The following is a 57,671-nucleotide window of genomic DNA, read 5'->3' on the forward strand; positions in this document are numbered from 1 at the left end:
CTGTAAATAGTTTTTTTGTCATTTTCAACATTCTCCGATCCCAATTTTCCTTTTATTATACAAGAAATACCCTATAGAATAGACTTTTTTCAAGTGTCTATTCTATAGGGTACATTTTACATCGTATATAGATTTGGTCCGCTAGAGAAAGCATTAGAAACCATGTACGAAATGCGTGGTGATTTTGAAAATCATTTCCCTCTAGAATTAAAAGAGAGGGGATATGACTGGGAAGATATCAATGATTGGATACTTTCTATTGAAACAGGGTACTCGAAACACGGAAATAAACTAGTCATATATTAGCAAATGTTTTGTATTTAAAAAAATAGGTGAGGTGAAAATAAGATGTTGATCATTCAAAAGTATCACATTGTAATTGCTTGGACGATAGCTACTAGTGCAATGTTAATTAGTTTGTTTTTTAGTGAATGGATGAAGCTGCCGCCATGTGATTTGTGCTGGTACCAAAGAATGGCCATGTATCCATTAGTATTAATATTGGGAATAGGGATATATAGAAAAGATTCGCACGTAAGCACGTATGCATTTCCATTTGCGTGTATTGGTTTAATGTTATCTGTATATCAAATTACAATTCAAGCGTTTCCTAATAGTGAGATGCAGATTTGTTCAGTAGGAGTTTCTTGCACAAAAGATCACTTAAATTTATTCGGTTTCATCTCGATACCTATGCTATCTTTTGTTGGATTTTTAGCTATCATAATACTTCTATATATTAAACCTGAGAGAGACAAAAGATTAAACAATACAGTGATTATGAACAATATGTTCGAATAAACACAAAATACCTATAAATAGATAAAAATAAAAAGAGTTAAAAAAGGAGAAATAAAAAATGACAACAATGCAAGTAAGTAATGAAATGTACAAAATTCCAGAGGCGGATATAGAACTATTAAAAATCATGGCCCATCCAGTTAGATTACAAATTGTGAAAGAGCTAGAACGCCACAAAATTTGTAATGTAACACAGTTAACAGAGCTATTAGATGTGCCTCAATCTACCGTATCTCAGCATTTATCTAAAATGCGTGGGAAAATTCTTCGCTCAGAAAGAAGGGGATTAGAGATGTATTATCATATTGTGAATTCTAAGGCATGTCAGATTGTCGGAGTATTAGGTCTTTAATTTTAACTCGAAATAGGATGATAGTAAGAGTGTTGTTAAATATAGCTGCAAAAGCTGATGTACTGCAGAATAATAAATTCACAAGCGTAAAGTCTAGTCTTCTAATAATGGAGGAGCTGACTGTGGTGAAAAATTGATATAGGGGTTACTAAAAAAGAGTGCAGTACATGTCTGCATTCTTTTTCTTTGTGCCATAGCTACAATAGATAAAGTATTTTGTTTTGCTAAGCGAAAACGATATTTTTGACTTTTTAAGCAAAGAAAATGTTTAGTTTACTGATTTGTATAGTTTTAATTAAAGTTTAGAATATTCTGTGTCAACATTATCAATTTACTATAGTTTCCAATTGTGTAAAGATAGAATTGATTATAATTTTCCGTAAATATTAGATTGAAAACTATTATAAGGGGAATTTGAGTATTTATAGCTTGTTTATAAACGATGATTGGGGATACAGACAATAGGGTGATCAAGTACTGGTAGAATTTATCAAACGAAATGAGGTGACTTTAACTTGAGAGAAATTGCGAAAAAAGTACAAATGATACGTTTACAGGAGGAGCATTCCGGGCGTAAGGCAGACGCAGAACAGTATTCTGCCAAGCGATGTAAAATAGAAAGAGAGAGTATTAAATTAGAAAAACATAGAGTTAAAAAAAGAACTCAAAAATTTCAAACGACAGAAGAAAAGTGGGACACAAAATGTAAAAAAGCAGTACAATTATTTAATCAAGGAGAGGAATATCCAACTATTGCAAAAAAACTGAGGTGCAATGTGAGTAGTTTGTATAGAGAACTTAAGAAACGAGGCACATTACAAATACCAAAGCAGGTAGTAGTATCTAAATCATTAAAATCACCCACAACATCAGCACAAACAAAAAAAACGAATTTTGAAAGATACAAAGAATATTATATGTACAAATAGAAGAATTCATGGCTATAAATCTATACTTGATTCTTTAGTGTTAAAAAGATCAGATTATAAAAGGTACAATGAAAAAATGCATGTTTAGCAGCAAATCTTCTTACAGTATTGATAGAGCATCTTTTTATTTTTTAGGATATTTTTTCTCTGATGATAACATCTAACAAATATTGAAGACTATTACCTGTTGCTTAGATCATAAAAATGTTCATAAAACTAAGTCCTTACTTATATTTGTTGAGTAGTTGGTTAAGAAGATGTTTTTGCAAATGTTAAAATAAGAATAAATTGTCTAAAGCAAAAGAATCCCCATGTCATAAAGGATTCTTTTAGAAGAGTTAGAGAGATGATGTCACTTGACTCATATTGATTTTATGTTAAAAAGAAAGAATATTCAATCTTATTTTATGTTTCTCAATATATTTCGTTCATTGATGTATCTCTTTCTACATATTTTCCTGGAGTGAATCCTTAGTATAAGGATTCCTTTTTTATTATTAATAAAAATAAAAGCCCTCACAATGAAGTGAAGACCTTTGATTATTTAGGCCAGTATGGCCGCGAGCATATTGTATGATTTTATCTTCGCTAAATTAAGATCTTAACCACCATGATTTCCGTGAGCATATTGAATAACATCAATAGCTTTATGTGTTTCTGTAGGGGATTGGGCACCAAACATTAAAGTAAAAATAGTAATTACACCAACTAAACCGAGAATTGTCTTTTTCATTTTAATGCCTCCTTCTCAATAACTTTTTTTCCTGCTTGAGAACATGAATAGAAATAATGACTTGCTTTAATATGGTTATTCTCTTTATAAAATGCAGTAGCAAGATATTCTTCGTATTCCTTAATGAATTCGAAAAGTTCTTGCTCTTTAAAATATGATACGCCTTTTAACACTGTCATTTCAAGTGCTTCGGCAGGAAAACCTCCATTCATTGCATCTAATATTTTAAAATGGTGTAGATACTCTATATTTTCAATCTCTTGACAAACGGAATATCCTTTTGCTATGAGATCTTTGGCCACGGAGTGATTTCCTTCCTTCATATGTTCCCTTGCCTCAATAAAAAGAGCCTTATAATTGTTAGGCATTTTTTGATTTACTTCTGAAAGATATCTAATGGCTAATGGTGAAAGATTTTGAGTAGCATACATTAACCCTAAATTTTGACGCACCATTAAAATAAATTGTTCTTCGTCTATTTTTTGGAACATATCCATTGCTTTCGTGAAATATTCTTCAGCGAGCTCCCATTCTCTCAAATGAGTACAAGCTAAGCCTATAAGATTATCACAGAATGCTACATTGATCTCATACCCAGCATGTTGAGCAAAGATTTCTCTTGCCTCTGATACTTTTTTATAAGATAATAGCCCTTGATATATGTCATAATGGAAAGCTCCAACTTTATAATGAAATTCCGCTTTTTCCAATTCATCAGGAATGCAGTCTAAAAGTTTTTCTGCTTTTTCATAACTCTCCTTTGCGATTTGATATTCGCCAATAGTAGAGGCATGAATCCCTTTGAAAAAGTGATAATAATAAGCTAAGAAATTATCTGTAGGCATATCAAAAGCCTCAACTTTGTCAAAACTGCTTTTTGAAACGCTTAAATTATCAATTACAAATTGGTATCTAAAATCTAGTAGTGAGTAGTAAATCTTGATCCTCTTCAATATTATGCATCTTAGAATCAATTATTTCTTTTAATTGATGTGCATTACCTATACGCCTTGAGCGGATTTCAACATACCAATCGCTTAATAGCTTTGTAATTTCATTATTCCCCTTAGCTGAAACCATCATTATATATTCCCCCATCCTATAAAAGTCTACTAATGTTATATATTACCATTATAGCAAAGTATCCAGTTCGTTTAATTGTATTATATTTATTTTTCAATAAAATTCAGAAAAATAAATTAATTGTGATGACCCAATTATATTTTATTCATGGTTTTCTCATTAACAATTCACGCAAACGTGATGTGATTGAAGTGAGTCGGAAAATATCATGTTTGCATGAAAGGGGAATGAATAAATATGAAAGCCTCTCTCTACTATAGTGGCAGCTTATTGAAGTTTTAGGTTTATAATTAATAGACAGTTTTAGTTAAGGAAATTTAAAATCCCTGTCTTTAAAGACAGGGATTAAAAAAAGGGATGACAGTTAACAACTGAAGGTACCATTATATTACCATTATTGGAATTTTTATTCCATGTTTTTGTGTTGAGAAATAAATAATATATGATGTAAAAGGTGAGATGAGTAGAGGGTTCTTATAGGTTTAGCAATATGAGAAAGTAAATATTTCAATTAAATTTTTCTTGAAACGAGGAGTGGAAGTATTGTTTTTGCTTAGAAAGCATTATTCAAAGTTATGTAGAAATTATAATATGAATAAAAAGAGTCTGGTTAAAAAATTATAAGATACCAATTCATTGGAACGGTAAAAAACTGTTTTCGGAATAGGTGTCTTTTTGTATTGAGTAGAATGTATTTTCTCAACAGGAAAAATTGTAATTATCTATAAGTATTACTTATAAGGATAATAGGAAAGTAGAAATTAATAATAAAGGAGAATGCGAAATGTTAACAGTAATATCTAATAATGATCTAGCTAAAATCCGTGAAGAAGATGTAGATGTATTGAAGGTAATGGCGCATCCGGTTCGATTAAAAATCATAAGTGAATTAATACATCATAAAATGTGCAATGTTACACAGTTAACAGAAATATTAAAACTTCCACAATCCACTGTTTCACAACAATTAGCAAAGTTAAGAGGAATTGTACTCCGTGCAGAAAGAAAAGGACTAGAGATGCATTATTATATTGATAATACTAAAGCTCGTCAGATTGTAGAAATTTTAGGGCTATAGGTAAATTATAAGTAAAAGTTTCCTATTATAGGGGAAACTTTTTTCTATGTTGATCAAAGTATAATCATTTGAAGAATGAAATTTGGAAAGGGTGAATTTCAGAATATTATATTGAAGTGTAAGTTTTTAATTCAAGCTATGGAACGTATAATTTTTAAGTAAGAAAGGATGGTAGTTGAAGAAAGTCCAATAACTGTCACAATTTCTTTGTAAGCTTAATAAATTATTATGTAATAATTTAATTATAGAGTTATTTGAATGTTATAAAGATAAATGAATAGTTGAGTATGAAGTTATGTATATTTAGCTTTCATTTACATTCATGCTCTTAATAAAGTGAAGAAATTAGTAAGGGGGACTATTAAAATGAACAAAAAATTCTTTAAGCAGTTAAAAAAAATGGCTACAAATAAAAAAGGATTAAGTGCCGCTGCAGTAGCAGTAGGAATTATGGGTACAACTGTAATTCCTCAAAATGCCTATGCACATGGGTTCGTTGAAAAGCCAGGTAGCCGTGCTGCTTTATGCAGTCAAAATTATGGGGCGCTGAATTCAAATTGTGGAAATATAATGTATGAACCGCAAAGCTTAGAAGCACCTAAAGGATTCCCGCAAGGCGGGCCAGCTGATGGAAAAATTGCTTCAGCGGGAGGCCTATTTGGTGGAATTCTTGATCAACAAACAGCTGATCGATGGTTTAAGAATACTATTAAGGGCGGGGAGAATACATTCACTTGGAAATATACTGCTCCTCATTCAACAAGTCAGTGGCACTATTATATTACAAAAAAAGGATGGAATCCAAATAAACCTTTAACAAGAGTGGATTTTGAACCAATAGGAACTGTAAAACACGATGGTTCTGCAGCATCTAATAATCTATCACATAAAATCAATGTACCAACTGATCGCAGTGGATATCATGTCATATTAGCAGTTTGGGATGTAGCTGATACTGTAAATGCTTTCTATAATGTGATCGATGTGAATCTAATAAATAATGAAAAACCAGATACAGAAGCGCCAACTCAGCCATCTGGAGTACAAGTCGTAAAAGCTACTTCAAATAGTGTAGAACTTAGTTGGAAGCCTGCAATCGATAATGTAGGGGTCAAAGAATATCAAGTATTACGTAATGGTCAATTAATTAATACTGTAGTGGGTACAAGTGTAGTTGATAAAAAATTAAGCCCGAACACTGAGTATACGTATACAGTAAAAGCAGTAGACGCTGCAGGGAATATATCAAGGGAAAGTGAAGCATTAGTTGTTAAAACAACAGTGGAAAAATCAGATACAGAAGCACCAACTCAGCCTAAAGGATTACACAGTATGGGAACCACTACGAATAGTATCGACTTCATGTGGAGTCCGTCTGAAGATAACATAGATGTGAATCATTATATTGTCTACAGAGAAGATGGAGGTGTTATGAAAGAAATAGGCACTGCTAATACAACTTCATTTACAGATAAAGATTTGCGAGCGAATACAATATATAAGTATGTAGTTGCTGCTGTTGATACAGCTGGCAATGAATCAATGAAAAGTGATGCCTTAACAATTGCTACAAAAGGACAAGAAAACACTTATGAACAATGGGATGCGTATAAAGCGTATAAAAAAGGGGATAAAGTAGTTCATGAGGGTAAGGTTTACGAGGCAATTCAAAGTTATCAAGGGAATGGAGATCCAAACTGGATTTTTGCTTTGTCATTATGGAATGAAGTAAATAAATAATTTAAACAGTTGCTCATTTTAACGAATTTACCGAAAGAATTCGCCTTCCTTAACCATGTGAAGAGCGATAATAAAGCGGTAGGTACATTTCAGTTTGGTATAGCCAAAAGCTTATAATTATTGTTGGAAGAACACAAATCTTTCGAAAGTGAGTCTAGTATAATTAATTTCTAAACTCACATCTTTTTATGAAAATAAAGAAGTGAATTCTGTTTATTCTTATTTGCTTTGTATGAATTATAAGGTATACTAAAAGTAGGTGCAAAAATGCACTATTTGAAAAAGAGTGCAAGGCAAAAAGGAATCCGTAAAGGATTCCTTTTTTGTTTTTCAGCAAATAAAGCAACTTTCTAAGTAACTCTTTCTTTTTATAAATATGTTTTTGAATTGATAAATGTTTAAGTGCAATAGATTTGAGAAAAAAGAAACAGAATAGTAGGGTATTTGTTGATAAATCCTCTCAAATATTACAAAGTTTTACATATTTGGTATGATGTATATGAGTGCTATGTATATTAAGGGAGGAATGGGAATGAAAAGGTTTATAACACGTGCAAGAGGTAATACAATCTCAAAAAATTTAGTTTTAATGGTGTTGTCGATGGTTTTAATGATATTTATGATTACACCATCCAATGATGTATCTGCAGCCAACCTATCAAAAGCAGATACATTAAAAGGCGTAAATTTATTTAATGGAAGTTGGACAGTTGCTATACAGGCAGCAAATTTACAATATGTTTCTGCTGAGCCTTTGGGAAATGTAACAGCTAATCGTAATGCAGTTAATGAATGGGAGAAATTCGAATTAATTCCGACTGGAGAATTATATACGTACGCTTTAAAAGCCAAAAGTAATGGGAAGTATGTTTCGTTTGAGCCAAATGGTAGAGTAGTAGCAGATCGTACATCAGTTGGGGCATGGGAAAAATTTATCTTATATAATGGTGGAGACAATAGAATATATGTATTACAAGCACTAAGTAATGGTAGATATATATCAGCAAATGGTGGTAGAGAATTAACAGCTACTAGTTATGTAGCTGGAAGCTGGGAAAGATTTGTTATTGTATACTTCTAAACTTTAAAGTGTTAAGTATTTAATACAAGTGTATATTAATGTTTAAAGGGCTGCAGGTAATTAGCGGTCCTTTTTGCATGTTAAATACGGACTTACTGAGGTTATAATGAGAAGAAAAAGAAACCTATAGGGTTCTTTTTCAAGGCATATTAACAGTAAGGAGAATCATAAAATGCTACTTCAAATCTTTATTAGGGGAAAGATTTTGAAAAAGTTTAACATATATCTATTTTTACATAAATGTAATATATAGTAAATTGATAATGTTTATACTTATTATTAATAATATTCAATTAACATATTTAACGCTATGTGTATAGTGTTAAATGGCGCTTATTACAGTATACATTTAGAAATCTAATAGTAGACTTCATTTGTTAAAAAAGGTAATAGATATATTATTTCAAATTCTAACTAACATTTAAACGATTTAAATTGAAATTGATTGTGTATTAACTCTGATAAGCCAGTAAAAGTAAATAAAATAAACAAAGACCCTGTAAAAATACAGGGCCGGATACAGGGTTAAGGGAACACATAGTTTCTTAGAATCATAATCATATATTCTTTGTATAGCTGCATGAGGATTTTGACAGAATTAAGAACAAGACAGAAAATCTGTAAGAAAGCAAATATAGTGCTGGAAATTTGATTTCAAATTAAACTATAGGCATATCGAAATAGGTGAAAAAGCTTAAGTACCGTGATTAAATTGCCTTTAAAGATGAGGTTTAGATTAGAGGGATAAGTGGGTCTTACTGAAAAGGAAAAATGTTTTTTAGATTAAAAGAAGAAAAGACACCTTTTGGGTGTCTTTTCTTTAGGTAAACAGTTCTCATATTGCTGAATTAGATACGAAACCATAATTCGACTATGAAGTAAGTTTTAACATAATCTGAACAGAAAAAAATATGTAATAATACATTTTTAGTTTTTAATTATTTTATGGAATATAGAGCAGCAACGGAAATAAAAAGGGCATGCAGTCGTATCTGCAGCCCTTTTTAGGAGGAATTCAAGGCACCATAAGGACACGTATTGGTAAACAGGTTCAAAAATAGTATATGTGAAAGGAAAAAGTCCTATACCAAAAGTAGACAGGAGCTTATCTTTTTTACATTTTCAAAAAGGATACATGAAAATGGCAGACAACTATTTTGTTGCCTGCCGGTGCCAGTGGGTTGAATGAGTTAGTCAACTCAATAAATTGTGCTATCCCATTACCAGAAGAGTGAAGCCGCTAGTTCAAACGGATTAGACATAGTTTGTTTGCCTAATAAAGAAAAAATTATGAGTAGAGATTTTGTTTGCTCTATATGAAAAGATAAATAGATATTCATTAGACAAGGATAATTTAGCATACCTTGAATAGGGTGAAGGAACGAATTAAAGAAAAGGATTTTTGTTTAGGAAGGGACTGACTCAGGAATGGGACTTTTGGACAGGGTTTGGGGAGCGATGATTGCCTTTGGCATTTCGACTAATATCGTTGCTTGTATGATGGCAGTATACATTCAAAAATATGAGCTAATGATAAATCATCTTACAAATATTTTATTTTTAATCATTATCTCTTTAACGTATATTAAGATGAAAATTAACAAATGGGTGGCTTTAGGATTTACATTTGTTGTAATAGAGAAAGGTATTAAGGCGGGATATGACTTCTACACACATGATTATTATGGTGTCAGTTGGAGTTTAGCTATCATTGTCTATTGCATATACGAGATGAAAAAGTATCATATTGAAATAAATGAATAGCCTCAACAATAAGATGTTAGTAGACGTAATTTTTTGAAAATACTCTATAATTAACTTTGGGGAAGGTAATGTTAGAGTATTCGTTTAGCATTATCTGTATATTTGATAAACCATGAAATCGAAAGATTTTGTGGTTTATTTTATGAACAATAGATATTACAGTATTGGCAGTGAGCTATTGATCATTATAAGCATTAGGAGAGAAGGGATTAAAAGTCTAACATCGAATAACGGTTCCGGAATATAGTGTTGCGAAATGATCTCCCATATCCCAAACGGTACTTGCCTGTATATAGCCCTTAAAGCCTTCTGAAGAATAATAAATCCCTTTTGGTATACTTTCTTTAGTTTGGAAATGTGCTTTAGATTACTTTACATAATGGTTTATAATAACTTTTGATTCGGGAACAATAGTGTTTTTTTGTTCCAATGCTGGCCTAGCACTAGAAGGTGGTATGAATTTTACAGTGTCTTGGTAATTAGGATCTAAGGTGTCAGCTTGTACACTGTGCGACGAAACAAAGGTACTTAAACTACTTCCCGCGATTAAAGTTGCAAATACTAACTTTGAGAATTTTGTTAATCTACTCATTCTATAATCTCCTTTTTAATATTTTGTAAGGTATCTCCTTACACCTCACAGTCTATATCCACTACAAAAGGGTGTACATACATATTGATAGACAAAATTCTACAAAATACCTCATGTTTTTGGGGTTGTGTATAATAATCCAATGTTTGATAATTTATCAGAAGTAAAAAAGTAGGTGTTATATAAAAGAAAATGAATAATTTATGCAGGGAATGTATATAAAATTATTGTTTAAATATTCTAAAATTAGTTGATAAAGATGTGGGATTGTTTTTAGAAAATAAATGATTTCAAATTTAAAATTTGGAAGTTTCATTCTCTTTTTAAGTTTATTTTTATAATATTATTTGTATGTGTATATTATCTAATATAAAAATATCTAAAGGGTTTTTGTACAAGCAAACCTTTAAAAATTGAACTCCCCCCACTTTCACTTCGTTTAGAAGCGAAAGTGGGGGGGAGTTCAATTATAAAATTCTTGTCATTCTTTACTGTATTTTTCAGCTAAGTGAGAGGGATATGATGTGATAGGGGGACCGATCTTAAAGTGGAATAAATTGCTCTTTGGAATTGGTATACAGTTTTTTAATAAATAAAGTTTTTGTAAAATGTCTTTTCTGAAGCAATTTCTATATATTCTTCCGTTATTCTTAAAAATATATGATCACTGTATTACTGTAAGCTAAATAAATTTCGATAGGAGAAAAATCGATTTCTTAAACGTTCCGTTGGTTTAAAAAATGTTTAATCATATTCGGTACGCGCTATTGAATATTAGTACCTGATAGTTGATGTTTCGAGTAGTCAGGGATTTTCTAGTTCTGGTGCGAAAATTTAAAGGTAATAAAAATTATTTCTAAAATAGAAGAAATATAAAAAATGTGCTAACAAGTTTGCAAACGAACTGGCTAACACACGTAGGAAATAGATATAAAATATCTCTGATATGTCGCTTAAAAAAACAGACTTAATCAAATAGATAAGACACGTAAATTATTAAAGGCTTAATGGATAATGGAACCATGTAGAGTAGATTAGGGGTATACTAGTTATTCAAGTTTCTCTTATTCAATAATGAGATAATAAAATTTCACGTACCTAATGTGAAGATAAAAACCAAATTTAAGCAATAGGGGATTCTAATAAAGCATAACTTTTGAATTATTTAATGATCATATATATAATCATATTGATGTTAATATATTAACTAGTTAATAATGAGAAAATAAAAATGAAGATTAAATTTGATGTGGTTAAAGGTGAAAATTTCGATATTATTTTACTAGAAAAAAATTACTGAAAACTTTTAAAGAAGTGGATAATGTAGAAATAGTTGAAAAAGTTGAAGATAAACTTTTTGAAAGAGATGATGTGCAAAACCATTTAGCGGAGATTACTATTAATGTTACAGGAAAGAATATTGGATATAGATCAGTTTCATATAGTATATTTTTGTTCTAGAAAGTCTATCAATAAAGCTATTCAATATTAATATTAGTGTACATTAAATATCCAAAATGGATGTTTTTTCTTTGTTAAAAGTTAAAAAGAAATTCCACATTGAGCCAGTGAACATTCTAATAAGACAAGCATATGATGAATTCGTGGGACGAGTTATCATATGAGATGAAACTTGGAGCGCCATATTTATTTGTTGAAGGGTACCCTTTTTATATTGCACTTTTTAATAAGGAAAAGCATATATTTGAGCACCTGTAATCGTCAGGTGCTTTTTATTTTGAGAAAAAATGGACATTTATATTAAATGGTTATATAAATAGAAAAAAATATAGTTATTTGATTTAAATTTAAACCAATAGGCACAAATTCGCTGTGGCGTGAAAAGGATTTGTTTAAACAATGGAAGGCAGATTTACAAGCCGTTCAAGAAGAGAAGAGGCTGAAGAAGAAAGCTAAGAAAAAGAATATGATGTTATAGCATTCCTGGTAATATAGGTGACTTCATGAATGGAAAGAATTAGACGTATGACATATGTGTGTCAATTTTAGTATTCGTTTTTACATTGTTTTTACCAAAAAGTTTAGCATTTGCAGAAGAGATAGATAAGGTTTGGGATCCATTGATCATTATAAGAACCTCTTATAAAATTGATTTAATAGAATGGTATCACATACTAGTATTAGTTTAAAATCTTTAGAGAATATATCATTTTAAACGCTAAATGGGTTAGAGGATATAATTCAATCAAGAGCAATGAACTAACTATAGTCAAGAGTTTTTATGGATGAATAAGAGGATTCAATAATTTTACTCGTTTAAGTCGTCTTAGAGCAACCAAGACGACAAGCATCTTGAAAAAGTAAGTGTTAGGGTTTATTTTTCTTTATTCTATAAAATCTATTTTTAACGTTTTGAACAAACAATAGGAATTAATCAGATGAAAAGATTTAAAAAACGCTATCCTTTCTATGATTATATAGAAAGGATAGCGTTCAATTTGTTTAATTACCAAATTCAGTGAACAGCATGTAATCAAAACTATCCAAAATGTGAGATCCGCCCATATAATTGATATTGATAGTCATTATATGTTTGCCTCCAAGCGTGCCCCCGACAAGAGTACGAAATCCTGGAATACCTCCTGTGTGACCCCAAACCGAAACGCCGTTTTTTAGTTTGGTTTCAGAGATTCCAAGACCGTATCTGTTTACAGTATCTCCCTTTGCTGTAGGAACTGAGGTAAGCATTTCCTTTAGTTGGCTTTCCTTTAGTAATTGGCCACCGAGTAGAACTGAGAAAAATTTATTTAAATCGTCAGCTGTAGAAATCATATCTCCAGATGAGCTGGCTATACTTGGATTAAAATAAGTGCAATCTAGTAATTCAGGTATCCCTGCTATTTGTATATATCCCTGAGCATGGTTGTCCCCTGGAATAACTGCTGAATTACCAGGTAGGAATGTATTTGACAATTCAAGAGGTTTGATAATTCGTTCTTTAATTTCTTCCGCATAGGTGTTACCAGTTACTTTTTCAATAAGGATACCTAGTATCACGTATCCAGTGTTTGAATAAGACCAATCAGTTCCTGGTGCAAAGTCCGGAGGAAAAGATAGTCCAATTTTCACTATTTCTTCCGCAGTATATGATTTAGTTGGATCTAACACATTAATGTTTCTTGATCTTAGGTATTCAGCAACACCACTTGTATGGTTCAAGAGTTGACGAATGGTAATATGATTACCATCATATCCGTTACCTTGAACGACACCAGGCAGCCATTTTTCAATAGAATCATCGAGATTCAGGTGATTTTCTCCAACCAATTGAAGGACAACCGTTGAAATAAAAGTCTTTGTCACGCTTCCAATGCGAAATTGGAAATTCGCATCCATTGGTTTTTTAGTATTTAGATCTGCTACCCCAGCAGCATAAGACCAAGTCTTATCACCCTCAGTAGTTTTAGCAAGTATCCCAGGAGCACCAAATTGTAATGTATCACGCATTGCTTGCTCTAGGTCATTATGATTTTTTGGAGTACTTACTTGTAAAGAGTTAGTTACGTCTTGAGTGGCCTCTGCTTTTATGATTGACGTTGATGTTAATAGTGAGGTGCCAGCTAGTAAAAGGGCCAGACATGTTAAAGCAATTTGACTACGCGTTTTCATATGTAATTACTCTCCTCTATTAAAATTAGATGAGTTGTTGTTCTACATTAACTGTAGAACTATCATCCCCATCAGTAGAAAAAAATAGTATTGAATTTTTAAATAGCTACAAAACCAATTGATTCTAATGAATTGTAGCTTATTTCATGTTTTTTATATTTTAATCAACAATACTATTAGAGATATCTTGAATTAGTTTCTCTTTTTCAAATTCGCTATTACTTCCTAATCCACTTAATACGGATACGTTATAAACATTATTCAATATTACAGGATTTATTAAATATAATGCTTGGATATTGGATAGTGATACAGGCCCTGATAAAACTACTATATTTCCTGTATTATTTGATGGAGTATTTTCATTTGTTTGTGCAATTAAATCTTGACTTTCTATTGTATCTTTTAATAGTGTGCTACCATTTTCAAACTCTTGTTTTATCACGGATAAATCTTTTGTTTTAAAAGATTGCTCAAACCTTTTAAAATAAGTTGAATCTTTTGCTTTCATTTCACTAATAATTGTATTAATGATTTTTTTACTTTCTTTCGAATTAGCCATTTCTATTTTTTCTTCATCCCATACTTGAGGGATAATTTTTGTAACTGGCCCTTGTCCAAATACTACACCTTTATAAATTTCTTCACCTGTAAATTCCTTTTTCGTTGCTGCTTTTACACCATAAGGCCTGTTAAAAAAGACTAAAACTGTAATTAATAGAGTTACTGCTGTAAATAGTAATAATAACTTTCTTAACTGAATTATGAATAACATATTAAATCCTCCTTTTTTGAATATTCTCACTAACGAACACTAACACAATATTCCATAAATGTAAATAAATAAATTTATATTTTAATTTAAATAATGATATGAAACTAATACGATATATTGGCTGAGTTAGACTATAGAATTTAAGTGAATTTTATTTTAAAACTTATATCACCTATTTATATCTACTTTATAATTGTTGGCATGTATATTGCTTAAAATCATTTGTAGAACGAAAAATAAAAATTACATGGTAAAAAATTTAATTGTAGTTGTTTTATTAATAAGATTTCTAGCAATTCATATTTATCTCCATATGCGTGTGAGTCAAACAGTATCACGAATTTTTCAATAATTCGTTGAATACGTGAATATCTAATGAAATTAAATATTAAATGAGTCGATGGAAGATATCCCTTAAACCCTCTTAGGTTCAAATGTAATTAATAATTCCTTTATATGGTACTGACAATTATAAATAAACAAGAAATCTATTTCTATACTGTGGCCCATTATTAAGGAAGGATAAAAAGCTAATGCAGATCTAATAAGAACTTCTTATTTTACTTATAAGTATATTCTAAAGTTTTAGAACAAATTAAACTCTGTATAAACATATTTAATTATAAATTTCTTTTTAATGTAATTTAAGGATTGAAAAAATTTGGAAAATGCACTTTAATTATATATTAGTGATATTTAATCAGATTGAATAGTCTGTATTTATCATTATATATTCCTGGAATTATCTAAAAGTATAAAATTTTAGCTTATTTTGACGTTTAATAGTGTAAAAAATAAAAATTTATCGACAATTGTCGAAAGTTTTATATTCATTTATATGGAAAATTTGTATATAATTACATTTGTTGATAATGTGTCTATTTGAATTTATTGATGTCATTTAGAAAGAAAAGAAGGGGGAGTATAAATATAACATTATACTTACAATAAATTTTAAAAATTATATTGGGGAGAGAAAAAGTATGCATCTCAATCAAAATTCATCTGTAAAATTCGGTGTTTCTTTCTTAGCAATATCTGTTCTATGGTTTTTAATATTTTTATATGCAATACAAAGTGCACTACCTCCTAATCCAATAAAAGATTTACCATTTAGCAAAAAAGTAAACATAATTACTTGGTTTCCACAAGGATGGGGATTTTATAGTAAAAGTCCGAGAGACTCATATTTCAGTTTGGTAGATGTAAAGAGCGGTGAACTAGCTGCTACATGGCCAAATAATCTTCCGGAAAATTATTTTGGTTTAAAAAGATATGGAAGAAGTCAAGGAATTGAATCAGGATTGATATCAGCTCAAGTTCCTGAAACATCTATGGAGGAATGTAATGAGGATCCTACAAAATGCTTAAAAAAATCTAAAGTTAAAATGGAAGTTAAAAATGAAAGTCCTAATCCTACTATATGTGGCGATATCGGGATTGTAAATCAACAACCTGTCCCATGGGCATGGAGTAAAAGAAAGCTAGATATGCCATCAAAAATAGCAAGGGTGAATGTAACATGTTCAAAAAAATAAATTCTTATGCATATAATTTAGGCGCTTCAAATACTCCTTGGACAAATGTATATGGGCTTGCACGAACGCTTTTAGCATTATCGTTATTACTAACTTTGTCTCTAAATGATGCACAGATATTATTTCGTCCAGCTTCAGGTATATCAGAGTTTCCAAGTTGTACAAAGAATATTAGTATCTTTTGTTTACTCCCAAATGATTATATATATCTAAATATAATAAGATGGGTTTGTGTAGGCTTATTATTACTTGTAGTATCTGGATGGCGTCCACAAATTACAGGTATTATTCATTGGTTTATAGCTTATAGTTTACAAGTTTCAGCTACGACATTAGATGGTGGAGAACAGGTAAATGCTGTTTTATCATTATTACTATTACCAATAACGTTAACTGACTCTAGAAAATGGCATTGGCAAAGCCCTATCTCAACAGATATTAATTCAAGCCGTGAAATTGTTAAGAGCATAATTGCAGTTGTGACTTTTTTTGTAATAAGGTTCCAAGTTGCAATATTATATTTACATTCAACTATCGCAAAATTATTTAATGCAGAATGGGTAGATGGTACGGCAGTTTATTATTACTTAGCTGATCCAATGTTAGGATTACCACCTCTTATCTATAATTTAGTGAAGCCAATATTATCTTCTCCGTTGGTGGTTGTAGCTACCTGGGGAACTTTGTTGTTACAGATATGTTTATTTGGGGCTTTATTCGCTCCGAGGAAATATTGGAATAAATTCTTGATTTTAGCATTGGTTTTCCATGAGTCTATAGCATTAATGCTAGGCTTAGTAAGCTTTTCAGTAACGATGTGTGGAGCGCTTATCTTGTTCTTGAGACCCTGGGATCAAGAATTTAAATTTATAAAAAAGATTGCGTTGTTTCATAATAAAAAAGAAGCATCATCTGAAACGAGGAGTACAAAGCTGGCTGTCAATAAATAAGAATTACTTAACTTACTAAAGATAATGTTATAGATATATAGAGCGTTTTAATAATGTAAATATACTAAAACTGAAAGGAGGTGATTTTTAGAGATAATTGATAGCGAATATAACTTATAAGAACTTCTAGAGTAGATATAAAAATAGAGAACGGCAAATATAAGATTACGATTTTTTACAAAGAAACACATAAATTTATAGTACATGAGTTTTTCAAAGATTATACATAGTAGTTTCTTTACTAGATTCTTTAGTAGGTCAGAAATTTAATGTGTAATAAGAATGAGGAACTAGTCCATTACATGTATGTATATTCAAAATAATTAATTATCCAGAATGTTATATTTATAATTGGAATGAAAAACTATAGATGATGGTGATAAGTGTAATAAATAATCATAAACAAGATTTTGTTGTTAGAATACTCTATCTTTAATTTATAATATGCTAGAAATTCACTTAAAAATTTTTCATGCTATTAAGTATCTTATAGTAACAAAATACTTCTTATCGGGAGAGTAGGAAGTAACCAAACTTATAAAAATTTTATAAAAGGGGAAAACAAAAATGAAAACAATTAAAAAAATCGTACCAGCGGTAGTAGCATTAGGATTAGCATTAAATAGTACATCAGCGTTTGCTGCGGATAATAAAAACATTAGTAATCATAACAAATCAAGCATTACTGTAGAGAATAAACAAAATCAATATGATGGAGAAACACTATATCGTGGACTAGTATTTGGTCAGGGGGAGGTAGCAAAAACACTTCCAGAAGTTTGGACTGATGAACGCATAAAAGAAGCAAGTAAAAAAGAGAATAAAGAAGTATCTGATGCAGTAATTAAAGCTATGAAGGAAAATGATCCAAAATATTTTGATGAATTACAAAAAGCTGTATATAGTGGCGATCCTATAAAAATTAAATCTTCTCTTGAAAAAGGTGGAAAATTATTAACAAGTTCAGTAAAGATTGTAGAAGATAAAAAAGAATTAGGAACTGGAGAAGGTCGTTGTGCCGCTGTTACTTGGGCAGCATATGCTGCCGTTGCAGTAACTACAGTAGGCGGAGTAACTCATGCAGTACTTGTAACAGCCGGCGGTGGTGTAGTTGCCTATTTATATGTTGTAACAGAAAAAGAATTCTGGGGTTCCTCTAGAGCAGATTCACAATCAAACTTAAAGCAAGAAGTATTGATTGATCAAATTGCTACTAATTTTTCAAAATAAATTTTCCAAGGGTATACATAATGGCACTGCCATTATGTATACCCTTGTTTATAAAAATTATACGGTTTTGATAAATTAGTTAGTTTGGAATAATTTTATGTAAGGTATCTTATTCGAATTTATACCGGGCTTTAATATTATACATCGAAATTTTGATTTTACTCAAAAGAAGAAGTTTAATAAATTAAGAACACATTTTATAGCTGAAACAACATGGGTAATAAAAAACCATTTATTTTATCACTTTAAAATAAATGGTTTATACAAATAATTATATGTAATCTTTAGTTACAAGATCTTTCTATTTTCTTTAGTTTATTTTCTACTCTTACAATCATACTAATAATTAATAAGATCATAGCTCCCATAATTAAAAGTATGGAGGTAGAAGGATTTTTAAAGACTAAGCTGATAATAGTCCCTAGGACAATTATTAAATATCCATTTTGGATCATAATTTCAGCACTATATCTATTTCCAGCGTCCCAAAGTTTTTTATTTTTCATTGAGCGTTTTGTTCGATAACCATACATTAAATTAACATCCAATGGTGGCTTTTTTTTCATTAATATTGAAACTAATATAAATATAATTCCAATCAATAGACTGACACCCATATTTACAAGGATATATATCAATTTAACTCCCCCTATTCGAAATGTAATTATAAACCAATTTTAACATTAAAATTACATTTTGTATAATTTTTGCTTTATCTTTTCTTTATATTTCTTAGCAAATTTCTAAAATTGTACAAATTTGCTACCTAATCTAGAAATCGCTTTCTTATTTCTGGTGACGGAATTAAACATTGAGTATTTTTCCCGAATAATTTATATCTATTTTTTGCAAATTTGTCATAACAAAAATTTCGAGCGAATTTGGGCAATAATAAAAAAAGGGCACCGAATTTCCACATTCCATTTAAATGTTTACAAATGTTTAGTATGGCGTCTGATTTTATATAACTCTTATCGCTTTTAATTAATACTATACTATCAATGTGTTCATCGATATTGTATCGTTTTAATAGTTTCTTACCTAATGAGCTATGCAGAGAAGCAAATTGAAATTGCCCAAGAGGGTCTCTCTTAATAATGAATTGGATACTTTGGTTACAGAAATTACAATCGCCATCAAATAATATAATGTTATTCATATTCTAACTCCTTTCAAAAGTATTTAATGTATAATTTTTCTATATATATAGAATATTGTAATCTAAATATTGGTAATAATCAAATATGTTTTTTCAGATTTAATTTTAAAATACACTTAATTGGAATTTATTATCTATCTTTATTAACTATTTTATTATATTGATGGTTTCGATCCTTATTGTATAAAAATCTATAATTTAATTTGTATATTTTCCTGAAGAAATTTAGAAAATTGGAGGAATTAACATGAAGACAATTAGAATTATTTTGGCCCTCTTTTTAACATTTTCCCTATTTTTTTTAGGCGAAGATATTCATGCAGACGAAAAAGAAAGTTTCTATACAATTTTGTTAGATAAAAATGCAGATGTAGATGAATGGATTGGTAAATTTTCATCAAGTAATGCACAAATAATTTACATGGTGAAAGAAATTGGTTTATTACAAATAAAGACAACAAGTAAAACTATGAAATCTTTAGAAAATAATTCTTCAATTAGAGCCTTTAATCAGTCTATAAATAATGAACAGGATAAATTAAACAATCTACATGATGATATTTTGTCAGAATCATCATTATGGAAAATGCAATGGGATATGCAAAAGATAACAAATAACGGAGAAAGTTATAGTGTATATCCTGGGACAAAAAATGTAACTGTAGGTATTGTTGATTCGGGACTTGATTTCAATCACCCGGATTTGAAAAATAATATTATTGAGGGCTCAAAGAACTTAGTTCCAAGCGGTGGTTTTCAAGGGGGAGAAATTGAAGAAACAGGGGATATTAATCAAATTAATGATATTAATGGACATGGTACCCTTGTTGCAGGCCAGATCGCCGCAAATGGGCGTATTAAAGGAGTAGCACCTGGAATTGGTATTAAATCTTATAGGGCATTAGGGAAGAAGAAATCTGAAAATATTTGGATAATTAAAGGAATTGTAGAAGCAGCAAAGGATGATGTTGACGTAATTAATGTGAGTTTAGGTTCTTATCTAATAAATGGAATAGTACATTCTAATAATGATCGTTCAGTCAATAATTTAGCTGAAATTGAAGGGTATAAAAGAGCTATTCAATTTGCTAAAAATCAAGGAAGTGTTGTTGTTGCAGCTGTTGGCAATGATTCACTTAATCTTAAAGATAATAAACAAATGCATGAATTTTTCAAGGGAAAAGCTGAAGATGAAATGGACATGAGTAGCAAGATTTTTGATGCTCCAGCTAGTTTTAATGATGTAGTAGCCGTAGCATCGGTTAACATGAAAGATGAATTATCTATATTCTCTAATTACGGTGAGGGAATTATTGATATAGTAGCTCCTGGAGGGGATCTTAGACTATATAAACAATATGGAGAAAATGATTGGATAAATAAAGGTTTTTATCTACAAGAAACAATCTTTAGTACATGGCCAGGGGGATACTTTACTACATACGGAAATTCTTTAGCAGCTCCTAAAGTATCTGCTACTTTAGCTTTAATTATTGATCAAAATAAATACAAAAACCAACCAGAAAAATCAATAGATTTTTTATATAAATATGGTGTTAAAAGTACTATTAAAAACAGTAGATTATATGGACATGGTATTTTAGATGTGGATAATGCTGTAAAAACTGCAGGGCGAATGTCAAATAAATAACTAAGTTGTAAAAACTCTGATAGACTATTTTGCGAAAAATTGGAAGGATAAATTAACGTAGGAAAAATTTATTTGTTTTATATAACTCTTTATAAAATTTTTATTTATTATATATGGAGTTGCTTTATTGCTCATTATTGTACCTTCAGCATATTTATACAAAAAAATTGCATTTAAGAATGTGAAAAGTAAATTATATTTTAATAACAAATGGTTAAATAGAAACTGTGTGCTTAAAGGATATTCTTTTTATTTCTTTCAAAAATATACCTTTTGTAGATGTAAGTAACTTAAGGATTTAAAGCGATTTCGAAAAAAGTTTAATAGAATATATATTCTACCAAATAGTTAATTAAAATAATCTAGATAAATATTAAAACAGGAATATGTAATGTAATTTATCTTTTTAATAATTTGGATACAACTCAAGCTACTTTTCAATAACATATATTGGAAAGTGTGTCTGGAGATATTTACTAGTACGTTATTGTTTGTCAATAAAAAAAGGAGGAATTATAATGAAAAAAAATAATTTGTTTTTAGGATTAATTTTAAGTTTAGGAGTTACTACTTTTAGTTTGCCAAGTGTACAAGCTGAAGAGTTACAAGCAGATCAAACAAAAGTAATTAGAAAACATATCAATGAAAATTTATCCAATACATATGTAAATAGTTATGATTGGAACAGAAACTTTTCAGGTAATCGTAATAAAGATGATATCCAAGCGAATTTTAAAGGCATTATTGGTCATACTAATGGAAATCCAGGCGAATTTGGAGGAGATATTACAACCAAAATTTTATCTGGGGATGTAGAGAAAATAAAAATGACTGTAAAGTATGATGTATTTAGAAAAGGGTATGGTCCATCTGGAATGACACTTACAAATGTACTTACAGATACAATAGAAAAAACTTGTGATAGAGTAGATATATGTCAGAGCGAAGGAAGAAAAATCATCAATAATAATTTTTCTTCACCATTCTATTTAACTGTTACAACTGCTAAAACTCAGATTTCTTATATGTCAAAAGATGGTGAGTTAACTCATTTTTATATTGATAGTGATCAGCTTTAATATCTTTGTAATTTATTTTTTAAAAGCAAATGGAAAGACCTACTCTGATTTTTAGAGTAGGTCTTTCTATTTGTTTCTCAGATTTGCTATTCATAATAGGGGCGTATATCTGGGAGTAATTTTATTTTATGATATAAAAATCTAGCAATAAAGAATGCTAACAAACTAGGTAATATTGTTAGTCTGTACACAAACTAATAATTTAATAAGATAGTTGGTTAACAACATTCTGAATTAGTTGTTCTTGTTCTAACTTTTTACTTGTTTTAACATTAGCTAGAGAAGAAACTTCAAGGCTCTCTTTTGGTGCTGCATAATAGGTAATATAATATTTACTATTATCAACAATTGCGATAAGTCCTATTCCTGCTCGATTTTGAGATTTTGAATTATAACTATTCACTTTAAGCTTTTCAATTGCTTGATTTAACAAATAACTTCCGTTTTCAAAAGCTTGATTTACTTCTAAAGGTTCCTTTGAATTAACTGCTTTTTTTAAGTTATTGAAGTAAGAAGGATCACTTAATTTCATTTCATTAATAATCTTGGCGGAAAATTCTAACGATTCTTTAGAGTTTACTTTACGAATTTGTTCTTCATCCCATACTTGAGGAAATAACGTCGCTACTTTCCCTTGTCCTAATACAATTCCTTTATAAATTTCTTCACCTGAATAATCTTTGTTCACTTCTGCCTTTACACTATCAGAACGATTGAGAAATACTAATAGTGTTACTAGTAAAATTGTTACCATAACTAGTGTTAATAACCTTTTAGCTTGAATATTGAATACCATACTATTCCTCCTTAATTGAATATTTAGATTAGTTTAATTTTACCATAAAATATATCTTATGTAAATACGTACCATATCAAAGAGGCTGATAGGAATAATTCTCAAATATATTTAAGAGTTTCATTCTTATCCGATTACTTGAGTAACAACACTTTTCTCTATTTATACAAGAGAGGGAAATACTGTTATTTTTAATGGAGGTCTTCAGTATAGATGAAATTATCCCCTGTAACGACGAACTTTATTTACTGCAATTTCATCAGGAAGTATTCCATAAAGTTCTTTAAACGTATCCATTATGGAATCTGTAGTTGAATCTAATGAATCTAGATCTGAAAAAGATAATTTTTCTTGTATAATCATACTAATGCTCCTTACCTATTTGTGTATTTTATTTATTAGGTGGTAGTCAAAAAACAATGAAAATATGAAGAAAAGATAAATTAATTAATAGTTTGACAGATATAATAATTAATAGATTTTGAGAATAAATTCCATTTATTGTTGTGAGATTCCTATCAATTAATACTCGTTAGAACTTTATAAGGATTTGATTGAATTTTAGGAAAATAGAGGGGGTTATTGAAAATCTAACTAAGAATAAAGTTATGGAGCGCATCAATAAATGGATTATTAAGGATGGAAAATAACGGATAAATAGCAGAGAGATGAATACAAACGAAAAAAATCTTGTGGATCATAAAAAAATTAAGAGCTAGAGGTATAAATAACAGCACAGATAAGGTTGAAGAAACGCACAAAAGGTTTACCTATATCAACCTTTAGCTAAATGATAAAAGCCCTGCAGGGGATGCAGGGCAAGACTAAGGGTATTGAAGAATTGTCGATTCTAAAAGTAAAGGACTTCTTGGAATGTTTTAAGTTTAACACGTAATATATTAAAATGTTATATAAAGATGTTACAGAAATATGAATATAAAAACTCTGAAAAATATTATGAAAAAGTTGATAATCCATAGAAGCAATAAGGGATTATGTTTGCAATGATGCCTTTATAGAGATAATAGGGCAGGCTTTTGTTTGTATTAATATTCGGGAAACTAGTAGAAATAGGCAGGTTCCTGGGGATTACGGATTACGAAGCGTGAAAGCATCAAAAAAAGCCCGTACAGAAGCACAGACCGGTTGATACACATATCGGTAATTAAATATTAACAGAAATACTTAGTAAGTACTATTGAAAAAATAAAAAACTGCATTATTCTTAAGACGGTTTGGAGAAAACATATAGAATAAAGCATCTTTATTCTTCCTAATTTTATAGCGATTGGAAAAGAGCATACTACAAATGTGTAAATTATTTTAAAGACCATGATATATTATCAAGGGCCTTATAAACATAACTATACATGCGGTAAAAGAGATACTTCGGATTGTATTTTTGTTTCCATTTCATAATAATCACCTCTCATAAAAATAGATTAATTATATTGTACAGTTATTAATTCGAATGTTAAGAAAACTAGATGTGAATTAAGGTGAATTTAAGCAAAATAGTTATTAAAAAAGCTCGCTTACGGAAAGGTAGGAGAGCTTTAAAAAATGTTTTATTTGAAACACTTGATGTTTCATAAAGTGGGTGGAAAGAATAAAGTGCATAAATTATATTAATGTTAATATAATTTATGGTTAAAAACGGGGATTATAAAGGTGAGAATTTTTGAAAAAGATGATGTGCAACTTCATTTAGTGGAGATTACTATTAGTGCTATAGGAAAGAATATCGGGTATAGATTGGCTTCAGCTAGTATATTTATTGATTTTAAAAGTCTATCAATAAAGCTATTCAATATTAATATATAGTATATATTAATCATCCAACAGAAGTGCTTTTTTACTTCTTTTATAGAATTAACACATTAAACATATATTTATACACATTGCATTGTTACTACACGCTAAGAAATAGTAATAAAAAGACGGTACTGATGAAACTGTATAAAAATAAAAAGAATCCTAATAGGGATAATTCTTTATGGAAGTTGAGCATGACAAACCTCCTTGGATATATGGGATATTTTAATATATTGTTGGTCTATTTAAAACAAAAAACATAATTTGGTACATTGGATTGGAGGATATCTATATAAATAGGTAGAATCTAATTATTTGGTTCACATTTTAATCCAAGGGGTACAAATTCGATGCGACATGAAAAGGATTTGTTGAAACAATGGAAGGCGGATTTGCAAGCTATTCAAGAAGAGAAAAGGCTGAAGAAGAAGGCTAAGAAAAAGAATAAGAAATATAGTATTCCGGGTAATACGGCTGACTTCATGGATGGCAAGAATACTTATCGTAAAGATAATGGGGTATGGAAGCAAAGAAATAAATAATGTGAGGATAAATAAGTTTGATAAAGTTTATAGCAATTATCGGAGACGCTTCCTTTATCTGGGGAGCGTCTTGTTTGTTGTTAATATTACATAACAAACGAACACAAAATTAAGATGCGCCAGCGAGAATGGATAGACTTTGCTAAACAACGTGGCGTATATAAGGGAAGAACTAAAAAATGCGGGATAAAAGCCCTAGAATGGAGCACGCCTTAGGGCTGCTTGCTAATCGTGAAGAAAATGGATATCCGGTTAAGAAGATATGTGAAGTTACTGGTGTAAGTCGTAAAGTTCTTTATAAGGGGGTAAAAGAAAACGGGGTTATGTAGAAATTAAAATAGTGATTCCACTGCTATTTTATATTTAAAAAGGATGTAACGTGTACAGTTGTTTTACCAAATTGGTACATTGCTGCGTATTTTTCTTCTGTCATCGTTTGTTCTCCTTGCATAATAGTTTACGAATGTAGTATGTACAATACATGCAATTTTCTATTCATTATTTGAATTCGGTGCTGAAAATTCTAGTCTATCTAATATGTAAAATATGATTTCTAGCAATATAGTAGATAGGATAGCGAAAATCAAAACAGCATGAGATGACATAACCACGAACGTAATATGTAAATCGAATATCCAAAAATACCCTACATAGAATGTTAGAAAAGTAGAGGCCATTGACATAACTACATCAAAAAAATACAATCAGAAGCAATGCAAGTTTGGGGTAAGGATTTACTAAATAAAAAAATAGAGATGCATGAAAGACATGGGGACTAATAAATTATTACTAACTTCTTATTACCAATAGATAGAAGGCATTGAGTTCAAATTAAATAACTTTATTGTTGATTTTTGAGTACAAGCGCATTGATGCAATAGTAATTTAAGAGCTGCGATTGTAGCTCTTTTTCTTATGTAGCTAACGGTGCAGTTAGTGGAAGAAGGATTTTAATTTACTATGATGAAATATGTAATCTAGATGAAATCTATGAAGGAGGTTTAAATATTATAAAAAATGTTTTGTAGAATGAATGTAAGGGAGGGGAGCCAACTTGGAAATCACAACAGAAAGATTAATAATTAGACCTTTTAAGAGTGCTGATTTACAGGATGTATTTACTATTTATAATAATGATGATACATGTAAGTACCTTTTACATAATAAGTGGAATCAGGAAGATATGAAGGAAAGATTTGATAAGAAGCTAGCAAACAATGTACTCACTACAGAATCAAATTTAAGTTTGGCAGTCATATACAAGACTAATGTAGTGGGTGATATCTCCGTATGGTACACAGATATGAAAGACACTGTTGAGATTGGTTATTGTTTTTCAAATGAAGTAGCTGGGAAAGGTTTGGCAACTGAAGCAGTAAGTAGTTTGGTATGTACATTATTTGATGAGTTTAATGTACATCGTATACAAGCTAATCTTGATGCACGTAATATAGCTTCTCAAAAATTGTGTGAACGAATAGGCATGAGAAAAGAAGCTCATTTCATACAAGATTATTGGAGTAAAAATGAATGGACAGATAGTCTTGTATTTGGAATGTTATCTTCTGATTTGAAGTAATAGACGTAGTGATTTTATCCAACTAACGGGTGCGTTAGTTGGATAACAAAGGGCATAACATATTATCTATGACTAATATGTTATGCCCTTTAATGTATTAACCATTTTTTATTTATGTCTTGATAATGTGAAATGTAGAAAGGCACCTACAATTTATTATTAAAATAAATTAATTAAAATTAAAGCCCGCGAGCTCTCATTTTTATATTCTAGGATAATGATATGCAAGATTGTATGTGTAAAATGGTTGCAATGTCACTCGACCTGTAACTATAATGATTACATATTGAGTGACACCAATCAAACAAATACAATCATCATGAATGGAGATGTTATCGAATGGGTATGAAAAAATTAATCTTAGCAGGTGCTTTAGGGTTCGCAGCATTATCAGGAACAAATCTACCAGGATTAGAAGCAACAAAAGCGAGTGCAGCTTCTATTGAAACGAATTTCTCGACGTTAGAAGGACGCGTAGTAGAAGTGGATCATGGTGTGATTGTTGTGAAATCTAAACAATACGAAGAACCTGTTAGTGTGTATATAGAAAATCTTTCAAATGTGAAAGTAGGAGACGAAGTAAAAGCGACTGGATCTATGATGCGTAACTTTACAGAGTATATGGTTGCAACAGAAGTTGAGAATACGACAAACAAATTAGGTATGCATTTGAAAGAAAATGGCTCACCTGATTATGTGATTGGTGAAGTATCAGAAGTAGGTACGATGGAAGACAGTGCTACTAAATATGTCGTAGTTGAGTATCCAACACAAAGTGGGGAGAAAGACGTTATTGACGTGTTCTTAACAAAGGGACAAGTATTTAAAACAGGCGAGAAAGTGAAAATTGATATGGAGTATGTAGGCTGGGGCGGCATTTCTATTAATTACAACACAGTGGATCATATCGAAAAAGTGCATGAGGTAAACAATAGCACTCAAAATAATGATGATGTGTGGATTTGGTCTTAATTTAATTAATAATACCAGAATCAAAACAGTAAGACGTTCTTATGTTATAAAAGCTATACTGAAGTGAGTATGGATTATAATATTCATTTCAATTAAATAAAGGAGAGGAGTCTATTCTATGACTTCTCTCCTTTGCTTTATTCGAACTTTGTTTGAGTCTATTTATATGACCATATTTAAGCAAGAATAGCTTTTAAAATCGACACTTTGTTTGTAGTAAATAATACATAATTTTGTTTTACAGTTCTAATTAATATACGGTCAGTTGTCCCATATGCTGTTCCAATACGGATTGCAGTTGGTTCTTTAACCCCCGCACAGGTAGCATCTTCGGTAACCTCAAGCACGTCACTTAATGGGATCGTAACCTCCGCCAATTGCCATGAAATTATTAACTCTTCTTTTGTTTTTTTCACATCAATACCTAGTATTAAACCAAGACCCTTCTATAATAGAATGCTACACTTTATATCTTATTATACAAATTCCTAAATTTTTCTACATGTATGAATAGAACTGATATTTTAAAGGTGTCAAAAGAATGGAGGATATACTATCAATCTATTAAGAAATACGCTATGAAGAAAAGTTCACAGAGAATTAATATGGATTTGACATGGTTACAATATGATGAATGAGTAATAGTAGGCGTTGCAGGAAGGAAATGAATGATGAGACTTAAATTAGTAGGAACCTTAACTTGTATAGTAGTAATATTAGGTATCTTTATAGTTTACACTAATATATCTATTGGTAAAGAACCATATAAGAAAAACCATGAAACTAGTGAAAACTCCATAAATAATGAAAAAAATAGAAAGCAAAATGGAACTTCAAGTAAGATAGCAAGCTCTTTTGCTAGTATACAGGCTGTAGTAAATAAGGAATATGGTTTACCCAATGACTATAAGCCAGGGGATTTAGTTGTACCAAATGTACCGTTCTCATTTAGTGGAACGGTAGAAAAGAGTCATCTTCGCAAAGAAGCAGCGGAAGGGTTAGAAAAACTCTTCTTTTTAGCTAAGCAAGATGGGATTCAGTTGAATGCTGTTTCAGGATTTCGTTCCTATGAGTATCAAAAAGGTCTGTATGCCAGCAATGTTAAAAAGAATGGGCAAGAGCATACGGATCGCTTCTCTGCAAAGCCAGGGCATAGCGAACATCAAACAGGGCTAGCAATGGATGTTTCATCTAAAAGTGCAAACAATGAACTAGAGCTATCCTTTGCAAATACGAAGGAAGGCAAATGGCTAAAAGATAACGCACATCGTGCAGGGTTTATCATTCGTTACCCAAAAGGTAAGGAGAATATTACTGGATATGCTTATGAGCCTTGGCATGTACGTTACGTAGGAGATATTGCTGAAAATATATATCAAGAAAAGCTAACTTTAGAAGAATATATGAATCTGAAAAAATAAAGAATTATTGGCATATATCATGTAAGTGCGAATGCGGATGTACGGATTCGCACTTACATGAAGCAGAAAGCACACAGAATGAGGTTACACTGAGTGAATATAGTAGGGAGGAATGTGACTTAAAAAACAGCAAAGGTATTTACAATAACATACTTTTAATCAGTTTACATAACACATCTCATAGATATTTGTAAAAAACAAGTGAATAAATCTCAAAATAAAAAGAATACTTATATCATTGAGACAGAATGAGAAATTTAGTAGTTATATTTTGAAATCTGCATTTAAATAATATTTAGCGGAATGCTCAGCTAAATCAAGTAGAATAAAAAGAATTAAAGGAAATGCTCTATTTCGACATCACAACAATTAAATTTTGTAAAATACACCATCTATTTAGTCTTAAGGAGTTAAAGTTAACTGTTTTGTATTAAAATGTTATACACTGGCTATGTCCTATAAGCAACTATTTAATGAATATTAATATGTATTGCTGAAAGTATCTGAAACTAAAAGATATTTGTACTGATGAAAGGTAAGGTATATGATCCCTTTATAAAAGGGGGAAAAACAAACACTTAAAACTTCGCACGAAATACCAATTTTACGAAGAATAAGATGTATAAATAAAAATCTAATACAGTATTTAGGGATTTCGAGCTCGTTAGCATGTAGCTCTGTATATTGGTATGTGTCTATATAATTCATGCTTTATATAGAAATCATTAAATGCTAAGTTAGTCATTAATATTTTTTATAGTAAATTACATTTTAATTTATAAGATTTTTTCTTAAGTTCATCTAATTACCCCCTCATAATTATGCTTAAATTAGCCGATTCATGTTAGATACCGAATTTTAAACTGTTTTCATATATTGATTATTTGTATGAATTTATATATAAAAATTGTTTTATTTTACATACATTTATATGTAGTTTTTACACTAATTTTTATAGCTTAATACAGATTTATCACGTGCTTATCTATAATTTTATTAGAATGACTACACTATCCTTATTTAATTTCGATTATATTCTAGAATCCCATAATTTAATTATGTAAATAAGTATGTGTAAAAATTGAATTTAATGCGAACTTGTGTTCGTGCACCTTTTCTGTTATAGTATATATGAGGTGATTTTTATGGATTATAGCAAACAACGTCAAAAATCCGTACATCGTAAGAAATTATACGAGAATTTAAATGAAATGCCCTTTTACATAGAAGAATTTGTGGAGTACAAAGAATTGCATGATGCCTCTCCCTCCACCCTACTGAATTATGTATATGATTTTAGAGTCTTCTTTAATTGGCTATTATCTGAACAAATTATTGAATTTAAGCCCATTAAAAACATATCCTTCTCTGATTTGGAGAATTTAAAGAAAAAAGATGTTGAGAACTTTATGAGGTTTCTAAAACTACAACAAAACATGCAGAATTCCTCTGTTAACAGAAAAATTTCGGCCTTAAAGTCTTTATTTAAGTACCTCACCTCCCTATCAGAGAATGAAGATGGAGAATGCTATTTTTATAGAAATGTAATGGCTAAAATTGAAATACATAAAGATAAAGAAACATTAAATGCTCGTGCAAAACGTATGAGGTCTAAAATATTCCATAATGATGATGATCAAGAATTTTTGAATTATGTTAAGTACGAACATGAAAAATCTTTAACAAAACATCAGTTATTCTATTTCCTAAGAGATAAGGAGCGTGATGTAGCTATCCTCTCCCTCTTTCTTGGTAGTGGTATTCGTGTAAGTGAATTGGCTGATCTCCGCATGGAAGATATAAACTTAAAAGAAAGACTAATTGATGTAATCCGAAAAGGAAACAAAGAAGATTCCGTTTGGATTACCCCAATTGCATTAAATGATCTTGAAAAATATATGGAGATTAGAGATAACAAATATGCTCCCGGGAAAGAATTACAAAATGTATTCTTATCGAAGTATAAACATACTGCACAGCCTCTTTCTGTTAGGGCTATCCAAGATATAGTAGAAAAATATACTAAAGCCTTTGGCAAAAAAATGTCTCCTCATAAATTAAGACATACATTGGCAAATAAGTTATATATGGAAGAAAAAGACTCGTTACAAGTGATGCAACAACTTGGACATACCAGCCAGGATACGGCCTTATTATATACACAGCTTGGAGAAACAACTATCAAAGATAGCTTAGGAAGAATAGGAAAGAATAAATAATAAAAGTTCAGCAATACAAAATTGCTGAACTTTTATTATTTTCCCTGCTAGAGTTAGTGTTTTTAAATGTCATGCATTATTCATTATATATTTAATTTTATTATATAAAAAATACATAGTTAAAATTCTACTTTAATTGGTATATAAAAACTCTCTCTTTAGATTATTAGATAAATGAAAATTTTAGATTCCTACAATTGTTGTTTACGTTAAATGAGAATTTAACGAACACTTGATATTATAAGAGTTTACCCCTTCCCCCATCTGTACAAGTGTACAAGGACATGAATCTCTAAACTATTTAGACAAGAAAGTCTAAACTTTCACTTTGACGTATTTGTTGAAGCAAGAAACTATAAACTAATATATATTAGTTTACTTTGGAACCTTTTATAAAAATTTGTATAAAATAAAGTGAAATTAGAGATGTATTAAGATGAAAATGGTATTTTTTCAAACAAAAAAACTAGTTTTTTTGTTTAACTCATTTATGTTCTACATAAGAAATCCCAAAATAAAAAATTTATTAAAAATATTTACATTCTAACACTTTTTTTAAATCCAACATAAAATACTATGAGCATTTACAACATAGTTTGGTCATTAATAAAAAAACCACAGTAAATTGCTGTGGTTTTTCTTATTGAAACTGTGAAAGTAAACTTCTATTCAAAGATTTACTTTCAAATATTGTAATATTAATGGCTAAGTAGTTTAGAGTTTCTTATCCTATTTTCAAAAAAATTCAGACTTTCATGTCCCGTTATTAAGACATAAAAGTACCTATGAAATTTATCATAACGGCCAATTATCAGCGATTATTCATGAGATTTTAGTTTAGACTTTCATGTCTTTCTACAGAAAGAATAGCGTATTTTTTCATTTTAGGGGGTATTTAATTTTGTTAGCTTGATAGCGATGGGGTGCTATCCCTTCAAAAGTTTCCATTAAAAAATAGTAAAAGCCGGAAAGTATTTTTATACTCTCCGGCCTTAATATAAAAAAATTAAGAAGTTGAAACCTTATTTGCGAAGCATAATTTTCTCAAGTTCATCTAACATTTTGTTAGCTGCAATTACACCACCAGCGGTATTCCAAACTGCATCACTAACTTCATGTGCATTTCCATTTTTAACAGCATTTAGATTTTTCCAAAGAGGATCGCTTGTCATTTCTTTTGCTTTATCTAAAGCTTTTTGATCATTTTCTGGAGCATATGTAAAGTAAAAAAGAACATCTCCATCCATTTTAGGAATCATTTCTTTTCCTACATCTATAGCAAGGTTGCCAAATTTACTGTTAGCAGTAAAAAGCTCTTTTTGCTGTTTCACACGTTTAAAACCTAATTGATCAAAAATAACTCCAGAAAAAGAATCTGTGTAATAAATACGAGAAGTTCCAGCCATGAAACGGACAACAGAAACTTCTTGATTTACTTTATCCCCTAATTTTTGTTTTACACCTTCTAGGTGTGCATCAAATTTGCTTAATACTTTGTTGCCTTCTTCTTCACGATGTAAAGCTTTTGCATATAATTTAAAGTTTTCCTTCCAATCGCCTCCTAGTGTATCTGAAAATACTGTTGGAGCAATTGCGCTTAATTTATCGTACACCTTTTCTTGGCGTACCTTATTACCAATAATTAAATCAGGTTTTAACGATGCAATTTTCTCTAAGTTAACTTCATGTTCAACCCCTACAACTTTAACATCTTTCATATCGCTTTTAATATGATCGTACCATGGATCCCCTAGCCAAGATTTCACAGCACCAACAGGCTTTACTCCCATTGATAAAATCGCTTCTGTTCCTTCGTTAGTTAAAACAACAACGCGTTTAGGAATTTTTGTGATCTTTGTTTCACCCATAGCATGTTTAACGGTATAACCTTGTACTTTGTTTGATTTTGACTCTGTTTTTTCTTTTGACACTTCATTGCTACCACAAGCAGCTATGAACACTAAAAAAGAGCTGACAATAAACTAAGTATCGTCTTTAAATATGTACGCATAGTAAGTCCTCCGATAATTTCGATAATGATTTTCATTATTAATAATGATGTATAAATTAATAAACTGTCAATGATATTTTGTCAGATATTTAGAAAATGCATTGAAATATCTGACAAAATATCAGAAATCAGCTAGATAGGAATACGGAAATGATTCCAAGAATAACCTTCCACATCTGAAAGTTTTTCAAATTTGGCGGGTGCTTTATATTATACTTTGTCCTGTAGTTTCCTATAAGGGTCCCGCCCCATAGCCATCAAGCTAAAATTTTATAGTACCCCCAGAACGAAACTTTGTGCTACTTGTAACAAAAAAGCACATTTTTTCGTTTTGGGGAGCAACCAAGTTCTTAACTTGATAGCGATGTGGCGGTATTCCAAAAATAAAATTAAGAATAGCTATTAAATGGTTTGGTTATATTATTGATTGTGGAGGTGAGAAAGATGAACAAAAAACAACAAGGTTATAATAAGGCAACTTCTGGAGCTAGCATCCAAAGCACAAATGCTAGCTATGGTACAGAATTCGCAACTGAAACTAATGTACAAGCAGTAAAACAAGAGAATGCACAATCCGAAGCAAAGAAAGCACAAGCTTCAGGTACACAAAGTACAAATGCTAGTTATGGTACAGAATTTGCAACTGAAACGGATGTGCATGCAGTAAAAAAACAAAATGCACAATCAGAGGCAAAAAAATCACAATCTTTTAGCTCTAAACAATAATGAATGAAGGAAAACACTTCTCTATCTTAAGAGAAGTGTTTTCTCGATCTGTGAAGATAGTCTTCTCCACAGCCTATTTTTGTATCTGAACAAATACATAATATATCACTAGCAACTTTAGATGATGAGTTTGCCACAGTTTTAAAAATTGAAGAATTCATTAAAAAGTTGTAGTTAGTTGAAATAATACAATCTTAAGTTGTTTGTTTTAATAGTATATGATATACACAGTTAGGAATACTGTCTTACGCCCATCAAACTAAAACGAAAAAAAGCTATTTTTTGTGGATTATACAGAAAGAATAGCTTTTTTCATTTTAGAGGAATTTTGTTTTTTTAGCTTGATAGAGATGTTGCCATACTCCTACAATCGACTTATGGGACAACCTCATTTTTCACCTTCTATTCTAACTAACAAGTCGTGAAATTCGTTTCTTCTGCCATGAAAGTTTATAGTATCCGTATTGCAAAAGTAAACTCACAATAAATGCAGCTGGATATCCAATCCATATTCCTTTTATACCAAGATTTGTATGATAAGAAAGGTAATAAGCAACTGGAACTTCTACAACCCATATTGATACGACACCGATAACAGTGGGCCATAGTACAGTTCCACTTGCTCGCATTGTCGCACCAATAATTTGAGCATGACCAAAAATTAAGTAACTCCAAAGTGTAATCATCACCAAACTATGTGCAATTTCGATTGTATTCGGGCTCGTTAAGAATAACGATAGGATTTCTCTTGAAAACAAGTAAATAAGAGCGATTAATATACCACCAATTATATAGTTCATAACAATACCAGCTCGAATAACTTTCTGTAATCGATTAAATTGATTCGCACCAATAGATTGCGCTGCGAAAATGGATACTGTAATTCCAAGACTGACTGCCGGCATCTGAACATAACTTGCAACCTGGTTCACAACCCCATATGCAGCAGTCGCATCAGACCCGAAGCGATTCACAAATGCGATTACCGCAATCTCAGATAACGAAACAAGTATCATATTAATACTCGCTGGAATCCCAAGGCGTAATAATAGTTTTAATAAATCCCAATCCATGCGAAGATATTTCCGTACTGTTTCATCTAATTGCAGTGGATGATTCTTCTTCTTTAAATAAATAAGCATAACAACAAATGTTACAATTGTTGAGATAACAGAAGCATAAGCGGCCCCATACACATCAAACTTCGGCATTCCTAGCCAGCCAAAAATTAGAATAGGTAATAAAATCATATTTAAAGCTGTACTAATAATTAAGAAATAAAATGGTGTTTTAGAATCTCCTGTACCTCGCATAAATGTTGTATAGGCAAAATATAAGAATAAAACTGGCATAGAAATAAATAAGATACGCGCATAATGCACACTCATATCAATTATATTTTCTGGCGTACCCATAAGGCGCATAATATTTAGGGCAAATATACTTCCTACCACTGCCAAAATAGCTCCTATTATAAAGGTAAAAGTCAGCGTCGTACCAACGATAGCTTTTAAGCGATCTTCATTACGGGCACCAAATGCCTGACCAATTAAAATCGAACTACCTGATCCAATCCCAATTACAAATGATACAAGTAAAAAGAATAATGGAAAAAACGCTGAAATAGCAGCTAAATCATTCACACCAAGCCATCGTCCTACCACTACCATACCAAACAATTGTCCAACTGATTGTAATATATTACTTAAAAGCAAGGGAACTAAAAACATAGACATTGATTTCCATATTGGTTGCCCTTGATTTTTTGATTTTGCACTTTCTTGAATATTATCTGTAGATGATTTCAAATTTCATTTCTCCTTTTATTATGGGGCACTATGTCATTCTAAGAATTGTACGCGAAAGACAAAAAGAGATTTTAAACCCAACTTTATTATTTGTAAACATTATCCTATATTAAATAATCAGCATTGTTCATCAATTTCAGAGTTAAATTTGGTGATGAATTTTAGCTAACTCTTTTTAAAAAAGTCCCTCTATACTCTTCTACGCAGTAGTAAATAACTTCCTCGCCTCTTTTTATTAGTTCTTCGAAAAGTGCAATTGTCGGATTAATATGTCCTTCTCCTGGAAAATTAAATATTAGAACTTTTGCCATATTATTGTTCCTCCCCTAAAGTTTAAATAACTATTCCATTATTGCTAATATCAATCATGTACCGGTATTTGAAGTAAAGAAAAAGGCTTTCTCTTTGAATAAATTTTCACTAAATATCCTTTCTATTCATGAGTTTTTCTCCTTTCATTTTAATAAAATCACGTGAGCTATTAAATGGAAGAAACAATTAAGAAACAAAGTTGATATAAAAAATCACATAAGTCCCTCTCTCTATTTATCTCATGTATAATAAAAAATAACTAAGAGTAGAAAGGGCTGAATTATGCGCAGATATCAATATTTTTAATCTACCCATCACCAATATAATGGAGGTAAAAGTATTGATTACAGAATTATACACACAAAGATTACATTTAAGAAAAACAGAAGAATCCGATTCATTAAGTTTATTTAAAATATGGTCTGATCCAGATGTTACGAAATTCATGAATATTATTAATTTCACTACTGAGAATCAAGCAAAAGACATGATTAAATTTCTAAACGAGCTGGCTCAAAGTAATAAAGCGCTCCGATTTACTATTATCGAAACAAAATCTAATCAAATCATTGGTTCATGTGGTTATAATTTCTTAGATTTTGAAAACTCTAAAACTGAGATTGGTTATGATATTTCAAAAGCATTTTGGGGCAAAGGATACGCACCTGAGGCAATCTCCGCTTTATTAAACTATGCATTTACTGATTTAAAGCTAAACCGCATTGAAGCAAAAGTTGAACCTGAAAATCTAAATTCCATAAGCGTGTTAAAAAAATTAAAATTCACATTAGAAGGAACTCTAAGAAAAAGTGAAAAATCAAATGGAAAATTCATCGATTTAAGTATCTATTCGAAATTAATAACTGATTGATTTTATTCTCTCCCCCTATACTTCATTGAAGTATAGGCTCTTTTTATTCCTTAATAAAATTCAAATTGTAAGTCAATAAAAATTGATTTCGTTTCTAGTTACTAACCTACAACTCAAAACTGTTTAGGAAGATTCATCTGTAAAAAGTAAAACTAAGTTTACATCATTTTATAGTTTACAAAACAAGTCGTTAAATATCCAAATAAAAACCCAATGATATCAGTGGATTTCATGAGTTTAACATTTTGTAAAACTCATTTTAGACTTATAAATAATAAACATATTCCACAACGTTTACCTTTTGAAACACTTAAAAAGATAGCATACGGAGGCAATTAATAAGACTGGCTAGAAACGTTTTTTGATTAATCATTTTCTGAACCAATAAAAAATAAGAGCACTATGAAAAGTGCTCTTTCAAACATTTATATTGCCATTTATTGAATCTTAATAATAACTAACAAAAAGAAATTGGAGTTTGCTTACTGTTATATAAGATATAAAAAATTTATTGTTGCTTAAATCACTAAGAACATTCTTAGTGAAATTGTTGTTGACTACCTAATTGTTGATCTTGTTGACCGCCCATTTGCTGACCTTGTTGTCCACCCATTTGTTGGCCTTGTTGTCCACCCATTTGTTGGCCTTGTTGTCCGCCCATTTGTTGGCCTTGTTGCCCGCCCATTTGTTGGCCTTGTTGCTCGCCCATTTGATCAACTTGCGATTGAGCTTGAGAAATGGCTTGATTTATTTGGCTTAATGTTTGATTAGACTGTAAATATTGTAATCCTTGGTTTAGTGTTTGAATTGCTTGTTGAATAGTTTGCTGTAATTGTTGATCAGCCTGTTGCATTTGTTGCTGAGATTGTTGGCTAAATTGTTGCATTTGTTGCATGAGTTGATTGGCTTGCTGTAAGCCTTGTTGCCCACCCATTTGTTGACCGCCCATCTGTTGGCCTTGAGATGCTTGAGATAACGAGTGTTGCAACTGTTGAATTTGATTTTTAAGACTAGTTAATTCTTGTGAAACTTCTAAATCAGCAGCTTTACGTGCTACAGCTTCCACTTTTTTCTCAGTTCGTTTGTCCATTTTATATCCTCCTTTTGTACCCACATAATAGCGCGGAACATTTTTATAATGTTCCAATTTTTATTTTTAATATTAACAAATAAAATTTAGTGAATAAGGAAAAGGCACATGAAAATATTGCTCGCAACGCAAATAGGACAAGCTAACCGCTTGTCCTAAAGAGAGGAAAATATTTAGAAAATATCAACATGATTCGTATTGGTAAAGGGATTCATTAATAGTATGAGTCAAATCAAAAAAGATATACAAATATGACAGGCAAAGAATCTTTGCCTGTATGTGGGGTTAATGAGTCAGTCAATTGTGATAAGTTGCTTTCTCATTACAAAAAGAGTGAAGTCAATAATTAAAAGGACTTATAAATAGGTTGTGTAGTTTTTCTGAAAATATGTAAAACAAACTAGTATTCATCTTTTCAAACAATACATGGTACTGCTAAACATACCTTTTCTTCTAACTGCTGTTAAACATAATAATATCCAAGATATTTCTTTTAACAAAACAATTATCATATTAATACTTGCTGGAATCCCAAAACATAATAATAGTTTTAATAAATCTAAATCCATACGAAGATATTTTCGTACTGTCTCATCTAATTAAAGTAGATGATTCTTCTTTAAATAAGCATAACAACAAATGTTACAATTGTTGAGATAACAGAAGCGTAAGAAAACCCATATATATATATAAATCAAGTATTCCTATCCAGTCAAAAATAAGAATAAGTAATAAAATGGTGTTTATGACTTACTAACAATTAAGAACTAAAATAGCGTTTTAAAATCTCCCGTACCGCGCATAAATATTGTATAGGCAAAATATAATAATAAAACTGCATGTAAATAACTAAAAAGCACTTAAAAATTTGCTGAGGTTGAACGAAATAAATAAAATTCTTTTTTCATTGTCAGCCTTTATGTCTGAGCCGATTCTTCTGTGCTAACGGATTGTTGCTTTTTCATAAACATAAATAACATAAATACCATTATTATCGAACGATAAATATGAAATGACGCTGTTAATTCGCACCTAGATGCAAAACCTTTCCCTTGAAATACAGGCGTAATTTCAAGCTCTGGTATATCAATAATATGCATATATTCTCCAGCAATTCCGACAACCATTCCTTTTATTGACCACGCAAAACCTGTTATGATTCCAGTACTAGCTGCGTCCCCTGTTCCAATTTGTGAATGCCATCTCCATTGATTTATTTTAAACTTTTTCAGATTTTTTTTAAGTACAGAATGAATCTCTTGCAACTTTTTTACTATCTCTCCAATACTATCAATCTGTGCCATTACTTTATTTTCAATACCGCCCTCTTCTTCTGCTTTTTCAATTTTTTGTCCAGTCTTTTTTTGCTGCTTTTCTATTCTTTCTAACACATCAAACGTATATTTAAATTTCCATATTTTCACTTGTAGTAAACACTGTTTTTCTATTTCTGTATATAAGAAAGTAATTTTCAAAGATATTTTCAAAAACAATATAAACAAAATAATCAATAATAGAATCCCGATCCCAATTACAAGCCACTTCATGCTTATCATCCTTTCATTCCATATCCATTATCGACATATCCAAAGAATATTATACATATTCTGAAAATTTAACGTGAGCAAGCATCTTTAAACAATGAAAGGCATGTAGCGTTCTATATTAAAATTTTGTTGTACAATCAAAACACTTTTAATCAAATAACGTGGTAGAATGATGATCGTTAGAAAGAACAAAAAGTATACGAGTTTTGAAATGCTACTATTTAGTTCCATTTTGATTTTTTATAAAACTATTTCTCGTATTTCAAAAAAAACTTGGGTAATATTAGGAAGTTCCGGTTTAAAAATCAAGAATTATTAGTATAAGTTGGAATCATAAATCCCTATAAAATATCGCATCATAAATTATGTGAAATTGAAACGAGTGTTTCTTTTTACGATATTTTACAAGGGGGATAAAAAATGAATATTCTTAAATTTTCGATTTCATTATTCAATTCTAAAAAAATAACTCAACAAATGTTTGAGTTATTCGGAAATAAAAAGAAGAACAATAAAGGATGGATTTGGGCTTCTTTACTAGGATTAGGAACAGTTTTTGGTGTATTAGCAACACGTAATTCAAGTATGATAAGACCTATGAAACATACGTTACAAGGTTTTCAAAATAAAACAAGAACATTTATTCCATCCAAAGTAAACTTGGCAAATATGGAGTTTGCTGATGAAATTACGCCTAAAACACAAAAGAAACAAAGTAATCCAAACTAATAACTGTCACTATTAAAAGACAACAACTCCATAAAAAACAGATAGCCGGTTCCTTGTTTTACAGAAAATCGGCTAATCTGTTTTAATACGTACAATTTTCTTTTTTTGATATGGTGATCCGAATTAACTTTTCAACATCTCCACTTGTTAATTGTTATGTATCTTCCTTTAACTCCTACCTTCATTATCCATTAGGTTTATAGGTTGCTTTTTTATCCTCAATTTTCAAAATCTTCTGTTTCTGCAATTTCATCTCTAATTGATCTACTGTTCATCATAATTTTTCAAGTTAGAAACAAAACTCATCCCGTTATCTTTTTTGAAAATGTTAATTTTAAATCCCTATTAGATTTGAGATAATACTTTATGATGTAAAAACTTCTTTAGGCACCTTAGAATGAGTACAAACAAACTGCTCAATCATTTGATTTAACTCTGTAGCCGCTTTTGTTGGTATTTGATGTTTTGCACCAGTAATAAATCTTAATTCATTACATGGCAATTCTTCATGTAGTAAGTTTGCATGACTATAAAAAGTTTTGTCATTTTGTCCATAAACCAATAACATAGGTAGATGAATGTCTTTAAGGCGATTGGTACAATTATAGTGCAAACTATAGCGATAATATTGTTCGATATTTTTTGCATTACCTTTCCGAGCTTCTCGAAACATTTTTTTAAATATTTTTTTTGTATTAGAATTCCCCCATGAAATGGCAAATGCTAAAAATGAAATTGCTCTTGCTTTCGCCAATTGGACACCAAGAGAAATCTTATTTTTTAAATACCCTTGACGCACTTCTGACATTCCACCTATTAGAATCCCCCCTAAACTGTTTTCTGGATATGTTAATAAAAATTCCAAGGCAACTGAGCTTCCTGTTGAATACCCACATACAAAAGACTTTTTTATTTCCAAATAGTCCAGTAAACTCTTCATATCTTTAGCAATTAGTGAATACGTAATTGGCTGACTTGAACTCTGACTGTTACCATGTCCTCTAACATCAAAAGCGATTACTTTAAAATTTCTAGATAATTCCTCTATCTGATATTCAAAATTTTCACAGGTAAGTGTAGGTGGGTGAATAAAAATGATGGGAGTCCCTTCTCCTTTTACTATGTAGTAAAGGCTACATTCCTCTACCTCTAACTTTGGCATGTATTGAATCACCTCAACAAATTATGATCACTTAATTAAAGCTACTGATTTCATAAGTATTTCACCCTTAATAATTTGTATAAAAAGAAAGAAATATACTCACTTCCTGTTTTGTGAAAGGATTCAATATTCATTGCTCTCTTCACAAAACATAAAATGTTCAAAAAAATTTATTTTGATTAACTAAACAAGTTAGACAGATTTATACCTGCTTCTCTAGTCACTTTTGGAAAAAGCTTTTATTAATTTTTATTCCTGCATAGCTCTCTTCAACTCGCTTATACTATAACTGTAACTTAAAGTCACAAATTATTACTCGGTACGCCTGGGATTCATTTTTACTACACGTAGTTAGTTTACTTTGTTGCATAAAATGGAGTTTATCCAACGTTCTACACCTCTAAAAAATATCGAGTAATAAAATATTATGGTATCAAGTAAGTACTATTAAAAAGGTGAATGATATGAAAAGATTTCTAACTTTGTATGCCTTATCTTTAATTTTAGCGGGATGTTCAGACAAACCACCCTCTCTTAAAAAGAATGAATTACAAGTTAAACATAAAGATAACAAATTGACTCAAAATACAACACATTCATTTCCAAAAAGTAAACCTTTACAACCATCTCCCACTTCAGCCACTAAAAAAATCATTCTAGATGTACCGCTTATTTCGCAAAAACCAGAATTAAAATATGGATGCGAGGTTACAAGTTTAGCGATGCTACTACACCACGCAGGCGTTAAGGTTAATAAAATGGATTTAGCCAGCGAGATAAAGAAAGATCCTACCCCATTGTCTACAAATAAAAGTGGAGACATCATTCAATGGGGAGATCCTAAAGAAGGTTTTGTTGGAGATATAACTGGAAAAAATAAGGGATACGCTGTCCACGTTCAACCGTTACAAGAATTAATGGAACGTTATCTGCCAAATCGTACAGTAAACTTAACAGGAAAATCTTTTAATACTGTGTTAGCTCAAATTAAGCTCGGTAAACCTGTAGTGGTATGGACTACAGGAGATTATCGCCTTCCAGATAGATGGGAATCTTGGAAACATGATGACAAAAAAATTACAGCTCCTTTGGATTTACACGCTGTTGTTATTGTAGGATTGGAGGACAGATACATTTATATCAATGACCCATTAACTGTGAAAAAAGCACATAAAGTAAGCCAAGATATCTTCATTCAATCGTGGGAAGCATTAGGGAAACAAGCATTATCCTATCGCTAATGTAAATTTGCTAAATATCTAATACTTCTATTAGTTGTACCCTTTGTATACAACAAATAAAAAGTGATTTGATAATAAATATATTTTGTCCATAGAAGTACAAAATATAAAATACTCATTAAACCCGTTTTTATTTTGTATCTAAGTCTTTTTAGAATACGGACGACTCTTTTGTATCGATTGCAAAGCTATGTATAAAAAATGGCTTTTTAGGCGTGAATATCCGAGCTTATTTCATAAGAAATTTCTAAAAGAGATAGAATATATAAAGTCCGATTAAAATTAAGGGTTTTCAACTAATAGGGTATACAAAAATCTTTTCCAATTCTTTTTCACACAGTAGCCTTCATTAGGATCATATCCCATTATTGAGTTTATAAAGTACATTACAAGAATTAGTAATGAAACAGTCAAAATAGAGTCCTGTTAATACAGGACTCCTCATTAATTTTATTATTATATATGAACTTTTATATTAAATCTCAGCTTCAGTCGCCCCCCTCAGCCCACAGAGATTTAATATAATTAATCCATTGATTACTACTTTGAGGTAATCTTTCACTTTCGAATATTGTAGTATTACTGGCTAAGTAGTTTAGCGTTTCTTGTCCTATGTTCGAAAAGTTTAGACTTTCATGTCCCGTTATTGAGACATGAAAGTACCTACAAAATTTATAATAATGGCTATTTACCAACGCTTGTTCATGAGATTTTAGTTTAGAATTTTATGTCTTTCTACATTGTACAAATGTGTACAAAGACATGAAAATGGATACTTTTCAGACAAGAAAGTGGATACTATTTTATAAACGATAACTTCTGTTATATCTAATTTTATTACATTAAGAAATAGTTTATATATCAATACAAGCATACTATGGATACTGGTATAATTTTAATTAAACACTTGTATTTAAAAAAGATACTTACTCCAATTTATAAGTAAATGTCTTTTTATTAAAAGATAGTTATTTCTAATAATAACTCCGAGGAGAAATCCAGCAATATAATTAACTCTTTTAATCTAACTGTTAAACAGACTCATAAATTGACCTATTTTAATAGTAATTTGAGAACCAAATATCCCCACTTCAAAAGGCGTACCTTTATAAACACTGATTACTTTTTAGGAAGATTTATCTGTAAAAAGTAAAACTAAGTCTACATCATTTTATAATTTGTAATACAAGTCGTTAAATAGCCAAATAAAAACCCAGCGATATCAGTATGTGTGCATAGTATCACTGGGTTTTATGAGTTTAATTTTTTGTATCTTTTGTAAAATTGATTTTCAATTTGCAAACATAAAACATATCCGTAAAAGATGCATTTTGATACATCATTTCAATTGGAATAAAGACTTTTTAATTTCTTAATTGCAAAAATAATAAACAATAAGGAGCTTTAAGAACAGTTTATGCTATGTTCTACAGTTATTTGAAAGCTAAAACTTCTTAGTTTAATATTGTTATATAATATGATACTGTTATGTCATTAAAGTCATAAAGCTTAAATAATCTTGGTAAATCACCATTATTCACAAGGGTCTTTTTTCCCTTTACCATAAGTATGCTCAAGCAATTCAGCTTTTCTATGAGGAGGTACTCTAACAGAAGATATTCTGTCATTCCACTCTTATAAACAAAACCGAAATCTAAGCCCAGATTTCGGTTTTTCGACATCCAATGAATTACAGAAAATATTCGAAACTGCACAAATCATACCTACTAAATTAAAATCGTCTTGTTTATTCTAAAACTTTGCACCAGATTATTATTTTGTATTTTCGGATATAATTTTTTTTGCTCCTACCGCATTAGTGTAGTATTTATAAGAAGATGTTATATCATTAAAATCATATAAATTGTACAACCTTGGAAGATCCCCTTTATTTCTAAGCGTTTTCATTTTCCCTTTGTAACCAATGTGTTCATACAATTCAACCGTCATACCAGGCGGCACTCTAACAGAGGATAATTTATCATTCCATTCCGTAATGGAAATACCTTTGAAATTTTTTCCTAATCCATTAGAATGTTCATAAAAATCGATTACCTTACTATATTGTGGGAAAGATCTGCCACTAATATCAATGGTTTTAAGAAGTGTTTTGTTTCTCCAATTATTGTCCTTCACTTTATATACCTTTATTTCTTTATTAGTATATTCTGCGGTTAAATATGTTCTTTGTGATGCACTTCCAGATAAGAAAACGGGAGTGTTACCAAAAAAATCTTTATAATCATTTGGAAAATAACCGCTTTTTTTATGGTAGTGTCCAGCAAATACAGCTTTTACCTTATATTTTTCTAATAGATTTTTAAATCTGTTTTTTTGTTCTTGACTACCTTTTTTCCATCCACTTGGTTCATGCATATTTACAATAATTGCTTGTCCATATTGATTTGCTTCTTTCAAATCCTGCTCTAACCAGCTTAAACTATCCTCCATGGTATACTCAGATATCCTAAATGTCATCGTTGGATAATTATTTAATTGAACAAAATGAATCGGCCCTACATCTATTGAATATGCAAAGCTACCAAATCTATGAGAATTATTTGGAGCATCGCCTTTTCTGTCATATCTAGTTAAACCATAAAGTTGCATATGTTTCGTAAAATAGTTCATCGAACTACGTACACATGAGTTGGACAAACAATCGTCGATATTATTTTCAATATCATGATTACCTAACCCCATAAAAATAGGAGATTTTAGTATACCAAGTAATGAATTCATCTTATCCCATTGCCAGGGATGACCAAAAGCTGTTAAGTCTCCATTAATTAAGACCGGTGTTGGTTCCGTCATACCTGTCAATCGTGAAGTATATTCATTTATACTGTTATATTGTTCACGAATAAGTTGCTCGGATCTTCGTTCCTTCTCACTTTCAGATTCAGTTTGTCCGTTATCTGTTCTATCTGTCCAAGGATATTGTGGATCAGAAGTAACAACAAAAGCTCCATTTACATCTTTTTTATTTGTAATGGATATATCTGGTGTTTCTGCTTCAACCTTAATATGAGGATAATCAAAAATTAATACAGTTATAAATAATATAGTTATTATTTGTAGTGTTTTTTTCATAATATAGTACCTCATTTGACGTTTATAGTAATTCTTAATAGTGGTTGTAGAGAATCTTAAAATGCAATTTTTATGAAGTTAGTATTGTTTAGAAACAAACTTCTCTAAATTTCACATTATCTAAGTTATAGTATCCACCTTGTTTAGTATCGAAAATTTGAAATGAAATATCCTGTGTATTTGAATCAGTAGTAAAATCAAAGCTATACGTTTTCCAATCATTAGACAAAGTTACTGTATCTTCAAATACCATTCTGGATCCAGTTCCTATAAGTTTTATTTTTGGGTTAGATTTAAATCCAGGATTTGTTCTGAGATCATATTCTAGTTTATATGTTGTATTCGGCTTTACTTTAAACTTTTCATTTATTACTACCCTATTACTACCACCTATTAAATAGCCATCCTTAATTTCAAAAAGAAAATCACCATTAGTAGTTTTCCAATAATTTTTTCCTTCATCAAAATTACCATTTTTAATGAGATTTTCCCCAAGAACTTGTCTCCATTTCGATACGGAGACATCATCAAATTGTAAATTTGTATTTCCTGTATTTTTTAAACCAAGTTTTTGAAAATATTCAGGATGTCCTCCAGTATTAAATGAAAATTCAATTACATGCCACTTATCTCCCTCAATAGTCACATTCTGTCTCGCGCCGTTTCCATCTCCACTTATAGTACTATCTGCATAAAACATTACGTTATTTTTACCTATAGGAGAGGCCGTTTTAACATATGCTCGAGCTGTATAGGATGTATATGGTTGTAAATCAAGATTTTTTTTTGCATATCCATTTCCATTTGGACCAATCATTCCATGTTTTTTGCCTGTATATCCTCCATTTTCTTGATTAGTATAATGCCAATTTGTGTTTCCGCTTGCTTCAAAGTCATAATAAGCAATTGGAAGACGAAGAGTAATATTCATACCTCTTTTCCATTTGGTTTTGTATACCTTTTTATCTTGAATTTGTTCAAGTTGTTTTTCAATTTCTTTATGTGTTTTTTCATCTACAATAAGATTCACTGAAGATTCGTCAATATATATATCTGTTCCAGTACGATCTGTATAGTATAATCGCCCATCCTTTTCTTTTGCATTAAAAGCTTTTTTAATTGCATCTCCTATAGTAATCTCAGGAGTTTTGTCCTCAGGATCATTTTCATTTTTTGCAGCAACTCTCCGCTCTAAATTCTCTTTACTAGTACCAGCATCTAGTATTAAGGAACCGGAAACAGCATCAATATTTGTTCGAATCGGATCCCACTGTTTAGATGCGTCTGTAACTAACTTACCTGTGTCATCTAAAATTCCATATTGCCCTTTATTTTGTGTCGTTTCTAAATTTAATTTTTCACTATGACTTTGAATTGCATTTAATTGTTCCCCATTTATTGCAATTTTAACTGTACCCTCTTCGTTCGCTTTATCTAAGGAAATAGGTGCTTGCTCCCTTTTCGGATATGTATCACTAGGTCCTAAACTATTTCCAATTTGATTCGCTCCAGCAGTTATCGTTGCAATTGAAGTACCTGAATTTTGAAATACAAAATTTGAAGTAGGGCGCAAATCATAAATAGGTGCTGTTCCCGCATTATAATAACGCACATTTGCATTTAAAAATGCAGATTCTGCAGTGTTAATTCCAATTTGTTTTGACCAAGACTCACTCTCTGAATTTTGAATTGCTGTACTATTGGTCCAAGAATGAGAATATTTTGTAGATACTTTAAAAGAAGCAAAGGCAAATGGATTTATTGATCCTCCTACTTCTCCACCAACATCAACAGAATTTGTATTAGTGTTTGTATCTGTTACACTTTTTGATTTAGTACCAGAGGCACCTTCTGTAACATTTTCATTCTTAGAAAATATTAAATTTTCCATTCCAACTCCTACAGCTGGATAAGCAGCGACTAAAGGATCTTTAGCTTCATCTTTTGTTGCTTCTGGCATATGCCCCGATACCTTTTCAAAATCTGTATATGGATCAGCAACAGTTCGGGCTTTATATGGATTAGATACATAGTTTTTGTACCCTTGTGCAAGGTAAGAATCTTCCCATTTTACAATTTGTTGATTTTTAAATGTATAACCTTGTTCTTCCCATTCATCAGGAATTCCATCTTTATCAGTATCTTTTAAATTTGAGGAATGTGATGTATTATCAAACAGATTAAAGTTTGGTAATAACAACATATCTTTTTTATCATTAGGTAAATTTTCCTTTTCAGAGAAATTAGGCGATAAAACATTTTTTTGTGGGATTTGTTCTTTTTGCTTCCCATCTATTGACCAAAATAATTGCAAATCGGATGATGAATCTGTTATATTCTGATATTCTATTTTTAATTCATACAGCTTATCTTTTTCCAATTTGAGAGGCTTTCCGGTGCTTTCTTGGTTGATAATAGTTTCTCCATTTACTTGTAAAACAATGTTTTTATCGGATGATGTGGAAATTATGTAATTTCCTGTGTGGGAGGGTTTAATTCTCCCTATCCATCTTATAGTTTGATTTTTATTATTTAATTTTTCCTTATCCAATAATTTACTTTGTCCTCCAAGACTAATAAAATCTAATTCTTGAAATTGTGTGTCTTTAAAATAATACCCCACCAAACCTTGTATACTCTTTTTATTCTCCATTTTTATTTTGTTTTCGTTATCACTTACTGCATAAGAGTTTGTGGGATATACAGCAATTTGAGATAGTACTGCTGTAATCGTGAGGCATTTAAATATACTTTTTAATTTCATATTCTTGCTCCTTCCAAATTTACTTTGAAAAGCATATCTCAGCATTATCTTAAACAACTAACGCTAAATATGTATTATTACATGCTTTTCATTTTAAATATTACTCACTATTTGAATTGATTTTTGATAAAATGATTAGAAAAATATAACTATTTTCACTTTAATTTAGTAATTGTGTGAGATTAAGTTAGTACTGTTAAGCACTAAGTAAATTGCATATTGTACATAATTCTAAAAGTCATTATGATTCTAAGAGGTGCATATTATGAAAAAAAACGATTATTTAATCGATACAGAATATATTTGTCATTTGATATTCCAAACATTTGAGATACCTGTCCGCTTTTTAGATAAGAGCAAAAAAATATTTATGAATATGGATTTAATGATATACTTAACCCTTTATATTCCTCTAAAGAAGAACAACTAAATGAACTTTTTTGGGATAATGATCCTTCTAACTTTCCAATTATTCGAACAAATGATTATCTCGAACATTTCATTTTAATACACTTGGAGAATAAGACGAACATTGAAGGAACTTTTATCATCGGGCCTTCTATATACTCAAAACCATTAGAAAAAATGATAAATATAATCATAAATGATTGCCATTTCACTACAAATAAGCAAGAAGTAATAAGATATTATTATTCAACACCAATCATAAAGCAATCATCCTTAATTCATATTAGTATTTTACTGTATTACATGATTTATTTAAAAAAAGTAGACCTTAATACCGTTGTGGAAAGAAATAAATATCTTAAAAGTACGGCCAGTAAGGTGGAGAATCCTGATTTATATATTTCAGTTTGTCATCAAAATGATTATGTGCGTAATGAGATATCAGTTTCAACAAAAATGTTCGAAGCAATTAAAGCCGGGAACAAAGAAGAATTACTAAAATATTGGAATGCATTTCCTTGTAAAAAAATTGGAGTTTTTTGCGTAACGAGTGAGTTAAGAAATCGAAAAAATCAAGCGATTGCTGGAATTGCTATAGCTACTAGATATGCAATAGATGGAGGTCTACCTTCAGAGGAGGCTTTTTCAATTAGTGAGCTATACATACAAAACGTTGAAAAATTAAGTGATATAAACTCAATATTAATTTTAGTAAAAGAAGCTTTTGCTACTTTTACAGAACATGTAAAAACATATATCGTGAGAAATTATTCGAAAACGATTACTACTTGCCAAAATTATATTTTAAAAAACATATATCAAGAGCTATCCCTCAAACAACTTGCCCATATTACCGACAAGAATCCTATGTATTTATCTACATTATTTAAAAAAGAAGTAGGTATGTCTTTAATTGAATATATTCAACGAAAAAAGGTGGAAGAAGCAAAAAAACTTTTAACTTTAACTAACTATTCTTTATTGGATATCAGTACTTGGCTCAACTTTAATAATCAAAGTTATTTTACTAAGATTTTCAAAAAATATACCGAAGTTACTCCAAAACAATATCGAGACCAATACACTATTTACTAAAATAAATATTAAAGAAATCATTAACTTACTATCTTTTCAAATGATAGTAAGTTAATGATTTCAAACCTGTGTACTTACTAATGTTTCAAGATCAGCTTTATATAGGAAACTAAAAAATATAATATAATAAAAGCATCCGCCAAAATTGGAAAATATATCACTTGTGACGGATTATTCATTGAATTGTTTCCGTATCCTCTCTTTTCGTTGTAGAAGGACAAGAAAATGGGTACTTTTTAGACAAGACTGTGTAACTTTCATTTTATTTCTATTCAGGAAGTAACCACTTTGGTGTCGTCAATTTAAGAAGTATCCACTTTCTTGTCTTGATACATGGACAAGAAAGTGGATACTAAATAAATCGATTTTGTTGGTATATCAGTATTTTATACTATAAAGTTAGTTCCTATTTTCATGTCTTTCTACAACAAGGACAAGAATCTCTAAACTATTTAGACAAGAAAGTCTAAACTTTCACTTTGACGTATTTGTTGAAGCAAGAAACTATAAACTAATATTTATTAGTTTACTTTGGAACCTTTTATAAAAATTTGTATAAAATAGAGTGAAATTAGAGATGTATTAAGATGAAAACGGTATTTTTTCAAACAAAAAACCTAGTTTTTACTAGGTTTTTTGTTTAACTCATATATGTTCTACATAAGAAATCACAAAATAAAAAATTCATTAAAAATATTTACATTCTACTCTGTTACCAGTTAGATTTCCTGCGTTAATTTATTGGGACTACGCGAGATCAAGATACGTGTAATTAGGATTATATTCTCTGCTCTATTGTTATTATTTGGTATTAATTATCTTAAAAATATAAAGAGCAACATCAACATTAATTTTGATTAAAAAGCCCCTTAATAATTTAATTTGACCAAGATATATTTGTAACTCAATACTCATCGTATACTAGCCCAGTATTTATTATAGTTGAATAGATTTTAATTATTTATATCCCTAAGTTTAAATTTTTGCGCATTAATAAGTGGATCAGTTAACTCATGCGGATAATGTAGTTGAATTGCAGTACCATCATCAGAATTCGCACCCCTTACATCTAATACCCAATCATAATACATTTTATTTTTAATAATATAATAACCATTTCCTACATGAACAAAAATCCAGTATTGCGAATCATAACCTTTGTTAGGTAAACAATGTAGGCCTGAGAAAAGTGGAAATGGAAATAACTCATGCGTTGATAATACTAACTTCTCATCCAACATATTCTTAATTTGATAAGCTTGTTTAGTCCCATCATACTCAATTCGCCATTTTTGATTTTTGTTTTCTGCATTACCCCATAAATGAACATCAGTGTTTTGTAGGTGTTTATCTAATACACTCGTGTTATTTAGTGCAGTAATAATTTGATATACACCATTATGTACTTCACCCTCTTTAAAAAATTTAATGGATGAAATTTTTTTATCTAACACATGGTTTTTTAAATTAAGTTTCTGTCCACCTACGACATTCACATAATTTCCTTTATAATTAGCATGTTCATAAAGTCTAGCACCAGATACATTAGAACTAACAACAATTGAAGAGGTTTTATCGTTAAAGCCGTGTTTTTCTAAATCAGGAATATCTTCAAAAACTAGTTTTCTTGAACCCTTATAGTTTTCTTGGTTATATAAAACGATATTAGCAAATTTAATTGAAGACGCCTTGTTATTAAATGAATGATTCTTTAAACTTAGTTTTTCTCCACCTACAAGGTCAATAGACTTCCCTTTATAATAGTAATCTTGATAAAGACTAATGCCGGCTAAATGAGACTCAACTTTTATTGATGATGTTTTATCATTAAAGTCTTTTAAACGACTTGTATTCCCAAAAATAAGCTTTTTTGTTCCTGTATAATTATCGTTATCATATAAGGTTGTAATATCAGGGTCTTTTAAACTATCAGAAGTGAGTGTTAACTCTAGTTTAGCTAAATTCCATGTTTTTATATTTGCTGACGTTTGAAGGACCCCATTGTGAATAGTAATACGATTCATACCCCTCTTAAGTTGGAAATTTCCTAATAATATTCTCTTATAAACAAGGCCTTCGTTCAATGATATTCCTTCCCAAATATCACCGTCATTAAAGGGTTCAGTTATAAAATTTTCTGGCTGTTTTTCATTAAGAGCCATTTTAAAAGCTATTTTATCTTTTTGTTTTTTTGCACCTATAATTGCATGTAATTTGTAAGTACCCTCTATCTTTGCATCAATTTGATATGTTACATAACTATCCTTAATAAGATTATTAGAATAATTTTCGAATTGTAAAACCCCATCTCCAAACATAGGTTCATCAATCATTATTATATTGGATTGAAACTTCTCTTTGTAGAAATTCTCTGCATCTACTACTTTAGTTACAGGTTTACCATTTTGGTTTATACCAACAAAACTATTTTCAGGTATATAATCGTCTCGTTTAAAACCAACTACCATTGCATCTAGTGAGTTGAATCCACCGGTTTCATTTTTACCAAATCCTATAATAGAAGACACTTTATTTCCTACATAATGATAATCGCCAGCCTTGTGTTTTCTAGGGAGTCCAGCACCCGATATAGATTTTAGCTTTTCTCCATTATATAATTTGAATCCTAAAGAAAATGGTACTAATTCATACTTCATATTTACTTGTATTAAAGGGTTATTTATTGGATATTTAAAATCGTAAAAGGTTGCCCTTCCACCAGTCCCCCCAGTTTTTTTATTATCAATTATTTCATTGTTCCTTATATACTTACTTTGAACACTATCGATTCTATGTGCATGATAAATTAGCATTTCTTTTAAGATTCCACGATATTTAAGGTTCTGACCCTTGATAATATTATCAATTTCATGTGTAGTTTTTTCATAAGGATATACTGAACCTGCAATATCTGAATAAATTGTTCGAACTGGATTTAACGTTATATTGTTTTGATAAACTTCTTGGTAATACTTCCATTTGTAAGCAAAATCAAAGACAGTTAAAGTCATCCCTCTTTTATATTGATTGATCACATTCCATCTGACTGTATTAATATAATGATCTTGGTAACTAGTTGTTGGAAAATCATTATTTTCAAGTTTTTTTTCGGATGCTTCTTTTAGGCCTTTTTTATATGTAGCTAATAAATAACTAGAATATTTATTAATTAAATTTTTTAAATCCTTTTTGAATTTTTGGTGTACAGTTTCATCCATCCCCCATTCTTGACCATGTATTGCTGCATCCCTAACGAGAAGAATATGCATTTCAGCAGCGTGAACAAAGAATGGAAGAAACACTACATCATATTTAGGGTTCTGAAATGTCGGTATTCTCTGAATGAATTGCAAATTTGCAGTAGTAAATACATTGTTCAGATATTCCCCAGGTGTCATCTTATCTGGTATATTAAATAATTTTTTACCATTATATAAATCATAAGCATTCCTATATTCTTCTAACACATTGGCTAAACCGGCTATTTCTTGCATTAGCTGAGACATCATAGCTTCTGTTATCTTTTTGTCAACTATTTGCTCAATAGCTTTTTCTAATTGCTCCCATATCTTCTGGAAATTAATGCTTGATTTTGTAGGGAAAAATAACATAGAAACAAGTTTGGACATAACTCCACCCACAATTGGAATTGCTTCTAAGGCCGTTAATCCAATAAAACTTAACAGACCTAACACATCATCACCATCATTAATTCCTTTTTCTATAAGCTCTAAAAGAAAAGAAGTATTATCAAGGGCATTGATAAACATTCCTTTATCCCACTTGGTTCCTGATATGTTCGGCATATCTATACTTCTCAAAACGTTATAAGGTACTAAGGTATTACTCATATTCTTCACTCCTAATAAAATGATTTTTGATTAGATAAGCATGAATTAGCATATGTAGCTCGGATTATGCATTATTACATGCTTTTCGACTCAAATATTACATGAAATTCCAGTTTATTTTTGATAAGATTATTATAAAAATACAACTATCTTTACTTAAATTTAGTAATTATGTGATATTAAGTTAGTGATCTTAATCAATACGTAAATTGCATACAATAATTCAAAAATTCATTATGACTTTAAGAGGTGCATAACATGTGGATATCTGCCTATTCAGTTGATACGAAATATATTTGCCAGTTGCTATTTCAAACGTTTGAGATACCTATTCGTTTTTTAGATAAGAACAAAAATATCCTTCATGAATATATATCTAATGATATCCTTAGCCCTTTTTATTCCTCTAAAGAAGAACATCTAAATGAGCTTTATTTGGATGACGATCTTTTTAACTTTCCGATTATCCGAACAAATAATTTTCTCGAAAATTTCATTTTAATACACTTAGAAGATAAGAAGAACATTAAAGGAACTTTTATCATCGGGCCCTATATAGACTCGAAACCAGGGGGAAAAATGATAAATAGAATCATAAATGATAGTCATGTCATTACCAATAAACAAGAAGTAATGAATTATTATCATTTAATACCAATCATAGAACAATCCTCCTTAATTCATGTTAGTATTTTACTGTATTACATGATTTATTTAAAAAAAATGGACTTTAATACCATTGTGGAAAGAAATAAATATCTTAAAAGTACGGCTAGTAAGGTGGAGAATCCTGATTTATATATTTCAGTTTGTCATCAAAAGGATTATGTGCGTAATGAGGTATCAATTTCAACCAAAATTTTTGAGGCAATTAAAACTGGGAACAAAGAAGAATTACTAAAATATTGGAATGCATTTCCTTGTAAAAAAATTGGAGTTTTTTGCGTAACGAGTGAGTTAAGAAATCGAAAAAATCAAGCGATTGCTGGCATTGCTATAGCTACTAGATATGCAATAGATGGAGGTCTACCTTCAGAGGAGGCTTTTTCAATTAGTGAGCTATACATACAAAACGTTGAAAAATTAAATGATATAAACTCAATATTAATTTTAGTAAAAGAAGCTTTTGCTACTTTTACAGAACATGTAAAAACATATATCGTGAGAAATTATTCGAAAACGATTACTACTTGCCAAAATTATATTTTAAAAAACATATATCAAGAGCTATCCCTCAAACAACTTGCCTATATTACCGACAAGAATCCTATGTATTTATCTACATTATTTAAAAAAGAGGTAGGTATATCTTTAAGTGAATATATTCAACGAGAAAAGGTGGAAGAAGCAAAAAAACTTTTAACTTTAACTAACTATTCTTTATTGGATATCAGTACCTGGCTCAATTTTAATAGTCAAAGCTATTTTACTAAGATTTTCAAAAAATACACCGAGGTTACTCCAAAGAAATATAGAGATCAATACACTATATACTAAAATCCATATTGTCATTTAAAAATTGAAACCATCTTTTGAATAGATAGTAAATTAATGATTTTAAGAGGTTTAGAGGTTCTCAAATATACGCCTCCTTTATAGAGTAAAGCCTATTGAAGTGAAACATTTATTTAATGTTATATTAGAATTATTAATATAACATGTTTCAAAATAGTAGACTGAAAGCATGGTTGGATGCCGAGCTTTCTTAGATTAATAGCTATGTATCTTATCCCCTAGATAAATAATTTTTATATAATAAAAAAATATAGTTTCACCAGAAGCTGGAATTTTCGTCATGCCTTCAATTTGTTTTGGAGTATGAGCTATCTTTCTACTTCCTTCTCTTCCTCTTGCTTTTGCAGCAGCTACATCACTAATAACACGTTCATTTATTACTTCACGTTCCATTTCATCTATAGCCCCGAAAATATGGAACAAAAATCTTCCCATTGTTGTAGAAGTATCAATTCCATCTTTAATGGAGGAGAAGTTATGGAACGAGTCGATGTATACAAAAAAACATGAAAATGGGTAGTAATGCTACTTGGTTGTAAATCACTTCATGACAGATATTTAAAAACAAAGATGGAAGATATAGTTTCTTTGAAAGTCCCTATTAAAAACAATTAGACAGACTAAAAATTTTAGTCTGCCTAATTGTTTTTAAATGGCTAATTTATATGTTTATTTATTATATCTTTGAAGAAATGCCGTAACCTTCTCTTTTGCAAACTGAGTACTCAAACTACCTGGGTTTATATCGAATCCATGGTCAACGTCTGGAAGAAGGTAGAATTCATGAGCTACATTTTTCACAGTCAGTTCTTTGTCTAACATTTCACCTTGTTCTACTGGAACTATACGGTCACCTGTTCCTAATATTGTAATGGTCGGTGGTGTGTTGTCTTGAATATAATTGATCGGTGAAAGTAATTTATATCGTTCGGGAAATTGTGAAACAGTGTCTCCAATGTACTCTTCCATAACACCTTGTACATAATTAGTGCTCGGATTATCATTATAAAACATTGTCATATCTGCCGGCCCATACATGTTAATGACAGAGTTAATATGTACTTCTGGAACATTAGTTGAAGCGGGTAACTGTTCTTCCTCCATGCTATAAGCAGCCAACATAGCAAGATTTCCACCTGCTGATTCCCCCATTATATTTATTTTATTCGGATCAATCTGGTAGGTATCTGCATTCTGTAATACCCATCCTAGCGCTGATTTAACATCTCCTACTTCATCTTTCCATCCTGCTTGAGGAGGCATACGATATTGCACATCAAAAACGGTGTATCCTAAGTCATTCAACCATTGATTCCAGTGTGGAGATTCCCCCTTATCACCCGATACCCATCCTCCTCCATGCACTAGTACAACAGCAGGCTTTAATACGTTTTTTGAAGTCTCTTTGACTGGCCACACATCCATCTTTAATTCAATACCATCCGTAGTTTTTCCATACACTACATTCTCCATGGGTTTTGTTGATATAGTTTGGCTGTTGAAAAAGTGGGAACTAAGAGAAACAGTAGCGCCTTTACTGTTAGCATAGCTCAACATACTAGTAATTGGCTGTACAGTTAGAAAGATTAATAGTAGTGACAATGGTACTAAAATCACCTGTACAAGTTTGGCTTTTTTCCAAAAAGCTAGTATTAAAAGAACTATTATGAACAATGTTACAATTAATAAAGACACTGGAAATAACACTGTGGCCCAAGCGAGTGAACTCATTAATTGATCCATATCACTTGGATTCAGAATATAGTACGATATTATGCCAATGATAGGAAATGCTACTAATGTTAGGATGGTCAAAATCCACTGTATAATGCCTCTAGGTCTCCAAGATGTTGTATTTCTCATTTTTATTTAACCTCCATATTATTTAGATTTTAAGTATATAGTATGTTCATCTCATTTGCTATTTAATAAGTGTTTA

At 30.4% G+C, this 57,671-nt stretch carries 42 protein-coding genes and 7 pseudogenes; 26 read left to right on the top strand and 23 right to left on the bottom strand.

All coding sequences use genetic code 11. From position 1 onward, the window contains the following. Positions 1-120: 120 nt before the first annotated feature. The 4 genes from CGQ22_RS18345 to CGQ22_RS18360 all read left to right on the top strand — a co-directional run bounded on the left by CGQ22_RS18345 (position 121) and on the right by CGQ22_RS18360 (position 2,082). On the top strand, positions 121-306 hold the full coding sequence (locus CGQ22_RS18345; protein WP_089149066.1) for a hypothetical protein: 186 nt from the start codon (positions 121-123) through the stop codon (positions 304-306). 42 nt (positions 307-348) lie between these two features. Next, positions 349-801, top strand: coding sequence for a disulfide oxidoreductase (locus CGQ22_RS18350; RefSeq protein ID WP_089149067.1), 453 nt, complete (start codon positions 349-351; stop codon positions 799-801). A 58-nt stretch (positions 802-859) separates the two neighbouring features. After that, positions 860-1,153, top strand: coding sequence for an ArsR/SmtB family transcription factor (locus CGQ22_RS18355; protein WP_080495034.1), 294 nt, complete (start codon positions 860-862; stop codon positions 1,151-1,153). Between the two features lie 515 nt (positions 1,154-1,668). Continuing rightward, a complete protein-coding gene (locus CGQ22_RS18360; RefSeq protein ID WP_089149068.1) occupies positions 1,669-2,082 on the top strand; it encodes a hypothetical protein in 414 nt (137 codons plus the stop codon). A gap of 601 nt (positions 2,083-2,683) precedes the next feature. Here CGQ22_RS18360 and CGQ22_RS18365 read toward each other — a convergent pair. Both CGQ22_RS18365 and CGQ22_RS18370 read right to left on the bottom strand, forming a co-directional pair. Then, positions 2,684-2,815 carry a hypothetical protein gene (locus CGQ22_RS18365; protein ID WP_000751016.1) on the bottom strand — a complete coding sequence of 44 codons (132 nt, stop codon included), beginning with the start codon at positions 2,813-2,815 and terminating at the stop codon, positions 2,684-2,686. Then, positions 2,812-3,898 (bottom strand): annotated as a pseudogene (locus CGQ22_RS18370) (response regulator aspartate phosphatase). The gene CGQ22_RS18365 and the pseudogene CGQ22_RS18370 overlap by 4 nt, the downstream one beginning before the upstream one ends. 784 nt (positions 3,899-4,682) lie before the next feature. On the opposite strand from CGQ22_RS18370, the gene CGQ22_RS18380 reads away from it, so the two are divergent. The 4 genes from CGQ22_RS18380 (at position 4,683) to CGQ22_RS18395 (ending at position 9,561) form a co-directional block, all read left to right on the top strand. Beyond that, positions 4,683-4,976, top strand: a complete 294-nt coding sequence (locus tag CGQ22_RS18380) for an ArsR/SmtB family transcription factor (protein ID WP_089149069.1) — start codon at positions 4,683-4,685, stop codon at positions 4,974-4,976. Positions 4,977-5,342: 366 nt separating this feature from the next. Further along, complete coding sequence (locus CGQ22_RS18385) at positions 5,343-6,716, top strand: lytic polysaccharide monooxygenase (protein ID WP_089149070.1); 1,374 nt, start codon at positions 5,343-5,345, stop codon at positions 6,714-6,716. A 532-nt stretch (positions 6,717-7,248) separates the two neighbouring features. Next, entirely contained in the window at positions 7,249-7,797 is a 549-nt protein-coding gene (locus CGQ22_RS18390) for a fascin domain-containing protein (protein ID WP_089149071.1), read from the top strand. A 1,428-nt stretch (positions 7,798-9,225) separates the two neighbouring features. Continuing rightward, complete coding sequence (locus tag CGQ22_RS18395) at positions 9,226-9,561, top strand: hypothetical protein (RefSeq protein WP_089149072.1); 336 nt, start codon at positions 9,226-9,228, stop codon at positions 9,559-9,561. 217 nt (positions 9,562-9,778) lie between these two features. On the opposite strand, the pseudogene CGQ22_RS18400 reads toward CGQ22_RS18395, so the two are convergent. Beyond that, positions 9,779-10,153 (bottom strand): annotated as a pseudogene (locus tag CGQ22_RS18400) (hypothetical protein). 481 nt (positions 10,154-10,634) lie between these two features. Beyond that, positions 10,635-10,769: pseudogene (locus CGQ22_RS31485) on the bottom strand (glycosyltransferase family 2 protein); the annotation flags it as partial. 615 nt (positions 10,770-11,384) lie between these two features. Here CGQ22_RS31485 and CGQ22_RS18405 point away from each other — a divergent pair. Further along, a pseudogene (locus CGQ22_RS18405) lies at positions 11,385-11,661 on the top strand (hypothetical protein). A 955-nt stretch (positions 11,662-12,616) separates the two neighbouring features. Here the strand turns inward: CGQ22_RS18405 and CGQ22_RS18410 are convergent. Next, the gene (locus CGQ22_RS18410; RefSeq protein WP_089149073.1) at positions 12,617-13,783 is read right to left on the bottom strand and encodes a serine hydrolase domain-containing protein; all 1,167 of its coding nucleotides are present in this window, start codon (positions 13,781-13,783) and stop codon (positions 12,617-12,619) included. Between the two features lie 160 nt (positions 13,784-13,943). Then, the gene (locus tag CGQ22_RS18415; RefSeq protein ID WP_000897367.1) at positions 13,944-14,558 is read right to left on the bottom strand and encodes a sporulation delaying protein family toxin; all 615 of its coding nucleotides are present in this window, start codon (positions 14,556-14,558) and stop codon (positions 13,944-13,946) included. 983 nt (positions 14,559-15,541) lie between these two features. On the opposite strand from CGQ22_RS18415, the gene CGQ22_RS18420 reads away from it, so the two are divergent. The 3 genes from CGQ22_RS18420 (at position 15,542) to CGQ22_RS18430 (ending at position 18,276) form a co-directional block, all read left to right on the top strand. After that, positions 15,542-16,096, top strand: coding sequence for an SdpA family antimicrobial peptide system protein (locus CGQ22_RS18420; RefSeq protein WP_000550498.1), 555 nt, complete (start codon positions 15,542-15,544; stop codon positions 16,094-16,096). Then, positions 16,081-17,046: a sporulation-delaying protein SdpB family protein gene (locus tag CGQ22_RS18425; RefSeq protein WP_089149074.1), complete on the top strand. Its 966-nt coding sequence runs from the start codon at positions 16,081-16,083 to the stop codon at positions 17,044-17,046. The genes CGQ22_RS18420 and CGQ22_RS18425 overlap by 16 nt, the downstream gene beginning before the upstream one ends. A gap of 567 nt (positions 17,047-17,613) precedes the next feature. Beyond that, positions 17,614-18,276 carry a sporulation delaying protein family toxin gene (locus tag CGQ22_RS18430; protein ID WP_000848946.1) on the top strand — a complete coding sequence of 221 codons (663 nt, stop codon included), beginning with the start codon at positions 17,614-17,616 and terminating at the stop codon, positions 18,274-18,276. A 284-nt stretch (positions 18,277-18,560) separates the two neighbouring features. On the opposite strand, the gene CGQ22_RS18435 is transcribed toward CGQ22_RS18430, so the two are convergent. Next, positions 18,561-18,914, bottom strand: coding sequence for an SdpI family protein (locus CGQ22_RS18435; RefSeq protein WP_000639377.1), 354 nt, complete (start codon positions 18,912-18,914; stop codon positions 18,561-18,563). 128 nt (positions 18,915-19,042) lie between these two features. After that, entirely contained in the window at positions 19,043-19,435 is a 393-nt protein-coding gene (locus tag CGQ22_RS18440; RefSeq protein ID WP_089149075.1) for a thiol-disulfide oxidoreductase DCC family protein, read from the bottom strand. Between the two features lie 247 nt (positions 19,436-19,682). On the opposite strand from CGQ22_RS18440, the gene CGQ22_RS18445 reads away from it, so the two are divergent. Continuing rightward, positions 19,683-21,086 (top strand): S8 family peptidase, encoded by a 1,404-nt coding sequence (locus CGQ22_RS18445; protein WP_089149076.1) that lies wholly within the window; start codon positions 19,683-19,685, stop codon positions 21,084-21,086. 518 nt (positions 21,087-21,604) lie between these two features. Further along, a complete protein-coding gene (locus tag CGQ22_RS18450; protein WP_000739973.1) occupies positions 21,605-22,165 on the top strand; it encodes a hypothetical protein in 561 nt (186 codons plus the stop codon). Between the two features lie 202 nt (positions 22,166-22,367). Here the strand turns inward: CGQ22_RS18450 and CGQ22_RS18455 are convergent, their stop codons facing one another. Together CGQ22_RS18455 and CGQ22_RS31490 are read right to left on the bottom strand one after the other, a co-directional pair. Next, positions 22,368-22,961, bottom strand: coding sequence for a sporulation delaying protein family toxin (locus tag CGQ22_RS18455; RefSeq protein WP_000231680.1), 594 nt, complete (start codon positions 22,959-22,961; stop codon positions 22,368-22,370). 219 nt (positions 22,962-23,180) lie between these two features. Beyond that, positions 23,181-23,324: a hypothetical protein gene (locus tag CGQ22_RS31490; RefSeq protein ID WP_254704113.1), complete on the bottom strand. Its 144-nt coding sequence runs from the start codon at positions 23,322-23,324 to the stop codon at positions 23,181-23,183. A gap of 1,802 nt (positions 23,325-25,126) precedes the next feature. On the opposite strand from CGQ22_RS31490, the gene CGQ22_RS18460 reads away from it, so the two are divergent. From CGQ22_RS18460 to CGQ22_RS18475, 4 genes and pseudogenes are all read left to right on the top strand, one after another. Then, a complete protein-coding gene (locus CGQ22_RS18460; RefSeq protein WP_001215520.1) occupies positions 25,127-25,318 on the top strand; it encodes a hypothetical protein in 192 nt (63 codons plus the stop codon). Between the two features lie 108 nt (positions 25,319-25,426). Next, a pseudogene (locus CGQ22_RS18465) lies at positions 25,427-25,647 on the top strand (recombinase family protein); the annotation flags it as partial. Between the two features lie 725 nt (positions 25,648-26,372). Beyond that, positions 26,373-26,897, top strand: coding sequence for a GNAT family N-acetyltransferase (locus CGQ22_RS18470; RefSeq protein ID WP_089149077.1), 525 nt, complete (start codon positions 26,373-26,375; stop codon positions 26,895-26,897). A gap of 339 nt (positions 26,898-27,236) precedes the next feature. After that, on the top strand, positions 27,237-27,869 hold the full coding sequence (locus CGQ22_RS18475; RefSeq protein WP_089149078.1) for an ATP F0F1 synthase subunit alpha: 633 nt from the start codon (positions 27,237-27,239) through the stop codon (positions 27,867-27,869). Between the two features lie 176 nt (positions 27,870-28,045). On the opposite strand, the gene CGQ22_RS18480 is transcribed toward CGQ22_RS18475, so the two are convergent. Then, the gene (locus CGQ22_RS18480; RefSeq protein WP_089149079.1) at positions 28,046-28,300 is read right to left on the bottom strand and encodes a SunI/YnzG family protein; all 255 of its coding nucleotides are present in this window, start codon (positions 28,298-28,300) and stop codon (positions 28,046-28,048) included. Positions 28,301-28,540: 240 nt separating this feature from the next. On the opposite strand from CGQ22_RS18480, the gene CGQ22_RS18485 reads away from it, so the two are divergent. After that, positions 28,541-29,290 carry a M15 family metallopeptidase gene (locus CGQ22_RS18485; protein ID WP_089149193.1) on the top strand — a complete coding sequence of 250 codons (750 nt, stop codon included), beginning with the start codon at positions 28,541-28,543 and terminating at the stop codon, positions 29,288-29,290. A 1,145-nt stretch (positions 29,291-30,435) separates the two neighbouring features. Further along, positions 30,436-31,509: a tyrosine recombinase XerS gene (gene xerS / locus CGQ22_RS18495; protein WP_089149081.1), complete on the top strand. Its 1,074-nt coding sequence runs from the start codon at positions 30,436-30,438 to the stop codon at positions 31,507-31,509. Between the two features lie 1,022 nt (positions 31,510-32,531). Here xerS and CGQ22_RS18500 read toward each other — a convergent pair. Beyond that, positions 32,532-33,440, bottom strand: coding sequence for an ABC transporter substrate-binding protein (locus CGQ22_RS18500; protein ID WP_254704111.1), 909 nt, complete (start codon positions 33,438-33,440; stop codon positions 32,532-32,534). Between the two features lie 509 nt (positions 33,441-33,949). On the opposite strand from CGQ22_RS18500, the gene CGQ22_RS18505 reads away from it, so the two are divergent. Further along, positions 33,950-34,246, top strand: a complete 297-nt coding sequence (locus CGQ22_RS18505; RefSeq protein ID WP_131251991.1) for a gamma-type small acid-soluble spore protein — start codon at positions 33,950-33,952, stop codon at positions 34,244-34,246. A 407-nt stretch (positions 34,247-34,653) separates the two neighbouring features. Here CGQ22_RS18505 and CGQ22_RS18510 read toward each other — a convergent pair whose 3' ends face one another. Together CGQ22_RS18510 and CGQ22_RS31500 are read right to left on the bottom strand one after the other, a co-directional pair. Then, positions 34,654-36,054, bottom strand: a complete 1,401-nt coding sequence (locus CGQ22_RS18510; RefSeq protein ID WP_089149083.1) for an MATE family efflux transporter — start codon at positions 36,052-36,054, stop codon at positions 34,654-34,656. Between the two features lie 188 nt (positions 36,055-36,242). Further along, positions 36,243-36,365 (bottom strand): annotated as a pseudogene (locus CGQ22_RS31500) (macrolide family glycosyltransferase); the annotation flags it as partial. 341 nt (positions 36,366-36,706) lie between these two features. Here CGQ22_RS31500 and CGQ22_RS18515 point away from each other — a divergent pair. Next, the gene (locus tag CGQ22_RS18515) at positions 36,707-37,237 is read left to right on the top strand and encodes a GNAT family N-acetyltransferase (RefSeq protein WP_089149084.1); all 531 of its coding nucleotides are present in this window, start codon (positions 36,707-36,709) and stop codon (positions 37,235-37,237) included. 538 nt (positions 37,238-37,775) lie between these two features. Here CGQ22_RS18515 and CGQ22_RS18520 read toward each other — a convergent pair. The 3 genes and pseudogenes from CGQ22_RS18520 to CGQ22_RS18530 all read right to left on the bottom strand — a co-directional run bounded on the left by CGQ22_RS18520 (position 37,776) and on the right by CGQ22_RS18530 (position 39,883). Then, positions 37,776-38,327, bottom strand: a complete 552-nt coding sequence (locus CGQ22_RS18520) for a hypothetical protein (RefSeq protein ID WP_089149085.1) — start codon at positions 38,325-38,327, stop codon at positions 37,776-37,778. Positions 38,328-38,749: 422 nt separating this feature from the next. Beyond that, positions 38,750-39,163: pseudogene (locus CGQ22_RS32515) on the bottom strand (MATE family efflux transporter); the annotation flags it as partial. 81 nt (positions 39,164-39,244) lie between these two features. Further along, positions 39,245-39,883, bottom strand: coding sequence for a DUF2953 domain-containing protein (locus CGQ22_RS18530; protein ID WP_089149086.1), 639 nt, complete (start codon positions 39,881-39,883; stop codon positions 39,245-39,247). A gap of 411 nt (positions 39,884-40,294) precedes the next feature. Between CGQ22_RS18530 and CGQ22_RS18535 the strand changes: the two genes are divergently transcribed. Beyond that, complete coding sequence (locus CGQ22_RS18535; RefSeq protein ID WP_089149087.1) at positions 40,295-40,603, top strand: hypothetical protein; 309 nt, start codon at positions 40,295-40,297, stop codon at positions 40,601-40,603. Positions 40,604-40,967: 364 nt separating this feature from the next. Here CGQ22_RS18535 and CGQ22_RS18540 read toward each other — a convergent pair whose 3' ends face one another. Further along, a complete protein-coding gene (locus CGQ22_RS18540; protein ID WP_089149088.1) occupies positions 40,968-41,765 on the bottom strand; it encodes an alpha/beta fold hydrolase in 798 nt (265 codons plus the stop codon). Positions 41,766-42,229: 464 nt separating this feature from the next. Between CGQ22_RS18540 and CGQ22_RS18545 the strand changes: the two genes are divergently transcribed. Further along, entirely contained in the window at positions 42,230-43,006 is a 777-nt protein-coding gene (locus CGQ22_RS18545) for a C39 family peptidase (RefSeq protein ID WP_089149089.1), read from the top strand. A 1,773-nt stretch (positions 43,007-44,779) separates the two neighbouring features. Here CGQ22_RS18545 and CGQ22_RS18550 read toward each other — a convergent pair. Further along, entirely contained in the window at positions 44,780-46,099 is a 1,320-nt protein-coding gene (locus CGQ22_RS18550; protein ID WP_175423384.1) for a metallophosphoesterase, read from the bottom strand. Between the two features lie 88 nt (positions 46,100-46,187). Then, positions 46,188-48,863, bottom strand: coding sequence for a binary toxin-like calcium binding domain-containing protein (locus CGQ22_RS18555; protein ID WP_089149091.1), 2,676 nt, complete (start codon positions 48,861-48,863; stop codon positions 46,188-46,190). A gap of 747 nt (positions 48,864-49,610) precedes the next feature. On the opposite strand from CGQ22_RS18555, the gene CGQ22_RS32520 reads away from it, so the two are divergent. Further along, positions 49,611-50,366 carry an AraC family transcriptional regulator gene (locus CGQ22_RS32520; protein WP_254704125.1) on the top strand — a complete coding sequence of 252 codons (756 nt, stop codon included), beginning with the start codon at positions 49,611-49,613 and terminating at the stop codon, positions 50,364-50,366. Positions 50,367-51,319: 953 nt separating this feature from the next. Here the strand turns inward: CGQ22_RS32520 and CGQ22_RS18565 are convergent. Further along, a complete protein-coding gene (locus CGQ22_RS18565; protein ID WP_089149092.1) occupies positions 51,320-54,217 on the bottom strand; it encodes an insecticidal delta-endotoxin Cry8Ea1 family protein in 2,898 nt (965 codons plus the stop codon). A gap of 258 nt (positions 54,218-54,475) precedes the next feature. On the opposite strand from CGQ22_RS18565, the gene CGQ22_RS18570 reads away from it, so the two are divergent. Then, a complete protein-coding gene (locus CGQ22_RS18570; RefSeq protein WP_089149093.1) occupies positions 54,476-55,714 on the top strand; it encodes an AraC family transcriptional regulator in 1,239 nt (412 codons plus the stop codon). Positions 55,715-55,927: 213 nt separating this feature from the next. Here CGQ22_RS18570 and CGQ22_RS18575 read toward each other — a convergent pair whose 3' ends face one another. Further along, positions 55,928-56,224 (bottom strand): recombinase family protein, encoded by a 297-nt coding sequence (locus CGQ22_RS18575; RefSeq protein ID WP_347361484.1) that lies wholly within the window; start codon positions 56,222-56,224, stop codon positions 55,928-55,930. A 177-nt stretch (positions 56,225-56,401) separates the two neighbouring features. Further along, positions 56,402-57,595, bottom strand: a complete 1,194-nt coding sequence (locus tag CGQ22_RS18580; RefSeq protein WP_089149095.1) for an alpha/beta hydrolase fold domain-containing protein — start codon at positions 57,593-57,595, stop codon at positions 56,402-56,404. Positions 57,596-57,671 lie beyond the last annotated feature (76 nt).

This window comes from Bacillus sp. M13(2017), from assembly GCF_002218325.1.
Classification (GTDB): Bacteria; Bacillota; Bacilli; order Bacillales; family Bacillaceae_G; genus Bacillus_A; species Bacillus_A thuringiensis_K.

Bases quoted from the DNA above. Each gene is read 5' to 3' on its own strand.
- CGQ22_RS18540 (WP_089149088.1), bottom strand. From the start codon at position 41,765: ATGCCAAAGTTAGAGGTAGAGGAATGTAGCCTTTACTACATAGTAAAA.
- CGQ22_RS18520 (WP_089149085.1), bottom strand. From the start codon at position 38,327: ATGGACAAACGAACTGAGAAAAAAGTGGAAGCTGTAGCACGTAAAGCT.
- CGQ22_RS18555 (WP_089149091.1), bottom strand. From the start codon at position 48,863: ATGAAATTAAAAAGTATATTTAAATGCCTCACGATTACAGCAGTACTA.
- CGQ22_RS18445 (WP_089149076.1), top strand. From the start codon at position 19,683: ATGAAGACAATTAGAATTATTTTGGCCCTCTTTTTAACATTTTCCCTA.
- CGQ22_RS18415 (WP_000897367.1), bottom strand. From the start codon at position 14,558: ATGTTATTCATAATTCAGTTAAGAAAGTTATTATTACTATTTACAGCA.
- CGQ22_RS18550 (WP_175423384.1), bottom strand. From the start codon at position 46,099: ATGAAAAAAACACTACAAATAATAACTATATTATTTATAACTGTATTA.
- CGQ22_RS18425 (WP_089149074.1), top strand. From the start codon at position 16,081: ATGTTCAAAAAAATAAATTCTTATGCATATAATTTAGGCGCTTCAAAT.
- CGQ22_RS18545 (WP_089149089.1), top strand. From the start codon at position 42,230: ATGAAAAGATTTCTAACTTTGTATGCCTTATCTTTAATTTTAGCGGGA.
- CGQ22_RS18565 (WP_089149092.1), bottom strand. From the start codon at position 54,217: ATGAGTAATACCTTAGTACCTTATAACGTTTTGAGAAGTATAGATATG.
- CGQ22_RS18380 (WP_089149069.1), top strand. From the start codon at position 4,683: ATGTTAACAGTAATATCTAATAATGATCTAGCTAAAATCCGTGAAGAA.
- CGQ22_RS18395 (WP_089149072.1), top strand. From the start codon at position 9,226: ATGGGACTTTTGGACAGGGTTTGGGGAGCGATGATTGCCTTTGGCATT.
- CGQ22_RS18580 (WP_089149095.1), bottom strand. From the start codon at position 57,595: ATGAGAAATACAACATCTTGGAGACCTAGAGGCATTATACAGTGGATT.
- CGQ22_RS18460 (WP_001215520.1), top strand. From the start codon at position 25,127: ATGCGACATGAAAAGGATTTGTTGAAACAATGGAAGGCGGATTTGCAA.
- CGQ22_RS18420 (WP_000550498.1), top strand. From the start codon at position 15,542: ATGCATCTCAATCAAAATTCATCTGTAAAATTCGGTGTTTCTTTCTTA.
- CGQ22_RS31490 (WP_254704113.1), bottom strand. From the start codon at position 23,324: ATGATTATACAAGAAAAATTATCTTTTTCAGATCTAGATTCATTAGAT.
- CGQ22_RS18440 (WP_089149075.1), bottom strand. From the start codon at position 19,435: ATGAATAACATTATATTATTTGATGGCGATTGTAATTTCTGTAACCAA.
- CGQ22_RS18365 (WP_000751016.1), bottom strand. From the start codon at position 2,815: ATGAAAAAGACAATTCTCGGTTTAGTTGGTGTAATTACTATTTTTACT.
- xerS (WP_089149081.1), top strand. From the start codon at position 30,436: ATGGATTATAGCAAACAACGTCAAAAATCCGTACATCGTAAGAAATTA.
- CGQ22_RS18385 (WP_089149070.1), top strand. From the start codon at position 5,343: ATGAACAAAAAATTCTTTAAGCAGTTAAAAAAAATGGCTACAAATAAA.
- CGQ22_RS18450 (WP_000739973.1), top strand. From the start codon at position 21,605: ATGAAAAAAAATAATTTGTTTTTAGGATTAATTTTAAGTTTAGGAGTT.
- CGQ22_RS18410 (WP_089149073.1), bottom strand. From the start codon at position 13,783: ATGAAAACGCGTAGTCAAATTGCTTTAACATGTCTGGCCCTTTTACTA.
- CGQ22_RS18430 (WP_000848946.1), top strand. From the start codon at position 17,614: ATGAAAACAATTAAAAAAATCGTACCAGCGGTAGTAGCATTAGGATTA.
- CGQ22_RS18390 (WP_089149071.1), top strand. From the start codon at position 7,249: ATGAAAAGGTTTATAACACGTGCAAGAGGTAATACAATCTCAAAAAAT.
- CGQ22_RS18570 (WP_089149093.1), top strand. From the start codon at position 54,476: ATGTGGATATCTGCCTATTCAGTTGATACGAAATATATTTGCCAGTTG.
- CGQ22_RS18485 (WP_089149193.1), top strand. From the start codon at position 28,541: ATGAGACTTAAATTAGTAGGAACCTTAACTTGTATAGTAGTAATATTA.
- CGQ22_RS18355 (WP_080495034.1), top strand. From the start codon at position 860: ATGACAACAATGCAAGTAAGTAATGAAATGTACAAAATTCCAGAGGCG.
- CGQ22_RS18530 (WP_089149086.1), bottom strand. From the start codon at position 39,883: ATGATAAGCATGAAGTGGCTTGTAATTGGGATCGGGATTCTATTATTG.
- CGQ22_RS18350 (WP_089149067.1), top strand. From the start codon at position 349: ATGTTGATCATTCAAAAGTATCACATTGTAATTGCTTGGACGATAGCT.
- CGQ22_RS18455 (WP_000231680.1), bottom strand. From the start codon at position 22,961: ATGGTATTCAATATTCAAGCTAAAAGGTTATTAACACTAGTTATGGTA.
- CGQ22_RS18535 (WP_089149087.1), top strand. From the start codon at position 40,295: ATGAATATTCTTAAATTTTCGATTTCATTATTCAATTCTAAAAAAATA.
- CGQ22_RS18475 (WP_089149078.1), top strand. From the start codon at position 27,237: ATGGGTATGAAAAAATTAATCTTAGCAGGTGCTTTAGGGTTCGCAGCA.